Here is a 56,987-nt window from a genome sequence, read left to right as displayed (position 1 = left end):
GGGCGACTATGCGGTTGAGCAGCGCTTCTATGCCTCCAAGGATGGCACGCGCGTGCCGCTCTTCATCGTCTACAAGCGCGGCGCCAATCTGAAGGCCGGACTGCCGACCCTGCTTTACGCCTATGGCGGCTTCAACATCTCGTCGCGGCCGGGCTTCAGCCCTGCGAACCTCGCCTGGATGGAGATGGGCGGCGTCTATGCGCTCGCCAACATCCGCGGCGGCGGCGAATATGGCAAGGCGTGGCACGATGGCGGCCGGCTCGCCAACAAGCAGAATGTGTTCGACGATTTCATCGGGGCCGGCGAATATCTGGTCCGCGAGGGCATATCGGCGAAGGGCAAGATCGCGATCATGGGCCGCTCGAACGGCGGCCTGCTGGTCGGCGCCGTCACCAACCAGCGGCCCGATCTGTTCGCGGCGGCGCTGCCGGCGGTGGGGGTGATGGACATGCTCCGCTTCGATCGGTTCACGGCGGGCCGTTACTGGGTCGACGATTATGGCTATCCGTCGAAGCAAGCCGATTTCGACGTGCTGCGCGCTTATTCGCCCTATCACAATATCGGCCGTGGCCAGACCTATCCGGCGATCCTGGTGACGACGGCGGACACCGATGATCGCGTCGTGCCGGGGCATAGCTTCAAATATGTCGCGGCGCTCCAGGCTGCCAAGATCGGCGATCGGCCGCATCTCATCCGCATCGAGACGCGCGCCGGCCATGGATCGGGCAAGCCGACGGACAAACTGATCGCGGAGTTTGCCGATCTCTGGGCCTTCGCCGCCAAGTGGACGGGCCTCGCCGTGCCGAATGATTGATCGCGACGGCTTGCGTCTGGATCGAACCGCTTTACGGCAAGGGCGATGGTGACACGCTTCGAATCCCTGGCCAATCGGCGGGCGATCATCGACCGCCGCGAGATCGCGACCCAGCTCGAAGAGCTGCAGGGTTCGGACACGATGGCGCTGCGGCGCGGCGCCACCGCGGTCCTGAAGCAGGCGCTGGAAAGCGGCCGTGGCGAGATTGCGGGGCGGCTGGCGGCCGCCCCCACCCGCGGCGCCGACGCGGCCACGGCCTATGCCTTCCTGACCGATCAGATCCTGCGGCTGGTGTTCGATTTCACCACCCACCGGCTTTACCCGCTCAACAACCCGACCGCGGGCGAGCGCCTGACGCTGATGGCGGTGGGCGGCTATGGCCGGGCCGAGATGGCGCTCCATTCGGATGTCGACATCGCTTTCCTGACGCCTTGGAAGCAGACGAGCTGGGCAGAGCAGGTGATCGAATCCATGCTCTATCTGCTGTGGGATCTGGGGCTCAAGGTCGGCCACAGCAGCCGCTCGCTCGACGACATGATCCGCATGGCGAAGAGCGACCTCACCATCCGCACCGCATTGCTGGAGGGGCGCTTCGTCTGGGGGGACGAGGCGCTGTACGACGAGGCGAGCCGCCGCTTCGACCGCGAGATCGTCGCCGGCACCGCGCGCACTTTCGTCGCCGAGAAACTGGCCGAGCGCGACGAGCGACACCGGCGCATGGGCGATAGCCGCTATGTCGTCGAACCCAACCTCAAGGAGGGGAAGGGAGGGCTGCGCGATCTGCACACGCTTTTCTGGATCGGCAAATATGTGAACCAAGTCCGATCGGTGCCCGAACTGGTCGACAAGGGCCTGTTGACGCCCACCGAGCTCAAGCAATTCCAGAAGGCGGAGAATTTCCTGTGGGCGGTGCGTTGCCACCTCCACATCCTGACCAACCGGGCCGAGGATCGGCTGACCTTCGACGTCCAGCCCGATATCGCCCACCGGATGCGCTATGCCGAGCGGCCGGGCCGGTCGGCGGTCGAGCGCTTCATGCAGCATTATTTCCTCACCGCGAAGCAGGTGGGCGATCTGACGGGCGTATTCCTCGCCCATCTCGATGAAGAGTTTGCCGCGCGTGGCCGACGCTTCGCACTGCCCAGCCTGCGCCGCAAACCACGCAAGCTGGAAGGGTTTTCCTTCGAACGCGGGAGGCTGAGCACGCCGTCCGACGATTTCTTCGAGCAGGATCCTGTCCGCCTGCTCCAGCTCTTCGCCGTGGCCGACAAGCATGAGCTGGAAATCCACCCCACCGCGATGCGGCAGGCGGGTCGCGATGCCCGGCTGATCGACAATGTCGTCCGCCGCGATCCGCGGGCCAACGCCTATTTCATGGACGTGCTGACGTCCCCACGCGATCCCGAAACGGTGTTGCGCTGGATGAACGAGGCCGGCGTGTTCGGCCGCTTCGTGCCCGATTTCGGCCGCGTCGTCGCGCAGATGCAGTTCGATATGTACCACCATTTCACGGTGGACGAGCACACCATCCAGGCGATCGGCCTGCTCTCCCAGATCGAGAAGGGCGAACTGCAGGACGATCATCCGCTCGCGACCGTCATCATGCGCCAGCTGGTTTCGCGCCGCGCGCTCTATGCGTCGGTGCTGCTGCACGACATCGCCAAGGGCCGCGGCGGCGACCACAGCATATTGGGCGCCGAAGTTGCGCAGAAACTCTGCCCGCGGTTGGGGATGACCGCGGCCGAGACCGAACTGGTCGCCTGGCTGGTGCGCTGGCACCTGTTGATGTCCGCCACCGCCTTCAAGCGCGATCTTGCCGACTTCAAGACCGTGCTCGACTTCGCCGAGGCGGTGCAGAGCCCGGAGCGTCTGCGCCTGCTGCTGGTGCTCACCGTCGTCGATATTCGCGCCGTCGGGCCGGGGGTGTGGAACAGCTGGAAACGCCAGCTCCTCTCCGATCTCTACGAAGCAGCGGAAGAGGTGCTGCGGCTCGGCCACAAGCAGCGTGGCCGCAAGGAACGGATCGAGGCCAAGCAGGCGGCGCTGCGCGACCGGCTGGATTGGTCAGCCGATCGCTTCGATGCGGTCGTCAAGCGCCTGCCCGAAGCCTATTGGGTCGCGGAATCGATCGACGTCATCGAACGCAATGTGCGGCTGATCGCCGATGCGGATGCCGGCCACAAGCCGCTCTCGATCGGGGCGGAGGCGGATGCCGAGCGCGGCGCGACGCTCGTCACCATCTACGCCGCCGACCATCCGGGCCTGTTCTACCGCATCGCCGGCGCCATCCACGTGGCCGGCGGCAGCATCATCGATGCGCGCATCCACACCACGCGCGACGGCATGGCGATCGACAATATCCTGGTGCAGGATCCATTCGGCCGGCCCTTTGATGAAGCCCAGAGGCTCAAGCGCCTGGAAATCTCGATCGACGATGCGCTCGCCAACCGCAGCCGCCTGGCCGATCGTCTGGCCGCCAAGCCGCTGCCCCGCGCCCGTGCGGATGCCTTCGCGATCGAGCCGGTGGTGCTGATCGATAACCGCGCATCGAACCGCTATACGGTGGTCGAGATCAATGCGCGCGATCGACCGGCTTTGCTCAACGCGCTCGCCCACGCGCTCTTCCAGTCGAAGGTCACGATCCATTCCGCGCATATCGCCACCTATGGCGAGCGCGCGGTCGACGTCTTCTATGTGACCGATCTGACCGGCGACAAGGTGACGGGCGCGACCCGCCTCAAGGCGCTCGAACGCCGGTTGCTCGAAGCCGCCGGCGGCGAGATCGCCGAAGCGGCCGCCTAAGCCAGCGGCGCGACGCGCACCGCAAAGCCGCTCATGCGCGGAATGCCGGTTAGCGCGTCGAAATCGCGATCGGTGGCGATCAGCCGCGCGGCATTGGCCTCGCCACCCAGCCGGCCCGAGGCATCGCTTTGGCCCCAGCCATGGCTCATGGAAATGCAGCCGGGCCGCACATCGTCTGCTGGCTCGGCGACCGCGACGACCCTGCCATGCCGCGACTCTATCGCCACATCCTCGCCGGCGGTGATGCTGAGGCGCTCCATGTCGGCGGGATGGATGAAGGCGGGGTTGCGGCGCCAGCGCCGGCCCTGCTTCGGATTGTCGTGCCAGCTCGAATTCATCACGTCGTTGAGCCGCCGGCTGAGCAGCTGGAACGGAAAATCATCATCGACCGCGGGCATGTCTTCGGCTGCCAGCGCGGCGAGTTCCGCCATCATCATCGCATCGCCGATCTGCAGCCGTCCGGCCCATCCGTCGGGTTTGGGCTGGATCGTCTCGCGACGATCGAACAGACGCCCACCGGGGGTCGCTGCCACATCGTCGAACGGCACCGGGCTCGATTTGACGAGCATCCGCCAGATCGCCTCGCTTGTCGGGCGTTGATCCATGTCCAGTTTCGTGCCCAACTCCGCCGCCGCAACCGGATCGAGCGTGGAGGCCGGGTCGAGTGAGAGCTGCAACCCCGCCGTCGCGGCGATGGCGTGCAGATATTCCCATTCCTCCAGCACGTCGCTGCCCGCCGGCGGCTCCGTCAGTGCGGGCGCCACCTGACCATAAGGCCGGTCGAAGCCCATGCCCGCACCGAAATTGGAGGCGATCTCGACATGGGCGGTGGTGTTCATGATCTCCAGCCCCAGCCGCGGTGCCAGCACATAATCGGCCAGCGCGGCGGTGGCGGTAAGCTTGGGGTCGACGCAGACCAGCAGGTCCAGCTCGCGCATCGCGCGCGTCGTCATCGCCTCGTCGGGCCAGGCCATTACCGGATTGCCGCCCAGCACGATCAGCGCCCTTATCCTGCCTTCGCCCGGCACCAATATCTCTTCGGCCAAAGCGGCGGTCGGCATGCCGGCGGCGGTTTCGCTCAAACCCCGCACGCGCGTCGGCCGGCCCGCGCCGAGCACCGATGACGGTGGGGCGGCGGCGGCAAGCGGCGGCGGCGGATTGATGAACACGCCGGGATTGGGCCGTGCGTCGCCGGCGCGCAGATACCAGCCGCGCAGGCTGGTGATGATCCGACCGAGATATTCGACCAAAGTCGGATGGCCGGACATATTGCCGCCGGTGCCGGCGAACACCGCGCCGCTCTTCGCGCGGATCAGCACCTGCGCGGCGTCGGTCAGCGCCGCGGCCGGCACGCCCCCCCGCGCCGCGACCCGCTCGGGCGTGAAGGGCTCCACGGCGCTGCGGAGCGCCTCCAACCCTTCGCATTCGGCCGCGACGAAGGCCGCGTCCACGCCATCGGGCGCGCGCAATATCTCGCGGATCAGGCAGGCGAGGATCGCCGCATCCTCACCAGCCCGCGGCTGGACATGGACATCGGCCACCGCCGCGCAGTCGGTGCGGCGCGGATCGACCACCACGAGCTTCATGCCGCGTGCCCGCGATCGCTTGAGATTGCGCGCCGGGTTCATCCCCAGTCCGCCGACCTGCGAGACGACGGGGTTTGCACCCAGCAGCAGCAGCGCATCCCAGCGGTCCTGTGGCGGGACGCCGCCCAGCCAGTTCCCGTGCAGCGCCGGCGCGGTGATCTTGCCCGGCTGGTCGATCGTCAGGCTGGTGAAGATCATCGGGCTGTCGATCGCCCGCATCAACGCCATCGCCATCATGAAAGCCGGCAGGTTGATATGGCCGTAGGTGCCGACATAGAGGCCGATCGACCGCGGGCCATGCTCGGCGGCGATCGTGGCGATCCGCTGGCCGACTTCGCCGGCGGCCTGTTCCGATCCGATCTGTTCGAACGAACACTCAGCCGTCCGCCGCAGCGAATGGAGCAGGCGCGATGGCAAGGTCAGCAGCGCCGGGGCCTCGCGTCCCTTGATGCAGGAATAGCCGTGATAGACGGGGTTGTCGCGGGCGCCATGGACGCCGGTGATCCGGCCGTCCGCCAGATCGACCACAAGGTCGCAGGACGCGTGGCAGGCCCGGCATATGACGTGCCGCCGCTCGCCGGATTGAGCCGCCATCATCCTCTCCCGTTCCGCGCGTCCTTCTGAACGCTGCGATGCGGAGACTGCGCCGTCGCCGGGGCGGCGACAAAGCCTTTCTGTGGCTGTCGGCCGTCCGGGTAGGGCGCATCCCGGCCGTTTCGCCAACAATGGCCCGTCCAGCCATCGTCATCGGCCGTGTCGCCATCCATGCTGCGCAAAAATAGAGGATGCGAGAAACGCCATGAAACTGGGGATGACGCTGCCGGTGATGGAGCCCGATGTCGATCGGGCGATGCTGGAAGGCTGGGTGAGGGCGATCGATCAGGGGCCCTTTTCGTCGCTCTGCTTCGGCGAGCGCATGGCGTTCGACAATCCCGAGACGCTGAGCCTGCTCGGGGCCTGCGCGGCGTGGACCGATCGGGTGCGGCTGGTGACGACGATCATGATTCCGCAGCTCCATGATCCGGTGATGCTGGCGAAGAGCCTCGCCACCGTCGACATGCTGAGCCAAGGGCGACTGACCGTCGGCCTCGGCATCGGCGGGCGGATCGAGGATTATGTCGCGGCCGGCGCAGATCCCGCGACGCGCACCCATGGCGAGCTTGCGCGCCGTGTGGATGTGATGAAGCGCGTCTGGGCGGGCGAGAAAGTGGTGGACGCGATCAAGCCGGTCGGCCCAGCGCCGGTCCAGTCAGGCGGACCCGAATTGCTGATCGGCGCGCAGGGGCCGAAGGCGACACGGATGGCGGCCGCCTGGGCGGACGGCATCGCCGGCTTCAGCTTCAACATGGACATGAAGGATGTCGAAGCAAGCTTCGATCAGGTGCGCGCCGCCTGGGCGGAGGCGGGCCGGCCGGCGCCGCGGCTCACCACATCCTTCTGGTTCGCGCTGGGGGACGGCGCCCGCGCGCAGGTGCAGAGCCATCTGCGGCACTATTTCAACTGGATCGAGCCGGCGACGCTGGAGGCGATGCTTCCCGTTACCGGCTTTGCCGGCAGCACGGCCGAACTCAGGGATGTGCTGCGTCAGATCGCCGATCTCGGCGCCGACGAGGTGCAATTGATCCCGACCAGCGGCGACGTGGAGGAGGTCGCGCGCGTCGCGGACCTGATCGGCTGATACGATGCCCTCCCCGGCGCGGAACCGGGGAGGGTCCGAAATCAGGGGGCCATCACTTCGAGTGTGGTGACATAGCCCAGCCGCCGCTCGCTGGCGTTGGGGATGCTCGCCTTATTGTCGGTCGCGGTGGCGTTCAGCCAGTAGAAGCCCGGCTCGGCCCAATCGACCTTGACCTCGCCATTGGCGTCGGTGGTGTAGTTCTTCTCGTTCAGCGCATTGCGGTAGCGGATGCCACCGGGAATCACCGTCACCTTCAGGTTCGCGGCCGGCTTGCCGTCGATCACGAAGCGGAACGCGGCCTGTTCGCCGGCGACGAGATCATTGGGGTGGGTGACGGGAACCATCTCCAGCCCCTTGCCGGTCGGCTTGAGCACGCCGTCGGAGGGGGTGCCCGAGCTCACGAAGATCTCGTTGCGGTTCCAGCCTTCCGAAAGCTTCACGTCGGTCGCGCCGGCCGGAATGGAGGTGGCGAGCTGGGCGGCGGTGGTGCCGCGTGGCAGGCGCTTTTCCTCGCCATTCAGCTTGTAGCTGCCCATGATGCCGCCGCCGGAATTGGCGATCTTGTAGGTGCCCTTCTGCGTCAGATGCAGGTCGAAGGTGCTGCGATAGCGGCCGGTGGCGCCATTCTCGATCTTCACCTCGCTGCCGTCAGGCGCCCAGGCCTTGATATTGTCGAGGCGGACCGGCTGATGCTCGAAATAGAAGAGGTCGTTGGAGACGGCGGCGTCGACCGTGACCCACACATCATCGCCCGAGACGATGGTCGACGACGGCAGCATCCACTGGCGATGGGCCGAGGCCGCGGAGGCGACAAGCCCTAGGGCGGCGACGGCAGTCAGCAGGCTAGAAATGCGAAGGCGCATGACGATCCTCTCGATTTGAGATCAGGGCTTGAAGGTGGCGACGACCTGGCCGAGTTCGGCCGTGCCGGCAGCGCGCACCGTCTGGCCGGGCTTGGGCGGCCAGGCGAAGGGAAGCTGCAGCATCTCGCGCCCGCCGACTTCGCGCGCGGCCTCGACGAACAGGATGTAATTGCCCGGCGCCAGGTTCGGCAGCCCGCCCTTGCCGGGCGCGAAGCTGATCTTCTGCGGGCCCGGCGCGCGGGTCGCGCCGCTGATGCCGGCGGCGGGGAACTTCATGGTGCGGCCGGACTTGCGCCACCAGGTGCGCATATCGCGCAGCCATTTGGTGCCTTCATTGGCCTTCATGTCATCGTCGTACCACACGGAGATGGTCGTCGCGGTTGGCTGGCCCGGCTGTTCGATCCACATCGCCACATAAGGCCGGTGATATTCGGCGACCTTGAGCTGCGGGATGTTGACGGTAACGTCGATGCCGGCGGCCGCGGCCGGGGTGGCCAGAGTGGCGGTGACGGCGATGCTCAGGGTCTTTGTGCGCATCAGATTCCTCAGTGGATGAAATAGACGGCGAGAATGGCGGGAATGACGAGGCCGGCACCGACGATAGGCCACGTGCTGCGCCGCTTGGGCGCGTGGAGCTGGAGCAGGAACAGGCCGCTGAGCGCGAAGATCAGGCAGGCGCCGGCGAAGATGTCGATGAACCATTTCCACGCGGTGCCCGAATTGCGGCCCTTGTGGAGATCGTTGAGCCAGGCGATCGCGCCGCGGCTGGTTTCTTCGGAGGTGATCGCGCCGGTCGCCCGGTCGATCGAAACCCAGCCGTCACCGCCGGGGCGGGGCAAGGCGAGATAGATTTCGTCGGCGGACCATTCGGCGGTGCCGCTGGTCGCGACCTTCAGCTCCTTGCCGATCCATACGGCGACGCGAGCGGGCAGCGGCTTCTTCGCGTCGGCGGCGTCATCGGGCGCGACGGCGGGAAGCAGGTTCGCCGGCAGTTGCGCGGCGCGTTCCGAAGTGACCGGTTCTGCCTCGATCTCGGCGGCGTGGTTCAGCGTGATGCCGGTGATGGTGAAGAGCAGGAGGCCGATCAGGCAGATCGCCGAACTCATCCAATGCCAGGTGTGGAGCTGCTTCAGCCAGAAGGCGCGGCGGCTTTTGCGGGCACGTGGTTTCGCGTCAGGTTTGGACCCGTCAGAAGGCTTGGCTATGGCGGGCGGATATTCCTGCATGATCGCCGCCCGCATAACGCGAGTGATTTGCGATAACAATCCTTTTTGCGAATGGATCGCAATCACTCCCTCTCCCGCCGGGGCGGGAGAGGGAGAATCACATCATCGGACCAGCAGGCCGCGGGCCTGGCTGGCGATCTGGGCGAGCATCGCGGCAGTCGGGGTGGGAGCGGTGCGGGCACGATCGACGAGCGCGCGGAACTGCGCGGCACGCGGTTCGTGCGCGGTCAGCCATTTTTCCACAGCCGCCAGCGGATCGCCCTTGCCGTTGCGGGTGAGGAAATCGAGGCGAAGCTGCTCGAAATCACGCGCAAGGCCGGAAGCGAGCAGGCGTTCCCACGGATCGGACGAGACGAAGCGCAGCGACGCGGCCTTCGCCCAATCGAGACCCAGCGCCTCGCCCAGTCGCACATAAGCGGTGGTCGCGACGACCTCGTCGACGCCGAGCCGCTGGGCAAGCGCCGCGGTGCCGACCGCGCCATCCAGCTCATCGAGGCGGACGACGCGCTTGACCAGCTTGGTATCGGCGCCGGCGCCGAGCAGGCGTTCGCGCAGCGCATCGGCCTGGGTGCGGGCCTCCTGACGCAGCAGGGTTTCGGCCGCCGCGTCGAGACGACGGATGCCTTCGCCGAACTTCTCGGCGATCTCGCCCGCCTTCATCTCGGCACCGCCGGCGCGGACCAGATCGGCGATGTGGAGGCGCGCGGCCGAGGAGGTCGCTTCGAGCAACTGGAAGCGGGCATCTTCGGACAGCTTGGCCTGTTCGATCGTGCTGTAGATCGACTCGAGGCCGAAGATCGCGTCAGCCGCGAAATAGGTCGCCGCGACCTGGGCGAGGCTGATGCCTTCTTCCTCGGCCAGTTCGAACGGCGCGATCAGGCCGAGCCGGTTGACGACGCGGTTGGCCATCTTGGTCGCGATGATCGCGCCGCGCAGCCGATGCTTGTCGATCGCCTCGGCAAAGCGTTCGCGCATCGCCGCAGGGAAGGCCGCATGCAGCAACGGATCGAGCAGCGGATCATTGGCGAGATCGGTCGCTTCGATCGCCGCCTGCAGCGCCAGCTTGCCGTGGCTGAGCAGGATCGACAGCTCCGGTCGGGTAAGGCCGCGCTGATCCTGCGCGCGACGGAGCAGTTCGTCCGAACTGTCGAGCCCCTCGACGGCGCGGTCGATGCGGCCGGCCGTCTCCATGATCTCGATCACGCGGACCTGCGCGGGCAGCGCCGCGGCACCACCGCGTTCGGCGAGCGACAGGCCGAGCGTCTGGAGGCGGTTATCCTCCAGCACCAGGGCCGAGACATCATCGGTCATGCTGACGAGGAGCTGGTTGCGATCCTCGAACTTCAGCCGGCCTTCGATCATCTCCCGATTGAGCGGGATCTTGATGTTGACCTCATTATCCGAGCAGTCGACGCCTGCCGAATTGTCGATGAAGTCGGTGTTGATGCGGCCGCCGCGCAGCGAATAAGCGATGCGGCCAGCCTGCGTGACGCCGAGGTTGGCGCCTTCGCCGACGGCCTTGGCCCGCACGTCCTCGCCATTGACGCGGTGGGCGTCGTTGGCGGGATCGCCGACCTCGGCATTATTCTCGTCGCGCGACTTTATGTAGGTGCCGATGCCGCCGAACCAAAGGAGATCGACCGGGCTTTTCAGGATCGCCGCGATCAAGGTGGACGGGTCATAGGTGCCGGCGTCGATGCCGATCACCGCGGCAGCTTCCTTCGACAGCGGGATTTCCTTTTGGGTGCGCGGGAAGATGCCGCCACCCTTCGAGATCAGCTTGGCGTCATAATCCGCCCAGGACGAGCGCGGCAGCTTGAACATGCGCGCGCGTTCCTTCCACGATGCGGCGGCATCGGGATCTGGATCAAGGAAGATGTGGCGATGGTCGAACGCCGCGACCAGCCTGATCGTCTTCGACAAGAGCATGCCGTTGCCGAACACGTCGCCCGACATATCGCCGCAGCCGGCGACGGTGACCGGGTCCTTCTGAACGTCCACGCCCATTTCGAGGAAGTGGCGCTGGACCGAGACCCAGGCGCCGCGCGCGGTGATGCCCATGCCCTTATGGTCATAACCCTGCGATCCGCCGGAGGCGAAGGCGTCGCCCAGCCAGAAATTGCGGTCGAGCGCGATCGCGTTGGCGACGTCGGAGAAGGCGGCCGTGCCCTTGTCCGCCGCGACCACGAAATAGGGATCGTCGCCATCGCGGATCACCACCTTCTCAGGGTGGATCACCTTGTCCTCAACGATATTGTCGGTGACAGACAGCAAGGATCGGATGAAGATGCGGTAGCTTTCGGTGCCTTCCGCGAGCCACGCATCGCGGTTGAGCGCGGCCGAGGGAAGCTGTTTCGGATAGAAGCCGCCCTTGGCGCCGGTGGGCACGATCACCGCATTCTTGACCAACTGCGCCTTCATGAGGCCCAGGATTTCCGTGCGGAAATCGTCGCGCCGATCGGACCAGCGCAGGCCGCCGCGTGCGATCGGGCCGCCGCGCAGGTGGATGCCCTCGACACGCGGGCTGTAGACCCAGATCTCGCGCCACGGGCGCGGCGCGGGCAGGCCGGGGATTGCTGCGCTCTCGAGCTTGAAGGCGAGCGCCTCGGCTGCGGCCGGGGCGAAGGCGTTGGTCCGCAAAGTCGCCTGCACCACCGCGCGGATGCGACGCAGGATGCGATCGTCGTCGATCGCCGCGACGTTCGCGAGCGCTGCGTCGATCGCGTCCTCGGCAGCCTTGGCCTCCTTGGCGCCGGCGCGCTGGGGATCGTGCAGCGCAGTGAACAGATCAATGATCCGCCGCGCCACCACCGGCGCTTTGCGCAGCGCTTGGGCGACGGTGTCGAGACCATAAGACAGGCCGGTCTGGCGCAGATAGCGGAACCAGGCGCGGAACAGCACCACCGCCTGCGGATCGAGCCCGACCGAGATGATGAGCTGATTGAAGTTGTCATTCTCCGCCTTGCCTTCGAGCACGGCGGCGATCGCCTTTTCGGCGACGTCGGCGCGGATCATCAGCGCGTCGACATCCCCCGTCTCGTCGAGTTCGACGAGATATTCGTGAATGTAACCGAGCCGGCCGCCATCGAGCGCGGTCGGCGTTTCCTTGAGCACGCGGAAGCCGAACGCCTCCAGCACGGGCACCGCTTCCGACAGCGGGATCAGCCCGCCGAGGCGATAGCTTTTGAGGCGGAGCTGACGTTCGCCATCCTTGTCGAGGCGGTAGAGCCGCGCCCCGCGATCGTCGGGCGTGTTGAGCGCGCGCAGGCGGACCATGTCCCGCCCGGCTTCATCGGCCGGATAGCGCTCGCGATAGGCCTGCGGGAAAGCGGAACCGAAGGCCAGGACGAGCCGCGTCGCCGGGCCGGCGCCGACCTGATCGGTGAGGGCCGCTTCGACGGCGGGGTTCCAGCCGCGAACCATCCGTTCAAGCTCGGCATCGAGCGCCTTGGGATCGGGCAGGGGCGCGCCGGGCTTCAGATCGAGGGTGTAGCGGATCAGCGCGAGATCGCCGTCACCGAGTTCGATCGCCCAACTCGAAATGGTCGCGCCGGCGTGGCTCTCGATCATGTTGCCGATCGCGGTGCGGCGGCCGGTGGAAAGCTCGTCGCGCGGCAACCAGACGAAGGCAAAGAGATGGCGTTCGAGCGCGGACGGCGTCAGCACCAGCTTGGGCCGCGGGCGATCGGCCAGCGACATTGCGGTGAGCGCCAGTTCCTCCAGCCCCTTGGCGCCGACGGCGACAAGGATGTCGTGCGGTAGGGACGAGAGCGCGTGGCGCAGCGCCTTGCCGGCATGGCCTGACGGATCGAAGGCATATTTTTCGTCCATCGCGGTGAGCCGTGCGCGGAGCACCGGCACCTTGTCCGACGGCGCGCGCAGCGCAGCGCTGGTCCAGAGGCCAGCATGGAGCGACACGCCCGTAAGCTTGCCCGCGTCACGGTGGGGCAGCGCGATCAGATCCATCGGCACGCGGCGGTGGACGGTCGCGGCACGATCGGCCTTGAGCACCAGCGGCGCCTCCCCGCCGCTTTCGAAGCGGGCGATGGCCGAATGCAGCGCCTCGTCGCTCCAAACTTCATGCTTGGGATTGGCAAGGATGCCGAGACCGCGTTCATGGCCGCCATCGGCCAGCTCGACGCGGTGGCCGAGCAAAGTGAAATGGCGATCGCCGAACCAGCGCAGCAGCGCGGCGCCTTCGCCGTCGGGCAGTCGCTCGCTATCCTCGCGCAGCGCCATTTGCAGTCGCGGCCAATCGGTAACGGCGGCGCGGACGTCGGCGAGGACGTCGGCAAGCTCGTCGGCCAGCGCGCGGCGGGTGCGGGCGTCGGCGCGCTCGATCTCCATATAGATCATCGATTCGCGGCGTTCGCCGCTGGCGTCGCCCGGCAGGATCGCGGTCAGCTTGCCATCGCTGTCGCGGCGCACCGGGACGACGGGATGGAGCAGGCGATGAATGTCGAGGCCGAGCGCGCCGACCGCGCCCGCGACCGAATCGACCAGGAAGGGCATATCGTCATTGATGACGGCCAGGCGCATGCGGCGGCCGCCCTCATCGCTGCCGATCGATTCCAGGCGGATCGCGGCCTTGCTCTGGCTGCGCTTGGCGGCGGTAGCGGCCACGAAGGCAGCGGCAGCCGAACGGGCGTCGCCCGCGAAGCCGTCGGTCTCGCCGGGCAGTGCGCCCCGGGTCAGCGCCTCGGCAATCGCTTCGGAAATGCTGTCGTCGATCGTATTGGCAAGCGCTTGGCTTTTGGCCGGCATGGTCCGCTCCTGAACAGCGGCTCGGGATCGCCGCTTCTGGCTATTCCTCCGGTCCATATGCGCCTGCCCGATGACCGCGGCAAGGCAAGAGAAACCGGCGCAATTCAATGGCTGGAAGGCACAGGCACACCACCACGGCGCGTCATCTTGTGCAGGGATTGCGTAATATAATTACGCCAGTAGGAACCGAATCGGTGATCAGCCCTTCGCGTGACGAAGGGCGCGTTCGAGCAGCTTCGCCTCGCCCGCGACAGGAGCAAGAATCGCAACCGATCCATTGGCTTCGCGCCGGGCGACGAGCAGCAGGAATTCCTCGTCCTGGCCCGTCAGATCGATGCCGAGATCGACATGCGCACGCGGCGCGGCAGAGCGCAGAGCGACGCGGGGGTCTTTCGGTGCGGGGCGGGTGGCGGGGCGTCGTGCCGTGCGTTCGGCCGCGACCAGGCCCTTGAGGCCGCCTTCCTGGCTTTCGAGCACGCCACGCAACGCACCCAGCCCGACTCCGGTCCGCCGGGCAAAGGAAAGGGCGGCGGCAAATTCGGTCAGCCGCGTCTTGTCATAATCGGCGCCGAAAACCAGCTTCACCACCGGCGTCATCGGCGCGCGTGCCTGCGCCTTGACGCCGCAATCGGCGAGCAACTCGGCATAATCCTCTGGCTGGGCTTCGGCGACGAGCGCGAAATCATAAGCGAGGCCGAGTGCGCGATAGAGTGCGGCGCGGGTGCGCGCCCGCGCCGTGCGGGCGGCGTCCGCGGTCTCGCGCGCCAAGGCAAGGCGATCGGCCAGGCCGATATCGGCGGTGGCGTCATAGCCGTCCCCGCCGTCGAACCAGTCCTCGTCGATGCCGTCGTCGATCAGCGGGAAGGGCGCGGCGGCATTGGGGCCGTCGGCCCAGGCGGTCGATGGCGCGGCCATCAGCGCCTGGCCGATCTCCTCGGCCAGCGCCTCGGCCTCATTCTCGCCGACGACTTCCTTCCAGTTGATCACGCCATAGATGAAGTCGATCGATTCGCCGGTCGACGCGAACGGCATCAGGATGCCGCGATAAAGGGTGTTGGCGCCGCGGCGGTTGACGAACTCGGCCTCGAAGCCGATCGGCGCGCGGTTGGCGATGATCTCCAGATAATGATCGGTCAGGCGAGACAGCAAAGTGCCGCCGGGCACGTCGGAAAGCATGGTGATGCCGCCGGCATGCTCGCCTTCCTCGCGCAATTCGTTGCCGATGAAGGCGATCGCCGGATTTTCCGGATCGCGGCTGAAATCGAGCAGCACGCTGTTCGGGCCGAAATCGGCGATGCTGGCGGGATCGAGATCCTGGATCGCCGGGTAGGGGCGGCCATCGAGTAGCGACACCCAATAATTATACGCGCGCACATGCATGCGCCGCTCGTCACCGCCGATCGCGGGCGGCGGCTCCATGCGGGAGTCGGTCTCGGCGACGTCTGTCTCGACCTCGATCGTCGGCACCGTATCCATGCTTCATCCGTCCTCGGCCGATTATGCCTTTGGCAAGAGGATGGACGCATTGTGGTTTACGTTCGGTAAATCGCCGGCCGGCGCGGCCCGCGGACGGAAGAGTGTTGCCAGCCCCGATCGGCGCTGGTAAGGGCCGCCACCTTGCCAGGCCGCTTTAGCTCAGCTGGTAGAGCATCGCATTCGTAATGCGAGGGTCACAGGTTCGAGTCCTGTAAGCGGCACCATTTTTCCTAAGAAAATCAAATATTCTTCATCTGGTCTTGGTGATTCGACCCGCGGGGGCGTCGAATTTCGGATTCGAGGGATCTTTTGCGCGTGCGCGCCTTTACCCTGGATCAGGGCAGCGATGATCGCCATGAGCTGGCAATCTCGGTTCTATTCCTTGGCTCTCGCAGACACGGCAAAGCCCCGGCCTTTCGACCGGGGCTTTGAATCGGCCCAGCGGTTAAGCGCTTACCGGTTCATCGTCATCGTCATCGTCAAGGATAAGCCATAACAGGATACCGGCTGCCACCACGCCGCCAACGATAAGCCACGTATTATCACCTTCACCGCGGCTCACCTTCTGCATGGGTGCCGCGGCGCGTGTCTGCCCGCTGAGCGAGAGTGCGGCGGCGCTGCTCCGCGCGGTTTGCGCTGCCACCGGCGAGGCGACGATCGCCGTCGCGGCTAACAGTCCCAAAAGTCCCGATGTGCGCATGTCCATCTCCTTTCGGATCGTCCACTGCCCGGGAGGGGCGCTGTGGACCGTGCTCCTTCCGGGCCTAACCAGGTCCCGGCGGGGTCAGACAAGAGGCGCGTCCAACTCACACCAGCACCGATGTTGGCGGTCCATTGATAGCTGCGGCGCAAAAATTGTGTATCCGGGTTTTTCCCTATGTTTGGGGCGGGGCGCCTTTATCCGAGCCGAGGCGTCCGAACGCACGAATGGCTGGCGCTGGTGGGGGGCCTGAACGCGGACACGCAGCACATGCCCAAGCCGCACCACATGGCTCTTCAGGCCGGCTGCTTGCTGCGCTGGACTATCTCCCCGGCGAGCTTGTGGGCCACTTCGGCGAGATGGTCGAAGTGGGCCTCGTAACGCGCCATGCCCTGGCTCAGCGACCGCAATTCCGCCTCCAGCCCATGCAGTTCGGCCTCGGGCAGCAGTACCTCGATCGCATCCCAGCGCGACCAGCCATCCTGCGGCGCCATGCCGAGCATCTGCCCGCGCCGGCTTGCGACGGCAGAGCTGACGCGCGAGCTGGCACTGCCCGGCGTCATGATCCGCACATGGGCGACGGGTTCGAGCAGATAGGGCGCTGCCGCGGCGAGCGCTTCGGACACTGCCAGACGCCCGGCTGTGCGGAAGGCGAGTTCCGAGCTGTCGACGCTGTGGAAGGCGCCGTCCAGCAGGGTCACTGCGACATCGACCACCGGGAAGCCCAGCGGCCCCTTGGCAATCGCGTCGCGCGCACCCTGCTCCACCGCAGGAATCCACTGCTTCGGCACCGCGCCGCCCGTAATCTTGTCTTCGAAGCGGAAGCCCTCGCCGGGCTCGAGTGGCCGGATTTCCACGGTTACGTCGCCAAACTGGCCGTGGCCGCCCGATTGCTTCTTATGCCGACCGCGCTGAGTGGCCGACTTACGGATCGATTCCTTGTAGGCAACCGTCCGTCGGCCGACTTTCACCGCGACGCCGTAACGGCGCTTGAGCCGCTCGACCGCGACCGCCAGATGTTCGTCATTGATGCCGTGGAGCAGGGTTTCGTGCGAAACCTCGTCCTGGGCCCAATGCAGCCCCGGATCTTCCTCTACCAGGCGGTTGAGCGCGGTCGACAGGCGGACCTCGTCCTTCTGGCTTTCCGCCGCGACCGCCAGCGCGCAATTGGCGGTGACGGCTTCGGCCTGGATGCCGGAGCCCGCCAGCTTGCCGCCAGGCCCGATCAGATCGCCGGCGCGGACGCCATCGACCTTGGCGATGCCGACAATGTCGCCGGGTTCCGCCCGGCCGACCTTGGTTGTGCCGGCCCCCTGGACCGCGAACAGCGCGCCTGCCCGCGCCGCCTGGCCGTTGGTTGCGGCAAGATCCGCACCCTCAGCCAATGCCGTGCCGAACACGCGGGCCAGTGCCAGTCGGCCGACCGTGCTGCCATGCCAGACCTTGAGGATCTGGGCCGCCGCGCCCTCGATGCCGATCCGCGCCGCAGTGTCGGCGGCCGTCGGGGTGTCGTGACGCAGCATCTTCAGCAGGCGGCGGATGCCATGCCCGCTGGTCGCCGAACCGAACAGCACGGGCACCACCAGCCCGCTCTTCGTCTCGCTGGCGAGATCGCCGAAGACGAGGGCGAGACTCGGCATCTCATCGGAGAGGAGTTGTTCGAGCAGCGTATCGTCATGATCCGCGAGTTGTTCGAGCATCACCATCCGCGCCGCGGCTTCCTGCTCGCGGAGGTGCTCGGCCAGCGGCACCTGTTCGGACGATTGACCCGTCCGGTAATGATAGGCCCGTTCCAGCGCGAGATCGACGAAACCCGCGACCCGTTCCCCCGCGCTGATCGGGATCTGCCTGGCGACCAGCGCCGCCGCACTCATCGGTTTCAGCGCCTCGAGCAGATCGGCGATGCTGCCACGCGCCTGATCGATCTTGTTGACGAACACGGCATGGGGGATGCCCGCCGCCTCCAGCCGGCGCAGCGTGGGTTCGACCAACGGCGCGCGGGCGGGATCGGGATCGATCACCACCAGCGCGAGATCGGCCGCCTCCACCGCGATCGCGGCATCCGCAGCAAATCCCGCGGAACCCGGCGCATCGACCAATATGAAGCGATCGCCATGCCAGTCGAACCGCATGAGGTTGAGTTCGGTGGAGCCGCCCCGCGCCCGCGCTTCGGCGCTGCCGTCGCCGATGCTGCTGCCGGCCGTGACCGTACCCTGTCGATCGACGGCGCCCGCCGCGAACAACAAGGCCTCCGCAAGACTCGTCTTGCCTGCACCCGCCGGTCCGACGAGTGCGATTGCTCTTATGCCTTTGCCAGTTCCCGTCATCCTGCCCTCCTCCTGCCAATCCAGTTTTCTGGTCACAGCGGTGCAATCGGGAGTCGCGAGCGTCCTCCCATAAGCGCCGGAGCGCAAGTCCCCACGCCCCTTCAACAAGTCCCGGAAGGAGAAAATCGGCCGCCTTCTTCCCTTTTTTTGCAAGCGGCGCTAAGGCGGCGCGATTTTCTCCGTTCGACTCAAATTCAAGGGGCCTGATGGCTAAGGAAGAACTGCTCGAAATGCGCGGGCAAGTGGTGGAACTGCTGCCCAACGCGATGTTTCGTGTCCGCCTCGAAAACGATCACGAGATCCTCGGCCACACCGCGGGCAAGATGCGCAAGAACCGCATCCGCGTGCTGGTCGGCGACGAGGTGCTGGTCGAGCTGACGCCCTATGATCTGACCAAGGGCCGGATCACCTATCGCTTCAAGTGATCCCGGCGCAGGCCGGGATCCAGCATTAGGGCACAGCACCATGCGGCTGATCCTTGCTTCCGCCAGCCCGCGACGGCTGGAGCAGCTCGCGCGCCTGGGCATCACGCCGGCGGCGGTCGATCCGGCCGAGATCGACGAAGCGGCGGCACCCAACGAACTGCCGCTGCCGCATGCGCGCCGGCTGGCTGCTGAGAAGGCCGCTGCGGTCGCCGCACGGCATCCCGGCGCCGTGACGCTTGCCGCCGACACCGTAGTGGCCGCCGGCCGCCGCATCCTGCCCAAGGCCGAGGATGAGGCGACGGCGCGCAATTGCCTCGAACTGCTGTCAGGCCGCCGCCACCGCGTCATCACCGCCCTGACGGTGGTCGATGCCGAAGGGCGCGCGCGGCATCGCGATTCGACCTCGATCGTCACCTTCAAGCGGCTGACGCCGACCGAGATCGACCATTATCTCGCCGCCGGCGAATGGCGGGGCAAGGCCGGCGGTTATGCCATTCAGGGCCGCGCCGAAGCCTATGTCCGCTTTCTCGGCGGCAGCCATTCGGGCGTCGTCGGCCTGCCGCTCTATGAAACGCGCACATTGCTCGAAGCGAGCGGGATAAGCCTTGGCTGAATGGCTCTATGAGGATGGCGTGGGCGAGGCCCGCGCCGCGCTGGTCGAACAGGGCCGCATCCTCGAAGCCATGATCGAGCCCGACGACGAAGGGCCGCGCGCCGGTGCGATCCTGTCCGCGCGGCTGACGAAGATCGTCCAGCCCGGCCGCCGCGCGATTGCGACACTGGCGGACGGCAGCGAGGCGCTGATCGAGCCGCCACCCGCCGGCTTCACCGAAGGCGCGCGCCTGCTGGTCGAGATCAGCCGCGCGGCGATTGCCGAACCGGGCCGCCCCAAGCGAGCCATCGCCCGCCCCGCCCCGGCCGGCGCGGAGCCGATGGACGGTCCCGATCTGCTCGCGCGGATCAATGCCAGCGGCTTTCCCGTGAGGCGCGTCGGCACGCATGGCGAGGATGCGCTCGAAACGGCCGGCTGGTCCGAACTGATCGAGGAAGCGACGACCGGCGAGATCGCCTTTCCCGGCGGTGGCCTGCGCCTATCGCTGACGCCGGCGATGACCCTGCTCGATGTCGACGGTCTGCTGCCGCCGGCCGAGTTGGCAGTCGCAGGCGCACGGGCGGCAGCGCGCGCCATACGCCGGATGGGGATAAGCGGATCGATCGGCATCGACCTACCGACCATCACCGGCAAGGGGGACCGCCAGGCCGCCGCCGCCGCGATCGACGAGGAACTGCCGCAGCCGTTCGAGCGCACGGCAGTCAACGGCTTCGGTTTCGTCCAGATCGTCCGCCGCCGCGCCCGCGCCTCGCTGCCCGAATTGCTGCGCAGCGATGCCGCAGCAGCAGCCGCCCGCGCGCTCATCCGCCGTGCCGAACGCACCCCCGGCGCGGGCGCGATCCACATCAGCGCCGCGGCCGCGGTGATCGCCATCCTCGAAGACCGGACGGGCTGGCGCGACCAGCTCGAACGGCGGCGCGGCCTGCCGCTTGCCTTGCGGACGGACGCGACACTCGCCATATCGGCGGGGCATGTCCATATCGGCCCCCTCCAAGCGTAAGCGCGGCACCTGCCCCCTTTGCGGCGCGCCGGCGACGCCCGTGCACACCCCCTTTTGCAGCCAGGGCTGCCGCGATCGCGACCTCCTGAACTGGCTCGGCGACGCCTATCGCACCCCCGGCCCGGTGGCAGATGAGAGCGCGCAAGAAATCGCCAATGATGGGCTGGACAGGCCCTAGCAGGCTTGTCTATAGGCCGCGCTCCAACGCTTCCTGCCCAGGTAGCTCAGTTGGTAGAGCACGTGACTGAAAATCACGGTGTCGGCGGTTCGATTCCGTCCCTGGGCACCATTTCCCCGTCAGCATAGCCCTAGCAAATGCGACCGAAACCTATCGGCGCGGCTCCAGCCACCAGACCTGTTTCCAGCCGGCGACGTCGCCGACGGCGCGGCCCGTGGCGTCGGTGGCGGGCGCATAGCGGAAGCGCTGTTCGACCAGCTGACAGGTCGTCCGGTCGAGATCGGCATTGCCGCTGGATGTAGCGACGCGGCAGTTGCTGACGCGGCCGTCGGTGCGCACGTCGAAATGAACGACCACCGTTCCACCGACTTTCACCCGGCTGGCGGCGCGCGGATAGTCGCTATCCTTGATAGTGCCGGAAATCCAGCGGGGCCGGCTCCCGCCACCGCTGCCCATGCCGTTACCCCTGCCGCCGGTGCCCTGGCCGGATAGCGCGGCGCCATCGGCCGCGCCCGATCCTCCGGCCGGTGGTGGCGGCGCCTGCGTGGCGGCGGGGCTTGGGGTGGCCTGTTGCGGTACGCTCGGGCGCGGATGTGCAGATGCTGCGGGGGCGGGTTTCGGCGTCGTCCCTTGCGCCGATCTGGCAGAGGAACCCTCCGCCTTGGCCGGCGCCGGAGGTTGCTTCACCGCCGGCTCCCGAATTTCGACGAGCACCAGCCGGTCTTCGAGCGCTGGGGCGGGGGCGGCAAGCTTCCAGGTCAGCAGCAGGCAGATCGCGAGTGCATGAAGGCCGGCAACGAGGGCGACGACGCCGAGGTTGCTCCTACCATGGCCAGCCCGAGCATAGGACATTGCGACACTTTCGATGACCCGGCGCCCTTAAACGTCCGAAGCTTGCCGGGGGTTGAACCGGCCCGTACAAGCGGGTTCTAGGATATAAGGCCGCTGCCCAACTCGCGCGCATAGTCCGCCAACGGAACGGTGGGCGCTGGGGATGCCAGGATGTTCCCGTACATCGCGCCCTCATAGCAACGCCGGGCGCCGCGGAAGAGCATTTCGAAATGGTCGGCACCCCACAGATTGCCGCCGTGGCAGACATAATAATAGCCGTCGGGCCGGTCGATCAGCGCAAGCGGCGCCGTCGCGCGCAGCGATCGGACGAGTTCGGTATCGCTGCCGCGGGTGAGCGAGGAATAAGCCGGTATCGCCGATCTCCGCACCAGCATCGTGTTTTCCCAGGTTCGCCATCCGGATTCGGCGATCCTCCCCCGCGCCGGCCACCAGAGCGCGACACGAGAGAGAAAGCTTGCGGTGGCACCCGTCGCGGCGATGCCGGCCTGCTGGAGCGCGAGCCGTTCCGGGTGGCTGAGATCGTCATCGTCCCAGATCGCGAACAGATCGCCCTGGGCATGGCGCATCGCCGCGTTGCGCAGTTCGCCCACGCTTTCGGCGTAGGGAATGGAGAAGAAGCGGATCGTGGGATCGGCCAGTCCGGCGACAAGATCACGAACCTCGCGGCCTTCATTCCTGCAGACAATCACAAGTTCGCGGCGCGGATGGGTCTGCCGCTGGTAGCATTGGATCGCATATCTGGCTGGGAAGGCGTTTCCCCGCGTCGCCATGATGCAGGAGATGAGCGGGGCATCCATGCCCCCGGACGCCATATCGGCGACGAGCTCCCGACGGGACTTCCCCGGTCGCAGAAGGACGAGGGGGAGTGGCCTGGAGTTCATGGCGTCCGCAGCTCCCGCGGTGTGATGTGTGGCGCGTGCCACGCTGCCCGGCACATCGCCTTGTCGGGCGAGGCGATGACGGCGGTGCCGATCAGCGCTTCCTCCGCCGCCATGGCAAGCACCAGCTGGGGCACCATGGCGCGCGGGTGGAGCAGGTGGCTGTTGGGCTGCGGGAAAATCAGCTTGCCCGCTCGCCCCGTGGTCAGCGACAGCATGCCGCTGAAATCCTTCTCGGTCTGGCACCAGGCGCGATCGGCGCCCGCCCCGCCATCCACCGATCCGTCCGGCCGGGGCAAGGCAAAGCCGCCTTCGACGATCGTCAGTCGCCGGCTGGATCGGATCCGATGCAGGCGGATATGCCAGGGGCGATCCCAATAGATCCAGCTTTCCACGCCGACGTCCGGCCAAGGCCGCCAGACGGAATAGAGCGTGTCGTCGATTAGCGCGCTTTCGCCGCTGCCGTCGCGCATCCGCCAGTTTTCCTCCGCGTCGCAGAGGCCGATACTGCCGTCGAAGCCGATACGGTCGAAGTGCCGTTCGGCTTCAACGGCGAAGGCATAACGGGTGGAATAAGCGAATTTGGCATATTTCTCCGCCCCGCCGGCCACGTCCGCCGCAGGCGCCGAGGCCAGCACGGTCGTCTGGCCGGGCTCATGCGCGGCGAGCATGCGCGGGTGCCGGAGGACGAAGGGTGACGGGCGCGCCGGCATCGGTTGTTCGGGAGACGACCAGAACGGATGCTCTTCGGGCAAGGCCAGCGGCAGGAATGCCTTGAAGGCCCAATAAGGCGATCCGGGCGCGTTATAGCCCTCGGCCATATTGGCGTCGGGGTAGCCATAGCCGACGCTCAACACGCCATCGCGCCGCGTGATCGGCCATTGCCGCCACCAGCGCAGGTGGCGCAGATACAGGCCCTTGAGCACGCCCCAGGGCAGCACCTCGACATCGGCGAAGGCGCAGGCACCGAAAAAAGCGGCCGCGCCGAAGCGATAGGTGAGGCTGCGGCCGAAGGGCAGGATCGCACCGTCATCGGCACACCAGTGCAGCCATTGCTGCGCGAAGGGTGCGGCGCGATCCCGGAACATCGCGAAGCGGTCTCCGCCCAGCCGCGACAGGATCAGGCCGTAAAAGTGGAAGGCGAAGCCCGAATAATGGTCCAAGCGGTTAGGATGACCATCGGCATACCAGCCATCGCCGACATGGTAATGTTCCACCGCTGTCAAAGCCGTCTCGACGATACCGTCGTCCGCCTGCCGGCCGGCCGCGGCGAGACCGAGGTCGATCAAGACGGGAAACAACTGCCAATTATTGTCGAAGCATGGTTGCCGCCGGGCCTGGACGAGATAATCGGCCAGCCGATCCTGGATCGGCGCGTCTAGAGGATCCCACAGCCGATCCCTGGCAAGGGTGATCGCGGCAGCCAGTGCTGCAGCCTCGACGATCCGCTGATCGAAGGGGCGCAGCTCGCCCCAATAATCGGTGTGGGACGGGTCGGTGCCATTGGCGATACCCTGTCTATAGAGTGGCCACCAATCGGCCTCGTCCGCGCCACCTGCCGCGGCAGCGGCCAGCCCCCATAGCGGTCGGGCAAAGCCTTCGAGACCGGCGGCGGATCGATCATAGGTGGCGCCCGCCGCCTCAATCTCCACCTGTCCGCTACCGGCCGAGAAACATGGGCGGAGCGGTGCAAAGCAGGCTCGCAAGGCGCGGGCGACGTCGTCGCGGGTCGCTAGCGGATTGCCCGCCAGCGGATTGAAAGGGGAGGGCCGTTCCGGGTCGAGGCGAATGTCACCCTGGCCGACCAATCAGCTCCTCCCATGCCAACGTCTCAAGCAGCGATAGCGACTGTCCGATTTGTCGCTACCGCCATCCTGCTCCGGCGCTGGCGGCCGCACAAGTGCCGGGTGGGGTCCGGCGGCGTACCGATCCTGCCGACCGGCTTGGCGTGCCGATCCAGCGATAGGGCCACGACGGATCGAACCGATGTTCTTGAGCGGGCCGCGGTCTCGTGAGGTCCGCCTGGAAGCTGGTGACGCGGTGCGGCGATGGCACTAACACGCTGGGCATGCTTGCCAACGAGTCCTTCCGTCCCGCGATCGCGTTCATCTTCGTGACGGCGGTGCTCGATGTGATGGCGATGGGCCTCGTCATCCCGGTCCTGCCGCAGTTGATCGAGGAGTTCAGCGGGGCGAACGCCACCGCGGGCTTCTGGAACGGCGTGCTGGTGGCGCTGTGGGCGGCGATGCAGTTCCTCTGCTCGCCGATCATCGGCTCCCTGTCCGATCGTTTTGGCCGGCGCCCGACCATCCTGATCTCGACCGCGGGGCTGGCGGCGGACTGGGTGCTGATGGCGCTCGCGCCCAATCTCTGGTGGCTGGCGGTGGGCCGGATGCTGGGCGGCATGACCTCGTCGAGCTTCACCACCATCTACGCCTATATGGCCGACATCACCGAGCCCGACAAACGGGCGCGCGGCTATGGTCTGGTCGGCGCGGCGTTCAGTGCGGGCTTCGTTGCGGGGCCGATGCTTGGTGGAGTGCTGGGCGAGTTTGGCCCACGCGTGCCCTTCTGGGCGGCCGCCGGCCTTTCGGCGCTCGCCTTCCTCTACGGCCTGTTCGTGCTGCCGGAATCCTTGCCGCGCGAAAAGCGCATGGCCTTCGCCTGGAGCCGCGCCAATCCGTTCGGCGCGCTTCGGCTGCTGCGCTCGCATCCCGAGCTTTCCGGCCTCTCGATCGTGAATTTCCTGCTCTATTTCGCCCACCATGTCTTTTCGGCGGTGTTCGTTCTCTATGCCGCCTTTCGCTACGGCTGGGGTGCGTTCGAGGTCGGCATATTGCTGGGGTTGGTCGGCCTGCTCGACATGATCGTCCAGGGTGTGCTGGTCGGACCGGCGGTGAAGCGCTGGGGGGACCGGCCGGTAATGGTGTTCGGGCTCGCCGCGGGCGCGGTCGGCATCGCCTGCATGGGGGCGGCGCCCAATGGCTGGCTGTTCACGCTCGCCATGCTCCCCAACGCACTCTGGGGCCTCGCCATGCCTACCTTGCAATCCTTGATGACGCGGCTCGTTTCCGAAAGCGAGCAGGGGCAGCTGCAGGGCGCGAACATGAGCGTGGCGAGCATCGCCGGCGTCGCCTCGCCGCTTTTCTTCGGCTGGGTCTATGTAGTGTCGGTGGGCAATGCGCCGGGGCTGAGCTTCTTCATCGCCGCGTTGGTGCTCTTGGCCGGCGCCTTGATCGGACTCGTCGTCAGCCGCCGGGCGGCCGCGGCGGAGGGGGCGTGAATATTGTTCACCGCCCCTTCACCTTCATGGTAGCACTGCCGTCATCATGATGTTGGTTCGATCCGCTTTGCTTCTCAGCACATTGGCACTGGCAGCCCCGGCCCTTGCGCAGGCCAGCGATGCACCCGCACCGGCAGGCGAGATCATCAGCCTGTCGCCAGATGAGAAGGAAAAAGCGCTCGATAGCGGCCGCGGCGTCCATGTGGGGCCAGCGATCGGCGAACTGCCGATCAGCGGCTTGCCGCAGGTGCATGGCGAGCTTGGCTTCATGATCGGCACCGGCGGCATGCGCGGCGCTTATGGCACGGCGGCTATGCCGCTGGGCGAGAATGCCGGCGCCACGATCTCGTTCGAAAATTACCGCTGGGGTCACAAGCGCTAAGGCTTGCGAGCCCGCGCGCGCGCCGCGCGGTTGATCTCGGCGATCGCCTTCATCGGCCGGGCCACCGAAAGCACGGCATACCATTCCCCCGGCAGCGCCGCAGTGCGCCGGTCCTCCCGCTCGATCGCGCGGAAATCCTGCCGCAGCGTCTCGATCCGCTCGCGCAGGCGAGCGAGCCCCGTCGGCGACAGCTTGATCGTCTCCGCGCTGAACATCGTATCGGGATGGCCATAATCGAGCGCGAAGAAATGCTGCTTCAACTGTCGGTCGAAGTGGCGGCGCAGCGGTTCGCGCTGCCAGACATGCTTGGGGTTGAGCCGCGCGCGCCAGCGCCCGCCCGATAGCCGGTCGATCAGCGCCAGCCGTTCGAGCCGGCGGACATGCGCCTCCACCTCCTCCGGCGGCACCGCAAAGCTTGTCGTCGCTTCCGCCGGCGGCCAGCCGTTCAGGATCATGAAGAAGATCGTCGATAGCGTGGGATCACTGCCCAGCGCCTCTTCCTGCGCCAAGGTCAGATGATCGGATTCCGGGTCGGGATCGCGGCCCGCGTCGATCAGGTCGGACAGGCTGAGATCGGCGATCGTGCACAGCCGTTCGAGCGTCCTCAGCGTCAGCCCGCGGCCGTGTAGCCAGCGCTTCACCGTCGCGGTGCCGACGCCCAATGTCTCGGCGAGTCGCGCCTGCGTCCAGCCCGCCGCGCGCAGCGAACGGCGCAACATGACGAGCATCCCCTCCGTCTCTTTCGAGACTGGATCGTCAGATGAGCTTTCAGGGATCTCTGGATGATCCATTCCGCTCAAATGTAGCTGTCGCGCCCGCCGCGCAAGCATATTCTCACACCCAAGCCGGCGAACGGGTCCGGCCGCGTCACAAGAATTCGCCACAAGGCGACCGACATGGAGAGAGCTTGATGTCCGATATTCTGATCAAGGGCGGTACAGTTGTCGACGGCACGGGTGCCCCGGCCTATCGCGCCGATGTGCGCATCACCGACGGCACCATTTCTGAAATCGGCCCTGATCTGAAGCCCGATGGTGAACTGGTCCATTTCGCCGACGGCTGCCACGTGACTCCCGGCTTCATCGAAAGCCACACCCATTTCGATGCGACGATGTGGTGGCAGCCCGATCTCGATCCGCTGCCCGGCTATGGCGCGACGACGGTGATCCTCGGCAATTGCGGCTTCACGGCCGCCCCGCTCCACCCGGAGAAGGCCGCCCAGTTGGAGATGATCAAGATCTTCTCCTTCTTCGAGGATATTCCCGAAGGCCCCTTCCTCGAACATCTGCCCTGGGACTGGAGCAAATGGTCCGAATATAAGGCGTCGATGGAAGCCAAGGTGAAGGTGCCGGCGAACTACGCCGCCTTCGTCGGCCATATTGCCATCCGCCTTGCCGTGATGGGCCTTGAAGCGTGGGAACGCGTGGCGACGCCGGAAGAAATCCGCCGCATGGCCGAACTGCTCGATGACGCGCTCGCCGCGGGCGCGCTCGGCATGTCGGACAATCTCCACGATCACGACGGCCAGAACCGCCCGATCCCAACGCTCGTCGCCGACGATGCCGAGTTCGTGGCGCTGTTCGAAGTGCTGCAACGCTACCCGGCCGCGACCTATCAGGTCATCATCGACACCTTCATGCGCAAGACCGGCCCGGCCTCGCTTGAGCGGCTGGAGCGACTGACCAAGGGGCGCGGCATCCGCATGCAGATTGCCGGCGCGGTGCCGACTCTGGAATTCCAAAAGGATATATTGGCGCCGATGCAGACCCGCGTCGCCGACATGCGCGCCAAGGGCTATCAGGTGTGGCCCGGCATCGCCCATGTCTCGCCGACCAGCACGCTCAGCCTGATCAAATCGCTGATCTTCGCGCAGTCGAACGATTATGCCTGGCATGAAGTGGTGCTGGCCGACGATCATGGCGAAAAGGCCCGCCTGCTTGCCGATCCCGAATGGCGTGCCCGTGCTCGCGAAAGCTGGGACACCAAGGCCTGGCCGCATTCGCCGATGAACAACCCGCAGGATCTGCACCTGATCGATTCCGAAAACGGCACGGGGCCGACCGGCCTGACACTGAAGGATTATGCCGACAGCAAGGGGCTGCATCGTTCGGACGCGATGGCCGACTGGATCCTGAAGAACGGCACCCGTTCGACCGTTCACATGTCGCCCTTCCCCAAGGACGAGAAATTGACGATCGAGTTGATGACCGATCCGATGACCGTCGGGAACATCTCGGACGCGGGTGCGCATGGCCAGATGCTGTGCGGCGGCGGCGAGAATATCCTGCTCCTCACCAAATATGTCCGTGACGAGAAGCTGATGACGCTGGAGCAGGCCGTGCATGTGATGACCGGCAAGCTCGCCAACTTCTTCGGCCTCACCGATCGCGGCGAGATCAAGGTCGGCAAGCGGGCGGACATCGCGGTGTTCAACATGGACGAGATCCAGCGTCGCGACATGGAAAAGGTGTTCGACGTGCCCGACGGCAAGGGCGGCACCACCTGGCGCTTCACCCGTCAGGCAGCACCTATGCGGCTGACCCTGGTCAACGGCGAGCCGACTTTCGACGGCAAGAAATATACGGGTGCGACCCCCGGTGCGTTCCTTGCACCGGCCAACGACGCCCACGCTGCCGCGATCGCGGCCGAATAAGGGGAGGACGAACCATGGCCCAGGTCAGCCAGGCGGATCATGATTACTATAATGGCGGGATGCGCAAGTTCACCACCGAAAGCTCGGTGCTGATCAGCTCGTCAACCTACCTTAACAGCGCCCCGCTGCGTGCGCTGATCGCGCAGGAAATGCTCCGTCGGAACGGTGCCGATCTGCCCAACACCGCCTTCATTCCCGAAGTCGCGCAGATTCTTCACCAGATGGAAGACATGCCGGCGATCATCCGGCTGTTCGAGGAGGAAAAAGCGCGCCTGCCGGAATTCAAGCGTTGGCTAGATCGCCGTATCCCTTCGGATTTCACGGTCGATGATGTGAAGGGTTTCGCGCCCGGCACGCTGGGTTCGGTGATCTACGATTTCCTCGCCAACAGCGGCTACAATATCGATCACTTCTTCCAGGGGATGAAGATCGACAGCGATTACACCTTCTATCTGAAGGAACGCGTCTTCACGCATGACATCGAGCATATGATCACCGGGTTCGAGACCAACTTCTGCGGTGAAGTGGCTTTGCTTTCGGCCAACGCCCGCGCGCTCTATCGCTATTTCCGGCCGGAGCTCGCCTCCTTCATCAACCGCGTCGGCACCTATCTCAAGGCCAAGACGACGATGAAGATGGGCCTCTATTACCCGCAGGTGATGCCCGAAATGCTTGAGGCCGAGGATATCGGTTCCGCGCAGGGCAAGAACTGGAAGGTGCCGCTGATGATCGTCTGCTGGCGCGACCATCTCGACTGGCAGGTGACGGACATCCGCGAGGAATATGGCATCACCGATGCGCCGCCTTCCGGCTATTGGGCCTGGACGACCGACGCCAGCCAGGATCCGCGCTATCCCGGCCAGCCCACCGCGATGGCGGCGGAATGATCTGAATCTGCCCGAAACTGATCTCGCCCGTCACCGCACGCCGCGGTGGCGGGCGTTTTCGTTTCAGGGGATCACCATCTCCATATCCGCCTTCACCCGATCGAGCGCGAGCAGGCTGCGGAAGCTGGCGACAGATTCGTTCTCTGCAAACAGCCGCCGCGTCACCGCCTCATAACTGCGCATATCAGGCGAATGGATCACCAGCACGAAGCTGGTGCCGCCGGTGACATAATAGCATTGCTGCACCTCCGGCGCGGCGCGGAAAAGCGCCTTCGCGCGGTCCACCGTCGCCGATCTTTCGTCCACCAGATGCACTTCAACGATTGCCGTGATCGCCAGCGAAATCGCATCAGGATCGACGATCGCGACGTTGCGCAGGATGATCCCGGCTTTTTCCATCGCTGCAATCCGGCGCTGGACCGCGGCAGTCGACAGGTTCACCGCCTCGGCAATGCTCCGCTGCGGCGTCTTGTTGTCGCGCTGGACGATACGGAGGATCGCCCGGTCGAAGGAATCGAGGTTACGCCCCGGAGAAGATGCGCGATCGGCCATGCCCTGAGTAAATGTTGCATTTGGTGGCCCAATCAAGAGCGCATTTCCCACCCCGATGATGATAATTCCCAAAGCCGTTCCAGTTTGCGTGTGAAGGAAGCAGGCCGTGGGTCGCGTATCGGATCGCAGTTCAACCCTGGCCGGCATCCTGTGCGGCATGGCCGCCGGCGCGCTATGGGGGCTGGTCTTCCTGGCGCCGGAACTGGCGCGCGCGTTCAGTCCGCTCGAACTCACGATCGGTCGCTATGTCAGTTACGGCCTCATCTCGATCATCCTGATCGCGCCGCGCTGGCGCACGCTTGCCCGGCGGCTCCGGCGGCGCGAATGGCTGGCGTTGGCGTGGCTCGCAGTCGCGGGCAACACCCTTTATTACATCCTGTTGTCGAGCGCCGTGCAGATCGGCGGCATCGCGATGACCTCGTTGGTGATCGGCTTCCTGCCGGTTGCCGTGACGATCATCGGCAGCCGCGATCGGAACGCGGTGTCGCTGTCGAGGCTCGCCCCCTCCTTGCTGTTATGCGCGGCCGGCGCCCTGTGCATCGGCTGGCAAGCCCTCGCCTTGCCGGCGACCGGGACTGTCGGCGCGCAACTTACCGGGCTCCTGTGTGCGATCGGCGCGCTTCTTTCATGGACGGCCTTCGCGGTGGGCAACAGCCGCTGCCTCGCCCGGCTCGATCATATCTCGGCCCATGACTGGAGCTTGCTGATCGGTGTCGTCACGGGCGCCCAGTCCCTGATCCTCATCCCCGTCGCGCTGGTGCTCGATGTGCCACAGCATCATGCGGCCGCCTGGGCGCAGTTCGCGGCCGTCTCGATCGGGGTGGCACTGTTCGCCTCGGTTGTCGGCAATGCCCTCTGGAACCGCGCGAGCCGGCTGCTTCCGCTGACGCTCGTCGGCCAGATGATCCTGTTCGAAACCTTGTTCGCGCTGATCTACGGCTTCGTGTGGGAGCAACGCTGGCCGACCATGCTGGAGGCGGCGGCCTTCGGTTTAGTCGTCCTCAGCCTCCTCTCCTGCTTCGGCGCGCATCGAAAGCCGGTCGGCGATCGTGCGCGGGCGGTCGCCTAGGCGTCCGAAGCCGCGAACGCCGCCAGCTCGGTTTCGTCTGCGCCTTCCAGCACCAGATCGCGCAACTCCTCCCAGCGGCCGAAGCCCCACCGCGCGGGATCTTCCTCGCCGACGATCTGGTCGCCGGAAAGCCGCTCGGTCATCGTCAGGTCTTGCGGTTCCAGCATCACCCGGTCGATCGCGGAGTGGAAGGCGCGCACCCGCACGATCATCCTTTTCTCGTCGATCGTCAGCACGGCGCCGAGCCGGTTCGATCGCAGCCGCACGAGCATCCCCACCGGGAACACGCCGATGCTCTGCATGAACTTGAACAGCAAGGCGCGATCGAAATGCCCGTCCCAGGACAGCATGTGTTCGATCGCCTCGCTCGGCGTCCAGGCATCCTTGTAGACACGGCGCGAGGTGAGCGCGTCATAGACGTCGCAGATCGCGCCCATCCGGGCATAGAAGCTGATCTGATCGGCGCGCAGCCCGTGCGGATAGCCGGTGCCGTCATATTTCTCATGATGGTGCAGGCAGACGTCCAGCGCCGCTTCCGGGATATTCTTGGCCCCGGACAGCATCTCATGGCCGCGTTCGGCATGCGCCTGGATCTGCTTGAACTCGTCCTCGCTGAGTGCACCCGGCTTGTTCAGCACCGCGTCGGGCACCGCCATCTTGCCGACATCGTGCAGCAGGCCGGCCAGGCCGATCTCGTGGATGACGCGATCTTCCAGTTCCAGATGCCGCGCGAAATTCACCATAAGCGCACACACCGCCACCGAGTGCATGTAGGTATATTCGTCTTTGCCCTTCAGCCGCACCATGCCGATCAGCGCCGCGGCATTGCGGCGCAACGATGCGGTGATGTCGCCCACCAGCAAAGCGACCTCGGCCGATTTCACGGCATTGCCGAGCCGCGCCTGCTCGAACACCTTGGTCATGATCCGGCGGCTGCGGGCGAGCGTCTTCTTCGCGTGGATGCGTTCCTCGCCCAGCGATGTCGCGCGATAGGCCGAAAGCGGCAGGGCTGGGGAAATGGTGCGCGCCGGCTGCGGTCGTGATCGCGCCGGCAGCGGCAAAGCTGTGCTCGCGGCCGGAGGAGTGGGGGATGGAGCCGGGCCTAAGCCCTTTTCATCGTCGATTAGTACCGCAGGCACGTCGCTATTGTGCAGGCGCGCGATCAGCTTGGGATCGTTGATCAGGAATCGCCGACGCCAGAAGGGATGATCGAGCCACGATCCCTCCAGCGAATGAATAAACATGCCGAGCCGCACTTGATCCCGCGGCACTCGTCTAAGCACCTATCTTCCTTTCCAATGCCGTTGCGGGCGCGGCCTTGATCGGGATTATGGCGGCACAAGGTAAAGCATCCACTAATCCTGCACTGGTCCTGCGCTCGACTGGTAGCTGCGGCGATCGGGACGTGCTTCCGGCCGCGGCCGCTTTGTGCGCGTGGCCGCTTGAGTTCCATCCCGGCATCGCGCAACCACAGACCATGGATCTCGATGCCCTGCTCCTCGATCATTTCGGCACGACCGATCTGGCCACGCTCAATGATGATGGGCTCGCGGCCGGGCTGGAACGGCTGCTCGTCGCCTTCGGAACCGAAAGCGATCCCGGACGGCGCTTCGGCTTGTGGGCGTTGCTCCACGGCCTCGGCCATGCGCCCGATCCCGCCGTCGCGTTCGAGGGTCGCCGCGAGCGGGAGGCCGCTGAAAATTATGCCCGCCTGATCGGCCGAGCGGAGACGAAGGATGACTGATCCGCTCTTTCAACCGATCACGATCGGCACGCTCGAACTGCCCAACCGCATCGTCATGGCGCCGATGGGGCAGGGCAATGCCGTCGGCGGCATCCCCGATGCCGGCTATCCCGATTATTATGCGCGGCGGGCGGAAGGGGGCGTCGGGCTGATCGTCAGCGGCGCCACCGCGATCGGCCATCCCAACGCCGCCTTCGATGTGAACGAACCGCATTTTCATGGGGCGGCGCTGGATGTCTGGGCGGAGTCGGCGAAGGCCGTCCATGCAGCGGGCGGCCGGATAATCCCGCAGATCGGCCATGTCGGCCTGCAGGGAATGGCGCCGGTGGCGCCGCCCTGGCCGGGCATGGGCCCGTCGGGTGTCTGGCTCCCGGGTGCGCAACTCGGCCAGCCGTCGGGCCCGGAACGGATCGAAGGCGCGCCGATGACGCTCGCCGATATCGACGCGGTGATCGCCTCTTTTGCTGAGGCTGCGGCGGATGCCCAACGGCTCGGCTTCGACGGCGTAGAAATCCACGGCGCCCACGGCTTCCTGATCGATCAGTTCCTGTGGGCGCGCACCAACCGTCGGGAGGATGCCTATGGGCAGGATCGCACCCGTTTTGCCGCGGACGTGATCGCCGCTGTCCGTGCCGCCGTCGGCCCCGATTTTCCGATCGCGATGCGTTTCTCGCAGTTCAAGATGACCGATTATGCCGCGCGGCTCGCCGACACGCCCGATGCGCTCGCTGAATTGCTGCGGCCGCTGGTCGATGCCGGCGTGGATTTCTTCGATTGCTCGCTGCGGCGTTTCTGGCGCGCAGAATTTCCCGGCAGCAATCTCAACCTCGCTGGCTGGATCAAGCAGCTCAGCGGCCGGCCGACGATCGCCGGTGGTGGTATCGGGCTGGAAAAGACCGCGCTCGAATATGGCGCGGAGGGCGTTTACGCCCATGTCGCCGACCCATCCGTCGCGCATCTCGATGATGTGCGCGATCGGCTCGATCGCGGCGAATTCGATCTGATCGCGCTCGGGCGCTCGATCCTCGGCGATGCCGCCTGGCCTGCCAAGGTGCGCGCGGGCCAACATCATGATCTCAAGCCCTATCGTCCCGAACTCTTGGCGGGGCTGAACTGAAGGCGGCGGCGCCTTCATCGCACCAGGCGACATTTTCGTCGCGCAGCCGAAACTTTGTCGCCCGTCTCTGCACGCACAACGCAACTCCGTGCCGGTCGCTGCCGTAACATGGCAGGCGGCCGGCAAATCTGGTGGCGCATCTCTGTCGCGGAGTTATCCATGAATCCTGTTCGCATCTCGCTCGTCGGCGCGTCCGTCGCGATTGTCGCCGGCGGTTCTGCCGCTGTCACTCAGGCGGCGGCACCCGCGCCGCAGCCGGCGACCTATTGGATGAGTGTCGAAACCCAGTCCGGCATGGCCGCGATGGCCAATGGCGGCGGCATGGCCGCGGGCATGGCGATGGCGTTCGGCGGGGGCATGAAGGGCGGCAATGTCGGCCACAGCCTCGCGCTCCAGCTCGGATCGGGGCGCAAGCCCGAGGGCGTAGCGGAGGGCCAGCATTTCGTGCCGTCGGTGCTCAACGCCGGCAAGAGCCTGCCTCTCGATTATCGCGTGGAGAAGCCGGTCGAACGGCGCGAATGGACGCCGGACAATAATCCGATGAACGATGGCCAGCACGCCAAGCTCAAGCTCTATTGGGGTTGCGGCGATCCGCCCGGTGCCGGCCAGCCGCGCATCCTCGATTCCCGATCGCCCCAGTCCTTCGCCGCATTGAAGGGCGTCGACGCCCGCGCCATGCAGGAACTGACGGCGCAGCGTTTCACCAGCTATGGCGAATGGCCCAATGCGAAGAACAGCCGCGCGCTGAAAGGCGACAGCTCGCTGGTCGGCGATCATCTGATCCAGGCGACCTATTCGCCGGACATCCGCTTCAACCTCGCGCAGACGCAGGATTTCCTGGCACCACTCAAGATCAGCCAGCAGCGCGGCGGCAATGGCGCGACGGCGCTGAGCTGGCCGTCGATCGCGCGGGCCAAGGGCTATTTCATCTCGGTCATGGGGCAGGACAAGGACGGCACCACGGTGATCTGGACGTCGAGCCAGATCCCGATGGCGGGCTTCGCGCTGCCGCAGTGGATGGCGCCGGCGGAAGTGACGCGGCTGGTGGGGCTGAAGGCGATGCTGCCGCCCACCGCCACCACCTGCACGGTGCCCGCCGCGGTGACGGGGACGATGCAATCGGCGATCCTGATGATGACCGCCTTTGGCGACGAGACCAATGTTGCCGAGCCCAAGCCCGCGGGGGCGCCGGCCACCTGGAAACCGGCCTGGAATGTCAAGCTCCGCTACAAGACCTCGTCCACCGTGCTGCTCGGCGAAAATGGCATGTCGGGCATGGATGGCGGCAGTGATGGCGCGCCCGCTGGCAAGACGCCCAAGAAGAAGAAACTCAACCCGTTCGGGCTTGGCCTGCCCTTCTGACCAGAAATCTCGGTTCGTTGCTGTAACATTTGCGGCGAACCGAGTCCGCCCGGGCTTGGCTGAAAGCCGGCTTTAAGGCTCATTCCCCTACCAGAACAAAAAAGGTCGCACGGGGGAATACATGCTGGTGATGACGGCTGCGCTGCTGCTCGCGGGGGCAGGGCATTGGTCGACGGCAAGCGAGGTCGATCGCATCGCCGATCTCGTCAATGATTATCGCGAATATCATGGCCTACCGCCGGTGCCGCTGTCGCGATCGCTGACCCAGGTCGCAGCCGCGCATGCGCGCGATCTCGAAAACAACAATCCCGACGCCGCAACCGACGCTGCGGGCCGGCGCTGCAACATGCACAGCTGGTCTGGCGCCTCGGGGGCGACGCCGGTCTGCTACACCGCCGATCACGCCCGCGCCGCGCAGATGTGGAGCAAGCCGCGCGAAATCACCCGTGGCCGTTACACGGCACAAGGGTTCGAGATCGCGGCGCGTTATTCGGGCGGCATCGATGCCGACATGGCCTTCGATCTATGGCGCAGCAGCTCCGCACACGACGCTGTGATCCTGGAGGATGGTCGCTGGCAGGGATCGAACTGGCAGGCGATGGGGATCGCGGTGAACGGGCGCTATGCCGTGGTGTGGTTCGGCAAGGCGCCCGATCCGGCGCGGTGATTGAGAGGCAGGTTCAGGCTGACTCGCCGTTCAGCAGCTTGATGATACCAGAAAAGTCCAGGCCCGCGCCGCCGCCATTGACGAACGCCTGATAGAGCGCGCCCGCCGCAGCGCCCATCGGCACGCTGGCGTCTACACCCTGCGCGGCTTCGATCGCGAGCTTCAGATCCTTCAACATCAGCGCCGAGGCGAAGCCGCCCTGATAGCCATTATCGGCGGGCGTCTGTGGGCCGACGCCGGGGACCGGGCAATAGCTCGTCATTGACCAGCTCTGCCCGCTCGCCTTGGACGAGATGTCGAAGAAGGTCTGCGGATCGAGCCCCAGCTTCTGCGCCATCACGAATGCCTCGCAGGTCGCGACCATCGTCGCGCCTAGCAGCATGTTGTTGCAGATCTTGGCAGCCTGGCCGGCGCCGAGCGGACCGGCATGGATCACCGCCTTGCCCATCTTGTCGAGGATCGGTTCGGCACGGGCGAAATGATCGGCCGATCCGCCGACCATGAAGGTCAGCGTGCCGCCCGCGGCCGCGGCGATCCCGCCCGAGACGGGAGCGTCGACCATCGCCAGCCCCTTGGCCTGGGCCGCAGCACCCACGGCCTTGGCGGATGCGACGTCGATGGTGGAGCAATCGAGCAGCAGCGCCGTGCCGGGCGCGGCGGCGAATACCTCATTCTCATAAACCGCGCGGACATGTTTGCCGGCGGGCAGCATGGTGACGACGAACTCGGCATCCGTCACCGCCTCGGCCGCCGAAGTGACGGGCAGGCAGCCCGCGGCCTTCGCGCGATCCAACGCGTCCGGCGAAAGATCGAAGGCGCGCACGTCATGGCCCGCCTTGGCGAGATTCGCGGCCATCCCGCCGCCCATATTGCCGAGCCCGATGAAACCGATACGTGCCATTACAACCTCTCCATCAATCGGGCTTACTTGCCCGTCCAGTTACCCGGACGCTTCTCCACGAAGGCAGTCATGCCCTCGGCCTTGTCGTCGGTCGCGCACAGGCCGTTGAACAAGCGGCGTTCGAACAGGATGCCCTGCGCCAGGCCCGTCTCGAACGCGGCGTTGACCATTTCCTTGTTGGCGATGGCGGCAAGCGGCGGCATCGCCGCGATCGCCTGCGCGCTCTTCATCGCCTCGTCCACCAGGTCGGCGGCGGGGACGACGCGGGCGACCAGGCTTGCGCGTTCGGCTTCGGCCGCGTCCATCATCCGGCCGGTCAGGCACATTTCCATCGCCTTGGCCTTGCCGACCGCGCGGGTCAGCCGCTGCGATCCGCCCATGCCCGGCGCCACGCCGAGCTTGATCTCCGGCTGGCCGAACTTGGCGGTGTCGGCGGCAAGGATGAAGTCCGCCATCATCGCCAGCTCGCAACCGCCGCCGAGCGCGAAGCCCGCCACCGCCGCGATCCAGGGCTTGCGCGTCGCCGTCACCCGCTCGAAGCCGGCGAAGAAATTCTCCGAATACATGGCGGCAAAGCCCTTGGGCTGCATCTCCTTGATGTCGGCGCCCGCGGCGAATGCCTTCTCGCTGCCGGTCAGCACTGCGCAGCGCTGCGACGGATCGGCGTCGAAGGCACCGAAGGCGGCGATCAGATCGGTCAGCACCTGCCCATTGAGCGCGTTCAGCGCCTGCGGCCGGTTCAACCGGATCAGCGTCACCGCGCCGTGCGTCTCGACCAGCAGAGTTTCATATTCGGCCATCTCATTCTCCCTTTTCGTCATGCCAGCGCAGGCTGGCATCTCATGCGTCACGAGATCCCAGCCTTCGCTGGGATGACGGCTACAGTCTAACCGGCGTCCATTCCTGATCGGCGTCGAGCGGCGCGAAGATCTGGTCGATCACATGATCGCTCACGCCTTCCGGCGTCGCCGGGTCCCATTTGGGCGCATTGTCCTTGTCGATGATCAGCGCGCGGACGCCTTCGATGAAGTCATGCCGCTGGCAGATGTGCGAAGCGACGCGATATTCGACGCGCATCTCTTCTGCGAAATCCACATGATCGTGGGCCTGCGCCAGCAAACGGAGCGAGACCTTGCAGGTCGTCGGCGATTTTGTGGCGAGCGTCGCCAGCTCCTTTTGCGCCCATTCGCCGCCATCGGCCTTGAGCGCCGCGACTACCTCTTCCAGCGTGTCCGGCCCGAACAGCCGGTCGATCTTCTCGCGATTGCCCTCGATCCGCGCCGGCGGCGGGGTTTCGGCCGAGGCGGTCAGCACCGCGTCCACATTCTCGGGATCGGCGATGAGCGCCGCCTTCAGCGCGTCGAGCTTCTCCGCGGGCACATAATGGGTCGAAAGCCCGAGGGCGACGCACTCCGCCCCGTCGAGCCGGGCGCCGGTCAGCGCCAGGAATTGGCCGGCGCGGCCGGGCAGGCGGGAAAGATACCAGCCGCCGCCGACATCGGGGAACAGGCCGATGCCGCTTTCGGGCATGGCATACATCGTCCGGTCGGTCGCGATGCGATATTTCGCCGGCTGCGAGATGCCGACACCGCCGCCCATGGTGACGCCGTCCATGAAGGCGATCACCGGCTTGGAATAAGTGAACAGCAGGTGGTTCAACTGATATTCGGCGTGGAAGAAGGCCCGCGCGGCAACCCCGTCCTGCGCGCCGCTTTCGGCGATCATGCGGATGTCGCCGCCCGCACAGAAGCCGCGGCCTTCGGCATGGTCGATCATCACCAGCCGGATGTCGGGATCGGCGCGCCATGCGATTAGTTTCTCGATCATCGCGTCGCACATCGGATGCGTTAGCGCGTGGATCGCCTTGGGCCGGTTGAGCCGGATGCGGCCGACCTGGCCTTCGACCGCGAAAAGAACCTCGTCCGTCATGCACTCGCCCCTGTTATGGTGACCCGGATTACTGCCGCGTCATCTCGCGCGCGATGATGACGCGCATGATCTCGTTGGTGCCTTCCAGGATGCGGTGGACGCGCAGGTCGCGGAAGAAGCGCTCGACCGGATAGTCCTGCAGATAGCCATAGCCGCCATGCAGCTGGAGCGCTCGATCGACCACGGTCGACCCGGTGTCCGTCGCCAGCCGCTTCGCCATCGCCGCGAACTTGGTGCGGTCGTGCGCGCCTTCGGTCACCTTCACCGCCGCGGCATAGAGCAGCATCCGCGCCGCCTGCAGCTCGGTTTCCATGTCGGCCAGCGTGAATTGCGTGTTCTGGAAATCGAGGATGCGCTGGCCGAATTGGCGGCGCTCGCCGGTGTAGCGTAGCGCCTCGTCCAGGCAGCGCTGCGCCCCGCCCAGCGAACAGGCGCCGATGTTCAGTCGGCCGCCGTCGAGGCCCGACATCGCGATCTTGAAGCCTTCGCCTTCCTTGCCGACGAGATTTTCGGCCGGCACGCGGACGCCATCGAAATTGACCTGGGCGGTCGGCTGCGACCGCCAGCCGAGCTTCTTTTCCTGCGCGCCGAAGCTGACGCCCGGCATATCCTTGTCGATGACAAGGCAGGAGATGCCCTTCGGTCCATCCTCGCCGGTGCGGACCATTGTGACATAGATGTCGTTCTCGCCGCCGCCGGAGATGAACGCCTTCGATCCGGTCACGATATAATGGTCGCCGTCCTTGACCGCCTTGGTCTTGAGCGCGGCAGCGTCGGAGCCCGATCCCGGCTCGGTCAGGCAATAGCTCGCGATCTTGTCGCAGGGAACGAGGCTGGGGAGATATTTGGCCTTCACCGCATCGGATCCGAAGCGGTCGATCATCCACGCGCCCATATTATGGATCGAGATGAAGGCGGAGGTGGAGGGACAGCCATAGGCCATCGCCTCCATGATCAAGGCGGCCTCCAGCCGGCCGAGGCCGATGCCGCCCGCTTCCTCAGAGACGTAGATCGCCCCGAAGCCGAGCTCGGCCGCGGCCTTCACCACGTCGCGCGGGAAATGATGCTCCTCATCCCACTTCGCGGCGAAGGGGGTGATCGCATCGGCGGTGAACTTCTGGGCCATCTCCTGGATGGCGCGCTGGTCTTCGGTGAGATCGAATTGGGTCATGGGGTCTCCCTATACTCCCTCTCCCGCTTGCGGGAGAGGGCTGGGGTGAGGGCACGACAGGCGCAGCAGGACGCAGCGCAGGAAGAAGACCCTCACCCAACCTCTCCCGCAAGGGGGAGAGGAGCAAATGAGGTCACCCCATGGTCGGGATGATGAATGCGCTCGATCCATCGGCGCCGCCGTCGGGCCAGCGGGCGGTGACGGTCTTGACCTTGGTCCAGAACTTCACGCCTTCCATGCCGTGCTGGTTGGTGTCGCCGAAGGCGGAGCGCTTCCAGCCGCCGAAGGTGTGATAGGCCACCGGCACCGGGATCGGCACGTTGATGCCGACCATGCCGACATTGACGCGGCTGGCGAATTCGCGCGCCGCATGACCGTTGCGGGTGAAGATGGCGACGCCGTTGCCATATTGGTGCTTCGACGGCAGTGCCAGCGCCTCCTCGAAATCCGCGGCGCGGACGATCTGGAGGACGGGACCGAAAATCTCCTCCTGATAAGTGCGCATCCCGGTCTTCACATGGTCGAACAGGGTCGGCCCGACGAAGAAGCCATTCTCGTGACCCTGCAGGGTGAAGCCGCGGCCATCGACCACCAGTTCGGCGCCTTCGTCGACACCCATCTGGATGTAATTTTCGATCTTCGCCTTGTGCGCGGCGGTGACGACCGGGCCGTAATGCGCATCCGGATCGGTCGAGACGCCGACGCGCAGGCCTTCGATCGCCGGGATCAGCTTGGCCTTCAGGCGTTCGGCGGTGTCCGCGCCGACCGGCACGACCACGGGGAGCGCCATGCAGCGCTCTCCTGCCGAACCGAAGGCCGCGCCCGCGAGATCGTTGACCACCTGGTCGAGATCGGCGTCGGGCATGACGATGCCGTGGTTCTTGGCGCCGCCCATCGCCTGGACACGCTTACCGGCGGCGACACCGCGCTGATACACATAATGGGCGATGTCCGACGAACCGACGAAGCTGACGGCGGCGATATCGGGATGGTCGAGGATCGCGTCGACCATTTCCTTGTCGCCCTGGACGACGCTGAGGATGCCGTCGGGCAGGCCCGCTTCCTTGAACAGCTCGGCGAGGCGCACCGGCACGGAGGGGTCGCGCTCCGACGGCTTCAGGATGAAGGCGTTGCCGGTCGCGATGGCGACGCCCGACATCCACAGCGGGATCATGCCGGGGAAGTTGAACGGGGTGATGCCGGCGCCGATGCCGAGCGGCTGGCGCATCGAATAGACGTCGATACCGGGGCCGGCGCCCTGCGTATATTCGCCCTTCAGCACGTGCGGGATGCCGCAGCAGAATTCGATCACCTCCAGCCCGCGCTGGATGTCGCCCTTGGCGTCGGCGACGACCTTGCCATGTTCGGACGAGAGCAGGTGGGCGAGCTCGTCCATATTCTTCTCGACGAGCGTCTTGAAATTGAACATCACGCGGGCCCGGCGCTGCGGGTTGGTCGCGGCCCAGCCCGGCTGCGCAGCAAGCGCGGCATCGACCGCCTTCTGCAGTTCGGCCGCCCCGCCCAGCGAGACCTTCGCCTGCACCTGGCCCGAATTGGGGTCGAACACGTCGCTCTGGCGGCTGCCGCCCGCGGCGGACGCGCCGGCGATGAAATTCTCGACGATACGCATGGCTGGCCTTCCTCTCAAAAAGTCCTTCGCGCGCTTCCCTCTACCATCGGGGAATTGCATGCAAGGCCGCAAGAGTGCAGGGGTGAACTGCATTTTTGCAGGTGGAGAATATCCTTCTCCGTTCGTGTCGAGCGAAGTCGAGACACGTTGTGGTGGTGCGTGAGGCGGTCCCTCGACTTCGCTCGGCATCAACGTTGAATAAGGAAGAACGGGGAACGCCATGTTCGATTGGGACGACCTGCGCATCTTCCTCGCTGTCGCCCGCGCGCGAAAGGTGGCACCGGCGGCACGGACGCTGGCGATCGATGCCACCACGATCGGCCGTCGGCTGACGCGACTCTCCGCCAGCCTCGGCGATCCGCTGTTCGAAACGATCGGTGGCGAACGCCAGCTCACCCCGCGCGGCGAAACCCTGTTCGCTCATGCCGAGACGATTGAAAGCGCTGCACTCGCCGCCGTCGGCGAAGTGGCGGGCGATGCGCGCAGCCTTTCCGGCCATGTGCGGCTCAGCGTTGCAGAGGGCTTTGCAAGCTGGGTGCTGGCCCCCGCGCTCCCCGCCTTCCACCGCGCCAATCCCGATATCCGCGTCGACCTCGTCACTGCCTCGGGCTTCCTCAATCCGTCGAAGCGGGAGGCGGACATGGCGGTCATGCTCGCCCGCCCGCGCACCGGGCGGCTGGTCGCGGTCAAGCTCGGCGGTTACCGCCTCGGTCTCTACGCCTCGCGCGCCTATCTCGCCGATCATCGCGCGCCGGCATCGGTGGATGATCTCCAGGCGCACAGCCTGATCGGCTATGTCCCCGAATTCATCTATGCGCCCGAACTGGATTATCTGGGCGAGGTGGGCATGGGGCTGGAGGCGCGGCTGCGCTCGACCAGCATCAATGTCCAGCACCGCATGGTCGCGGCGGGCGCGGGCATCGGCGTGCTCCCCGATTTCATCGCCGGCCGCGATCCCGCGCTGATGCCGCTGCTGACGAACACCGCGATCATCCGCCGCAGCTTCTGGCTCGTCACCCACAGCGACGTCCGCCGCCTTGCCCGGATCGAGGCGGTGGCGGAATGGCTGAAAGCGTGCGTGGCGGGGTTGGGTTAGGGAGACCCCAAAATCTCCTCCAGTCGTCGCCCGAGCGAGGGCTGGGGTTGACGGTCCCCCGGTTTCTCATCCGGGCGTGATGCGAGCTTCCGGCTTGCATCCGCCGGGGTTAACCCCGGCGGATGCAGCATATTCGGCTGGCGTGAGCCAGCCAAGAGCCGTGTGAGGGCGGCTCTCATTATAGTCCCGTCGCCAGGCCTCGATCTTGGCCCGCGCATCCGCCAGCGACAGGAACCAGTGGCTGTTCAGGCACTCGTCGCGCAGGCGGCCATTGAAGCTCTCGACGAAGGCGTTGTCGGTCGGCTTGCCCGGCCGCGAGAAGTCGAGAGTCACGCCATTCTCATAGGCCCAGCGGTCGAGCGCCTTTGAGATGAACTCCGGCCCATTGTCCACCCGAATGGTCTTCGGCGCACCACGCACCGAAGCGATCCGCGCCATCGCGGCCACCACCTGCTCACCCTTTATGCCCTGGTCGACGTCGATCGCCAGCGCCTCACGCGTGAACGCATCGACCACCGTCAGTGCCCGCAACCTCCGCCCGTCGAACAGCGCGTCCGAGACGAAGTCCATCGACCACATCTCGTTCGGCGCCGACGCCGCAGGCTGCCGCTGGCGGTTTGCGGCGCTGACGTTGCGGCGGGGGCGCCTGAGCCGAAGGCTCAATCCATCCTCCCTGTAAAGCCGGTAGACCCGCTTGTGATTCACGAGCCATCCTTCGCGGCGCAGCAGGATGTAGATTCGGAAATAGCCGTAGCGTACCCGTGTCGCCGCCAGATCGTGGATGCGCAGCCGCAGCGGCGCCTGATCCGGCTTGTGCGACACGTAGCGCACCGACGAACGGTCGACGCCGAGCGCGAGGCAGCTACGCCGCTCACTGACACCATGGGACGCCTGGACGTGCGCGACGATCTCGCGCCGTCGCCCAGGCGTCAGAGCTTTTTTGCCAGGACATCCTGCAGGATGTGCTTGTCGAGACTGAGGTCGGCGACCAGCTGCTTGAGCTTGCGGTTCTCGTCCTCGAGCTGCTTCACCCGCCGCAGCTCGCCCACACCGAGCCCGCCATACACCTTCTTCCAGCGATAGAAGGTCTGCTCTGAAACGCCCATCCGCCGAATGACCTCGGCCACCGGCGTGCCAGTCTCCGCCTGCTTCAGCGCGAACGCGATCTGCTCTTCGGTATAGCGCGTCTTCTTCATGTCCCAGCTCCTTGCTCGTGGGCGTCAAAGGGCCGGAAAACTCTCACTCAGCATGGATGAAAAAACAGGGAGGACGTCAGGGTCAATGACTCTTTCCGGCATGAGCCAGCTTTCGTGGAGAGAGCCATGGATGTCAGCCTCCGCTGGCATGACGGGGAATGGGATGAAGGTTGGGGAATATCCCTTATTTGCCCCACCCCTCTCCTGCCGTTATGGGAGCCGCCCTTCGACCAAGAGCGAAAGAACCGCGATGACGCTTCACACCTGGTGGCTGTTCTTTGTCGCGGTGTTCCTGCTGTGCGGTACGCCCGGCCCCAACATGCTGCATGTGATGACGCGCAGCGTGCGTTTCGGCCTGAAGCGCAGCCTGATCGCGATGGCGGGGTGCCTTTCCGGCCTCATCACGCTGCTGATCGCGTCTGCGGCCGGGCTCGCTGCGCTGTTGATTGCTTCGCCCCGCTTGTTCGATGCGCTGCGTTATGCCGGCGTCGCTTATCTGATCTGGCTAGGGATCAAGGCGTGGCGCGACCGGGAAGCGCCGATCGATGTCGGCCGCGACACGTTGACGGCAGGGCTTTCGGCCGCGCAGCTGTTCCGTGGCGGCTTCCTGATCAGCATCAGCAACCCCAAGGCGCTGATCTTCATCGCCGCCTTCCTGCCGCAGTTCATCAACCGCGCCGCACCGGAAGCGCCGCAGTTCGCGATCCTCGTCGCTACCTTCGCCGCGGCCGAGATGTTCTGGTATGCCGTCTATGCGCTGGGCGGCCAGAAGCTCGCGCGCTTACTCGTCCGTCCCGGCCTCGGCCGCGCCTTCAACAAGCTGACCGGCGGCATCTTCATCGGCTTCGGGCTGGCGCTGCTGGGCAGCCGGCCCTGAGCTTCATACCCAAGGATAATTCTCTGCGGATCGTACCTCCGCTAGGCCGCAGCGCATGAGAGCCCGCCCGTTCGGCCGCAACTACGCCTGGATCGTCGTGGGCGTGACCTTCCTGTCGCTGCTCGCGGCGGCGGGGTTGCGCTCGGCGCCGGGCGTGATGATGACGCCGCTGCAATCGGCGTTCGGCTGGGATCGGGCCACGGTTTCCGCGGCGGCCGCCTTCGGCATCTTCCTCTACGGCATGGTCGGCCCCTTCGCGGCCGCGCTGATGCAGACGCTGGGTATCCGCAAGACGCTGATCGGCGGGCTCGCGCTGATGGCAGCTTCCACGGGCCTCAGCCTCTTCATGACCGAGCCCTGGCATTATGTGCTGACCTGGGGGCTGCTCTCCGGCCTCGGCAGTGGCGCGGTGGCGCTGGTGCTCGGCGCGACAGTGGCGAACCGCTGGTTCGACAAGCATCGCGGGCTCGTGATGGGGATCTTCAGCGCCAGCACGGCGACCGGATCTTTGCTGTTCCTGCCCGTGCTTGCCTGGCTTTCGGAACATGGCGGCGGCTGGCGTCCCGTGGCGATGGCCGTCGCCATTGTCGCGGCGTTGCTGATCCCGCTCGTGATGCTGCTGCTGCCGGAGCGTCCGGCCGATGCCGGCCTGCTCCCTTATGGCGCCAAGGAAGCTCGCCCGCCCGAACCGCCCACGCATCCCAAGGAAAGCGTCGCGCTTGCGTTTCGCGTGCTGTTCAAGGCCGCGCGCACCCCGGTCTTCTGGCTGCTGTTCGGCACCTTCTTCGTCTGCGGGCTCACCACCAACGGTCTCGTCGGCGCGCATTTGATCGCTTATTGCGGCGATAACGGCATGGGCGCGGTGCAGGCGGCCGGCCTGCTCGCGGTGATGGGTATATTCGACCTGATCGGCACCACCGCGTCGGGCTGGCTCACCGATCGCTATGATCCGCGCAAGCTCCTGTTCGTCTATTACGCTATCCGCGGCCTGTCGCTGGTCGCGCTGCCCTTCACCGGTTTCGACATCGTCGCACTTTCGGTGTTCGCGGTGTTCTACGGGCTCGACTGGATCGCGACCGTGCCGCCGACGGTGAAGCTTGCCGGCCAGCATTTCGGCGATCGCGATGCGCCGATCGTGTTCGGCTGGGTCGCCGCCGGCCACCAGATCGGCGCGGCGACCGCGGCACTCGGTGCCGGCCTGCTGCGCGACGCCACCGGGAGCTACACTTCCGCCTTCATGATTGCCGGCGCGATCGGCGTGCTCGCCGCCTTCGGCGCGCTGGCAATTGCGCGCGACGTGCAACGCCATCCGGCCGAAGCTACGGCCTGACCGTCATCACAAACCGCCGCTCCTCGCCCGGCTCGATTTCCACCACGCCCGGCTTGTCGCGCAACGTGCCGGCAAAGCCCGCCGGATCGGCATGGCCCTGCCAGGGTTCGATGCAGAGATAGCCCGCGCCCGGCTTGGTCCAGAGGCCGAGCGAGGGCATGTCGGGGAAGCCGATCTCCAGCATCCGCCCGCCCGGCACGCCGTAGCGGAGCGATCGGCTCGCCAGTTTCTCGAAGATCAGCGCGTCATCCGCGAACAAGCTGTCGTCGAGCGCCAATGTGTCGAGCGCAACCGGGTTCCGGTGGGCCTTGGGATGGAGCAGGCCCTGGGCATCCACCCGCCGCACCGGCAAGGATTCCTCCTTTTCGAACACCAGCACATGATCAGCCCGCGCCCCAGCGTCGGGTAGCGGCCAACGGAGGGCGGGGTGGAAGCCGAAGCTGGCGGGTAATGGCCGCTCGTCCGTGTTGCGGACGGTGGCCGCCATTTCCAGCGCGCCGCCGGCGATGGTGAAGGCTATGTCGAGCTGGAAGGCGAAAGGATAGACGATCAGCGTTTCTGCGTCAGCCGACAGGCGGAAGCGCACATGCGCCTCATTCCGCTCGACCAGATCGAATATCCGCCGCCGCGCGAAACCATGGCGCGGCAGATGATAGGTGCGGCGGTTCAGCCGATAGCTGTCATCTGCCAGCGTGCCGACGATCGGGAACAGGATTGGCGCGCGCCCCGTCCAATAAGCGGGGTCGCCGTCCCACATCAGTTCGTGGCCTTGCGCGTCGACAAAGGATTGCAGCTCTGCGCCCAGTGCCGCGATCCGCGCGGTCAGGCCATCGGCTGAGATCGTAACCGAATCGTCGCTCATGCCCTTGCATCCCATCCGTATTGGATGGGGTCAACGGCCGGCCATGCCGCCGGGTTCAGCCGGCCGAGCGTTCGCCATAATCGAAGCGCTGGCCGACGATCGCCAGCGTCTCGTCGAACGGCACCGGCTTGCCGAACAGGTAGCCCTGGATGCGATTGCAGCCGAGCGCGCGCATCCGCTCGAAATCGGCGACTGTCTCGACGCCCTCGGCGGTGATCGTCATGCGGAAGCTGTTGGCCAAGGTCACGATCGCATTGATGATCGCCACCGTCTCGCTGCGCTTGCCCGCGTCGCGCACGAAGGAACCGTCGATCTTGAGCGCGTGGAAGATCGTCTTGTTGAGATAGCCGAGCGACGAATAGCCGGTGCCGAAATCGTCGAGCGCGATCCCCACGCCGATCGAACGCACGCGCCGCAAGGTATCGAGCGAGCCGTCGGTGTCGCTCAGGAACACGCTTTCGGTGACTTCAAGTTCGAGCCGCGAGGGCTGGAGCCGCGCATTGGCAAGCGCGTCGCTCACCGCATTGGGCAACCCCGCCTGGATCAGCTGGCGGGGGCTGACATTCACTGCGACATGGATATGCGACGGCCATTGCGCGGCATGCTTGCAAGCCTGGCGCAGCGTCCATTCGCCGATTTCGCCGATCAGCCCGGTCTCCTCGGCGATCGGGATGAAGGTGGCCGGCGAGATCATGCCGCGCTGCGGGTGGCGCCAGCGCAGCAGCGCCTCGAAGCCCAGCACTGCCTGCGTGTCAGCGGAAACGACCGGCTGGTAATGGACCTCCAACTCGTTGCGCTTCAGCGCCTGGCGCAGATCATGTTCCAGCCGGATGCGATCCTCGGCGTCCTGCTGCAGGCGCTGCTCGAAATGGACGAAGGTGCCGCGGCCGCGCGACTTGGCTTCGTAGAGCGCAAGGTCGGCCTTGAGCAGCAGATCGTCCACCGCTTCGCCATCGATCGGCGCGATTGCCGATCCGATCGACATGCCGATGCGGATCTCGGCCGATGGCAGGATCAGCGGCTCCGCCACGGCGCGGATCAGCTTCAGACCCATTTCCTCGACGACCTGGCGGCTCTGGCCGTCCGTCAGGAGCAGCGCGAACTCGTCACCGCCGACACGGCCGATCCGGCCGCGAGGACCGACTTCCGCGGCAAGCCGCTGGGCCACGGTGCGCAGCACCTCGTCCCCCAGCGAATGGCCGAAGCTGTCATTAACCGGCTTGAAGCCGTCGAGATCGAGGAACATCAGCGCGCAGGGCTGGTTGCTGGCCTTGGCCCTGGCGACCGCCTCGCTGAACAGCTCGTGCATGTGCTGGCGGTTCGGAAGGCCGGTCAGCACATCGATCCGCGCCATATGGGTCAGCCGTTCCTGGCTGCGGCGGATATCGGTGATGTCGCTGCCGACGCCGCGGAACCCCTCGAAGCTGCCGTCGGTATCGAAGATCGGGCTGCCCGAAAGCGTGATGGATCGCGTGCCGCCCAACGTGTCGACATCCATCTGGATGCCGGAAAAGGCCTGCCGCGCCACCAGTGCCCCGCCCAGGCGTGCGTCACAGCCCAGGATCACCGGCAGCGACTGGCCCATCAGTTGCGATGTCGATCGGCCGAGCAGGCTGGAGATGCGCTGCGAAACATAGGTGATCTGGTTGGAGGCATCGATCTGCCACAGCCAGCCGGCGCCCTGATCCTCATATTCCTTCAACAGCAGCGAGATCGATTCGCGGCGCGTGCTCTCGTCGGCGGCGAGGTGGATGTAGCGGGACAGCAGTCGCTCGATCGTCAGGCAGCCGGTCAATACGACTGCGACATAGCCCGTGATCAGCACCAAAGCTGTTCCAACGGCCATGTCGCCGGCGCCGTGCAGGCCCCACAGCATGGCGGCGGCGAGCACCAGAACCCAGATGGCGGCGGCGACAGGCACCAGCACCAGCAGGAAGGCGCCCGCCATCATCGTCGCCATCGCGCCCGCCAACATCATCTGTGTGTGCGGCGGCTGCCCGGCAAAGGCGAACAGCGGCAAGGCGGACCACAAGCCGGCATGGATCGCGGCTTCGAACACCGTCCAGTAAGGCGATCGCAGCAGCTCGTCCGGGCCGTAGCCTGCCGCCCGCTTGCGCGCGCGGACGATAACGAAATTGGCAGCGACGATCAGTGCGGCCCAGGCGGTGAGCGCGATCATCGTCACCGATCCGCTGAGGCCCCAGAGCACGACCAGCGCGCAGGTGACGCTGAGGCCCGCCATCCAGGGGGCGGCGCGCCACAGGGCTTCGGTCCGCTGCTCCTCCGCCACATCGCCCGCGATTCGCCCGCGGGACGGCCCGTGATGGTCGATTGGTGGCGGCGTTTCGGCCAGGTCTAGGGAAGGAACTTTCAGCAAAGCGTGGCGCATGGCTCACCCGTCGACACAATGTACCGCCAATGTAGGCGGACATGCTTTGCCGATCGTTAATCGCGCAGAAGTTTTATCCCCTTGTTGTCATGCAGTTTCGGCTATGCTGTGTCGGCGATCACAGTGCCGAATGGTTAACGGAACTAATGGGTGATTCGCCGCGCCACCGGGTAGCGTATTGGCGGCGCGGCACCGTTTACCGATTTGTCCGCACCGGCCGGCGATATGAAGGCCCTTGCAGATGAATGCCCAGGAACTCGCCGCGATGCTGCCGCCCAATTCGGTGCTGGCGGCGTGCTCGTTGGACGAGCTTGCCGATTTGCTCTCGGCCTCCAGCGTCCACAATATGAAGGTGGGCGAAGCGATATTGCGCCAGGGTGATGAAGGCGAAAGCGCCGTCGTCATCCTCGCCGGCATCGCCCGCGTCGCGATGATCGCACCCAACGGCCAGGAAATCGTGCTCGATTATGCCGAACGCGGCGCCGTGCTGGGCGAGATCGCCTTGCTCGATGGCTTGCCGCGCACCGCGTCCGCCACCGCGCGCTATGCCGGCCGCTATCTCCGCATCGGTCGCGCGGCGTTCGAGCGGCTGGTCGAAAATCACCCCAAGGTCGCGCTGCGCATGTTGCGCGATATGGCGCGGCGGCTGCGCGATACCGATACGACGATCGAATCCGATCGTGCGTTCGGAGCGGGGCCGCGGCTCGCTCGTTTCCTCAAGCGGCTGACCGAGAAGAATACCGACGGCCATCGCCTCGAAGGCGATCTCAGCCAGGGCGAGCTGGGCAATTTCGTCGGCATGAGCCGGGAGAATATCAACCGCCAGCTCGCGGCCTGGGCCGAAGCCGGCGTGATCGAGCTTTCCGGCGGCCGCGTGCGCATCGTCGACGAGGCCTATCTCGCCCAGATCGCCGAAGCGGGGGATTGACGTTCCCATTACCAAATAACCGTCATCCCGGTCCAGGCCGGGTTAGCGGGTGACGATCAGGGCCTCGCCCTCTTCGGCGACGCGCCAGCCATGCTGGGCCGCCAGGGCGCCGATTTCCCTGGGTGCGGCGGGATCGTCGGCGAGGATGCGGACGGCATCCCCGTCGCGCATCGCCCGGGCGACGCGAAGCGCCGGCCAGGGGCAGCGCATCCCGCGTGCGTCGACGAATGTTTCGGTCACGGATCGAAGGGATTTTTCGGCGCGCGCATCGTCAGGCGGACCGGCACCGCACCGAAGCCGAGATCACGGCGGATGCCGTTGACGAGATAGCGGCGATAGCTTTCGGGCAATTCGTCGACGCGCGTACCGAACAGGATGAAGCCGGGCGGGCGGGTCTTGGCCTGGGTGAGATAGCGCAGCTTGATCCGGCGGCCGCCGGGGGCAGGGGGCGGGTTCTTCTCGATCGCTTTTTCGAACCAGCGGTTGAGCTGGCCGGTCGAGATGCGCTTCGACCAGGCATCGCGCGATTCGAAGGCGGCTTCGAGCAACTGATCGATGCCGCGGCCGGTCGCCGCCGACACGGTGAGGAGCGGCAGACCCTTGACCTGCGCCAGCCCTTCATCGAGCGCGCCGCGCACGCCCTGGAACAGCGACGGCGGATTTTCGGCGACGTCCCATTTGTTGAGCGCGATGATGAGCGCGCGGCCTTCCTGCAGCACCTTGTCGGCAATGCGCAGATCCTGCGCCTCCAGCCCGAGCGTCGCATCGAGCAGCAGCACGACGACCTCGGCGAAATCGACGGCGTGGAGCGCGTCCGCCACGGACAGCTTTTCCAGCTTGTCCTGGATCTTCGCCTTCTTGCGCAGCCCGGCGGTGTCGATCAGGCGGACCGGGCGGACATTGCCGTCCTTGTCGGTCCATTCCCACTCGATCGCGATCGAATCGCGGGTGATGCCGGCTTCCGGGCCGGTGATCATCCGCTCCTCGCCGAGCATCTTGTTGATCAGTGTCGACTTGCCGGCGTTCGGCCGCCCGACGATGGCGAGCTTCAAGGGGCCGGTCGGCCGCCCTTCCTCGTCCTCCTCGGGCTCCTCCTCTTCATATTCGTCTTGGTCGCGCTCGATATGGGGAAGGAGCGCCTCGAACAGATCGGCGAGGCCCTCGCCATGCTCGGCGCTGAACGGCACCGGATCGCCGAACCCCAAGGCGAAGGATTCGAGCACGCCGCTGTCGCCGGCCTTGCCCTCGGCCTTGTTGGCCAGGATGATGACGGGAGTATCGCCGCCGCGCAGCCAGCGCGCGATCTCTTCATCGAGCGGGGTCACGCCCGCGCGGGCGTCGATCAGGAACAGCGCGACATCGGCGGTGTTGACCGCGGCCTGCGTCTGCTGCCGCATCCGGCCGGGGAGCGTGTTGGGATCCTCATCCTCGAAACCGGCGGTATCGACGATGCGGAATTCAAGGCCGAGCAGGGTCGCGTCGCCCTCGCGCCGATCGCGCGTCACGCCGGGACGATCATCGACCAGCGCCAGCTTCTTGCCGACGAGGCGATTGAACAGAGTGGATTTGCCGACATTCGGCCGGCCGACGATCGCGACCACGGGGAGCTTGGACATTGCGCCCCCTTAACGGGAATCGGCCGCGGACGGGACTCTTATATGCAACCCAACTCGTCATGCCAGCGAAGGCTGGCATCTGGTGCGGCATTTGTAAGTCCATAGCCGCACGAGACCCCAGCTTTCGCTGGGGTGACGCAAGTTAGTTTACCGCCAGGCGGTGATCGTGCCGTCTTCGGCGAGGATGTAGAGCGTCTCGTTCGCGATGATCGGCGGAAGGAAGACGGGGCCGCCTGCCTTGCCGGTGGAAAGCACGTCGCCCGTGGTGGCGTTGACGTTGATCAGTCGGCCTTCGGTGCTCGCCAGGATCAGACGGTCGCCGCCGAGCACGGGGCCGGTCCAGCTGATCGGGCCCTTCTTGTCCTTGGCATCCTTCCAGCGATCGAGCTGGGTGATCCAGCGAACCTTGCCGCTGGAGCGCGCGATACAGAGCAGCCGGGCATCATCGGTGACGACGAAGATCCACTCTCCCGCCACCCAAGGCGTCGAGATGCCGGCGATGCTGAGTTCCCACAGGCGCTGGCCGGTGTTGAGCTCCATCGCGACCATGCGGCCGCCCTGGCCGACGGCATAGACACGGCCCTGATCGATCACGGGATCGGCGTCGATGTCCGACAGACTGGCCACCGCGGTCGAGATGCTCGTGCGCGACAGCGCGTCCTGCCAGACGCCACGGCCATTTTCGTAGCGATAGGCATTGAGCTCGCCCGAGGAGAAACCGGCGACGACCGTGCCGGCAGCCGCAGCCGGCGCCGCGACGCCGAACACGCCGGCCAGTTCCAGGGTGCCCGCCTCGTTCCACACAACCGAACCGTCTTCGGCCTTGAGCGCGAAGAGCTGATTGTCCTGGCTCATGACATAGACATGGCCGTTGGCCACGGTCGGTGCGCCGCGCAGCGGGCCGCCGGGACGCACCGTCCAGGCAATATTGCCGGTGGCGGCATCGAGCTGCGCGACGTCGCCAAGGCCGGTGGTCGCGTAGAGCTTGCCGCCTTCATAGCTGACGCCGCCGCCGAAGATGACGCGGCTCGACTGCGATTCCTTCTGTTCCTTGCCGTCGGTCGTCTTGGCGGACTCGATCGCACGGACCCACTGTTCGCTGCCATTGGCGGCATCGAGCGCGTGGACGCGGCCGACGATGTCCATCACGAACAGCTTGCCATCCGCCACCACCGGCGAAGCGGCAAGGCGTGCCCGCTTGGAACTGCCGTCGATCTGCTTCTTCCATGCCGGCGCGAGATTCTGGCCGAGCGCGAGATGGCCGAGCGTCTTGGAGGCATTGCCGCCGGACTGCGTCCATTCCGTGTTGATGGTCGCGCCGGGAAGTTCGACCGGCATGTCGGCAAGCGACGGATCGACCTCCGCGCCGGTTTCGAAGGTGAGCACGGGCGTGCGTTCGCCCAGCAGCTTCGACTTGGGCTTGCTTTCCTTGAACATGCCGCAGCCGCTCAGGCATGCGAGGACGACGCCCGCGATCAGGATACGCTTCATGCTGGTCATTCCTTTGCCGGGCCCGGTTTCGCCACGGCCGCATCCACACCCAATGTCATCGCCAGGCGGCCCGCACGCTCGCGGATCGACGCCGGCGCGCCTTCTTCCTTCGCGATCGCTGCAAACAGCGGCCCGGCCAGTTCCGGCTTGCCCATCTTCACATAAGCGATCGCGGTCATTTCACCGGCGCTGCCGAACCAGGGGCTGCCAGCGATGGCCAGCGGCTTCAGCTGTTCGATGATTTGTGCCGGCGGCAGCGTATCGAACTGCGCCGCCGTCATGCGGACGAGTGCGAGATCGCGAAACGCCTGCGGCGCATTCTTGTCGGCGGTGACGGCCTTGTAGGCGGCGACGGCCCCGGCGGTGTCGCCGCGTTCCATCGCGATGCCGGCCTCCGTCAGCGCCGCGGCGCCACGATAGCCGGGATTGCCTTCGGCCTTGAGCTTATCAAGCGAGGGCGTGGCGGCCGCGAACTGCCCGTCGCCGATCTTCATCAGCGCCTGAGTCATCTGTTCGCTGGCGGCATCGGCCGCGACCTTCTGGCGATGCTGCCAGTAGAGCCAGCCACCGAAAGCGGCGAGACCCAGGAGAACCGCGATCGCCACGAAGCGGCCATAACGCCGCCAGAACGATCCGATTTGTTCGCGACGCAGTTCTTCATCCACCTCGCGGAAGAAGGCGTCTCCACTCTGGGGCGTCAGGGCCAAGCAAGTCTCTCCAAATATCGCGCCAAATCGCGAGCCGTCTTCCTTAGCGACGAGTCCAGCTTAACGAAAGCTGTGTTCAAGCCTTTGGCTGGTAAGTTTGGTCCGCGGTGGGGAAGGATCGCGCCCGCACTTCGCCGGCATAAGTGGCGGCTGCCGCACCTATCCGCGTGGCGAGATCGTCATAGCGCTTCACGAAGCGGGCGGTGCGTTCGAACATGCCGAGCATGTCGTCGATCACCAGCACCTGGCCGTCGCATTGTGCCGATGCGCCGATGCCGATGGTGGGGCAGGACACTTCCGCCGTCACCGCCACGGCCAGCGGCTCGACCACGCCTTCGACGACAATGGCGAAGGCGCCGGCATCGGCGATCGCGCGGGCATCGGCGATGATCTTGGCATGTTCGGCATTGGTGCGGCCGCGCGCGCCATAACCGCCCAGCGCATTCACCGCCTGCGGGGTGAGGCCGATATGGCCGACGACGGGAATGCCGCGCGCCTGCAGGAAGTGGACGGTGGGGGCCATCGCCTCGCCGCCTTCCAGCTTCACCGCGGCCGCGCCGGTTTCCGCCATCACCCGTGATGCGGCGCGGAACGCCTGTTCGGGGCTTTCCTCGTAGGTGCCGAACGGCATGTCGACGACGACCACCGAATGATAGGAGCCGCGGACCACGGCGGCGCCATGCGCGCACATCATGTCGAGCGTGACGGGAAGCGTGGAGGGCAGGCCGTAGATCACCTGGCCCAGGCTGTCGCCGACCAGCAGCATATCGCAATGGCTGTCGAGCAGCTGCGCCATGCGCGCCGTGTAGGCGGTCAGCATGACGATCGGCTCCTTGCCCTTGCGCGCCTGGATCTGCGGCACCGTCATCCGCTTCATCGGCGCCGGCGTCGGATGGGCGCGGCTGGTGGAGGTATCGAGTTGATAGGTGGTGGACATGGGCGCGGTGGTAGACCCGGCCGCACCACCCGGTCAAATCGGCGCGCCGGCCATTGGCGGTTCATGCTTTGGCGGCTAGGCGTGCGGCCACAGAAAAACGGGTTCGAACAAAATGCGCGCCATCATCCTAATCATTCCCGCCGCCTTGCTGCTGAGCGGCTGCATCGCCCGCACCGCTGTCGACATCGTCACGCTGCCGGTGAAGGCGGTAGGCGCTGGTGTCGACGCCATGACCACCAGCCAGGAAGAAGCCGATCGCAACCGCGGCCGGGAAATCCGCAAGCAGGAGGAGCGCGAGGCGAAGGAACGGAAGAAGGCCGAGAAGGAAGCACGGCGGCAGGCGCGCCAGGATCGGGAACGCTACGAGAATGGCGGCGATTGAGCTGTCGCACGCGGACCCATATTCGTCATGCTGAACTTGTTTCAGCATCCATGCGTCCCGCCAGCGGCAAGCGCCCACATGGACCCTGAAACAAGTTCAGGGTGACGGCGGGGTGACGTTTTTTACTCGAACACTGCCTGATACCGCTCCGGCTTGAAGCCCACGGTCAGCGCGCCATCCTTGTCCAGCACCGGGCGCTTGATCATCGACGGCTGGGCCAGCATCAGCGCGATCGCCTTGTCCGCGTCGATCCCTTCGCGATCGGCGTCGGGCAGCTTGCGAAAGGTGGTGCCGGCGCGGTTGAGCAGGACTTCCCAGCCAAGTTCCTTGACCCAGCCTGCCAGCGTCGCGCGGTCGATGCCGGCGACCTTATAGTCGTGGAAGTCTGCGGTGACATTGTTCGCGGCGAGCCAGTCGCGCGCCTTTTTCATCGTGTCGCAATTCTTGATGCCGTAGATGGTGACCGCCACGTCCGTCCTCCGCAAATGATGCCGGGGAACTGGCGCATGGGGGCCTAAGCGGTCAAGCCTCGGGCGCGCCGCCGGGGAAGAATGACCGGTAAGGCCGGGCTTCCTCCACCGCGCGGGCAAAGCTCGGCCGGGCAAGCAGCCGATCGAAATAGGCCGTGAGCACGGGATATTGCCCGCGGAAGGGGTGCACCCAATTGGCGTAGAACAGGCCCGGCGCCGCCGCGCAATCGGCCAGCGTGAAGGCGTCGCCTGCCGCCCATGTCCGCCCGGCCAACCGCTCCTCCAGCAGATGATAGGTCTTCGACAGCAGCGCGCGCGCCTCGGCATCGTTGCGCGCGTCCTTCTCGTCGTCGGGCCGCATCCGTTCGTTGACCAGGCGCTGCATCGGCGTCTGGATGAAATCGTCGAACACGCGATCCATCAGCCGCACTTCCAGCGCCGCATCGCGATCTGCCGGAATCAACGGCGCGGCGCCGGGGAAATGCTGGTCGCAATATTCGATGATGATCGAGGATTCGGGGATGGTCCTGCCGGTTGCGTCATCCGTCACCACCGGGAAATGCATCATCGGCCACAGCGCCTCCAGCGCGGCGGCGTGATCGGGATTGCCGAAATCGACCAGATTGGGCGTGAAGGCCAAGTCCCGCTCGTAAAGCGCGATCAGCACCTTCTGGCAGTAGGATGAGAAGGGGTGATAATGGAGCGTCAGCATTCAGCGCACCCAGCCGCGCCGGATCGCCAACCCTGCGAACCAGACGAGGAAGATGCCGATCAGGATGATGATCGCGGGGAAGATCGCGCCCGACGGCCCGACCGTCTCAAACATCGGCATCATCGTGAAGATCCACGCGAACTGCGCCACCGCCGCGACCAGCGAGACGATGTAGAGCGGCCGCGCGATGCGCTTGCGGAGCGCGAGCATGATCGACCCGAGCAGCCCCACCCACACGGCGATCGCGAAGATGCCGAACAGCCAGCCGGGCATGGATTTCCACAATTCCTGCTGGGCGACGGGCAGCTTGGCGAGATCGGCCGCCGTCATCGTCACTTCGCGCAGATAGGATAGGCATCCCATCAGGTTCCACAGCAACGCACACACGACGACGGCCCAGAACCAGACGGGCGGTTTGCCTTGGTCAAATCCTGCCATGCCCCTCTCCATCTTCTGTCGAGGACG

The 56,987-nt window shown here is 66.0% G+C and carries 51 protein-coding genes and 2 tRNA genes (1 of these 53 only partly in view); 23 read left to right on the top strand and 30 right to left on the bottom strand.

The features are described from left to right. Together ACFB49_RS18020 and ACFB49_RS18015 are read left to right on the top strand one after the other, a co-directional pair. A protein-coding gene (locus ACFB49_RS18020) for a prolyl oligopeptidase family protein (RefSeq protein ID WP_380872680.1) crosses the window boundary here: on the top strand, positions 1–814 show its 3' portion. The gene continues 1,301 nt to the left of window position 1, outside the view; 814 of the gene's 2,115 nt are visible here — the last part of the coding sequence; its start codon lies beyond the left edge, outside the window; the stop codon is at positions 812–814. Between the two features lie 45 nt (positions 815–859). After that, the gene (locus ACFB49_RS18015; protein WP_380872679.1) at positions 860–3,616 is read left to right on the top strand and encodes a [protein-PII] uridylyltransferase; all 2,757 of its coding nucleotides are present in this window, start codon (positions 860–862) and stop codon (positions 3,614–3,616) included. Here the strand turns inward: ACFB49_RS18015 and ACFB49_RS18010 are convergent. Continuing rightward, entirely contained in the window at positions 3,613–5,796 is a 2,184-nt protein-coding gene (locus tag ACFB49_RS18010; protein ID WP_380872678.1) for a molybdopterin-dependent oxidoreductase, read from the bottom strand. The genes ACFB49_RS18015 and ACFB49_RS18010 overlap by 4 nt on opposite strands. 205 nt (positions 5,797–6,001) lie before the next feature. Between ACFB49_RS18010 and ACFB49_RS18005 the strand changes: the two genes are divergently transcribed. Beyond that, positions 6,002–6,880 (top strand): LLM class flavin-dependent oxidoreductase, encoded by an 879-nt coding sequence (locus tag ACFB49_RS18005; protein WP_380872677.1) that lies wholly within the window; start codon positions 6,002–6,004, stop codon positions 6,878–6,880. Positions 6,881–6,921: 41 nt separating this feature from the next. Here the strand turns inward: ACFB49_RS18005 and ACFB49_RS18000 are convergent, their stop codons facing one another. The 5 genes from ACFB49_RS18000 to ACFB49_RS17980 form a co-directional block, all read right to left on the bottom strand. Next, positions 6,922–7,743 carry a DUF4198 domain-containing protein gene (locus ACFB49_RS18000; RefSeq protein WP_380872676.1) on the bottom strand — a complete coding sequence of 274 codons (822 nt, stop codon included), beginning with the start codon at positions 7,741–7,743 and terminating at the stop codon, positions 6,922–6,924. 21 nt (positions 7,744–7,764) lie between these two features. After that, positions 7,765–8,280, bottom strand: coding sequence for a DUF2271 domain-containing protein (locus ACFB49_RS17995; protein WP_380872675.1), 516 nt, complete (start codon positions 8,278–8,280; stop codon positions 7,765–7,767). A gap of 8 nt (positions 8,281–8,288) precedes the next feature. Further along, positions 8,289–8,969, bottom strand: a complete 681-nt coding sequence (locus ACFB49_RS17990) for a PepSY-associated TM helix domain-containing protein (protein WP_380872674.1) — start codon at positions 8,967–8,969, stop codon at positions 8,289–8,291. Between the two features lie 102 nt (positions 8,970–9,071). After that, a complete protein-coding gene (locus tag ACFB49_RS17985; protein WP_380872673.1) occupies positions 9,072–13,733 on the bottom strand; it encodes an NAD-glutamate dehydrogenase in 4,662 nt (1,553 codons plus the stop codon). A 198-nt stretch (positions 13,734–13,931) separates the two neighbouring features. Beyond that, positions 13,932–15,209, bottom strand: coding sequence for a hypothetical protein (locus ACFB49_RS17980; protein ID WP_380872671.1), 1,278 nt, complete (start codon positions 15,207–15,209; stop codon positions 13,932–13,934). A gap of 148 nt (positions 15,210–15,357) precedes the next feature. Here ACFB49_RS17980 and ACFB49_RS17975 point away from each other — a divergent pair. Beyond that, positions 15,358–15,433 (top strand) — tRNA-Thr (locus ACFB49_RS17975). 221 nt (positions 15,434–15,654) lie between these two features. Here the strand turns inward: ACFB49_RS17975 and ACFB49_RS17970 are convergent. Together ACFB49_RS17970 and ACFB49_RS17965 are read right to left on the bottom strand one after the other, a co-directional pair. Further along, positions 15,655–15,909: a hypothetical protein gene (locus ACFB49_RS17970; protein WP_380872670.1), complete on the bottom strand. Its 255-nt coding sequence runs from the start codon at positions 15,907–15,909 to the stop codon at positions 15,655–15,657. Between the two features lie 296 nt (positions 15,910–16,205). Continuing rightward, the gene (locus tag ACFB49_RS17965) at positions 16,206–18,236 is read right to left on the bottom strand and encodes an elongation factor G (protein ID WP_380872669.1); all 2,031 of its coding nucleotides are present in this window, start codon (positions 18,234–18,236) and stop codon (positions 16,206–16,208) included. 206 nt (positions 18,237–18,442) lie between these two features. On the opposite strand from ACFB49_RS17965, the gene infA reads away from it, so the two are divergent. The 5 genes from infA (at position 18,443) to ACFB49_RS17940 (ending at position 20,563) form a co-directional block, all read left to right on the top strand. Further along, positions 18,443–18,661, top strand: a complete 219-nt coding sequence (gene infA, locus ACFB49_RS17960; RefSeq protein WP_003049127.1) for a translation initiation factor IF-1 — start codon at positions 18,443–18,445, stop codon at positions 18,659–18,661. Between the two features lie 40 nt (positions 18,662–18,701). Beyond that, positions 18,702–19,274: a Maf family protein gene (locus tag ACFB49_RS17955; RefSeq protein ID WP_380872668.1), complete on the top strand. Its 573-nt coding sequence runs from the start codon at positions 18,702–18,704 to the stop codon at positions 19,272–19,274. Continuing rightward, positions 19,267–20,274, top strand: coding sequence for a ribonuclease (locus ACFB49_RS17950; protein ID WP_380872667.1), 1,008 nt, complete (start codon positions 19,267–19,269; stop codon positions 20,272–20,274). Before ACFB49_RS17955 ends, ACFB49_RS17950 begins: the two co-directional genes overlap by 8 nt. Beyond that, positions 20,246–20,452, top strand: coding sequence for a DNA gyrase inhibitor YacG (gene yacG / locus ACFB49_RS17945; RefSeq protein ID WP_380872666.1), 207 nt, complete (start codon positions 20,246–20,248; stop codon positions 20,450–20,452). The genes ACFB49_RS17950 and yacG overlap by 29 nt, the downstream gene beginning before the upstream one ends. Before the next feature lie 35 nt (positions 20,453–20,487). Next, positions 20,488–20,563: transfer RNA gene (locus ACFB49_RS17940), tRNA-Phe, on the top strand. 39 nt (positions 20,564–20,602) lie between these two features. Here the strand turns inward: ACFB49_RS17940 and ACFB49_RS17935 are convergent. The 3 genes from ACFB49_RS17935 to ACFB49_RS17925 form a co-directional block, all read right to left on the bottom strand. Then, positions 20,603–21,304 (bottom strand): energy transducer TonB, encoded by a 702-nt coding sequence (locus ACFB49_RS17935; protein ID WP_380872665.1) that lies wholly within the window; start codon positions 21,302–21,304, stop codon positions 20,603–20,605. 77 nt (positions 21,305–21,381) lie between these two features. Then, complete coding sequence (locus ACFB49_RS17930) at positions 21,382–22,101, bottom strand: glycosyltransferase (protein ID WP_380872664.1); 720 nt, start codon at positions 22,099–22,101, stop codon at positions 21,382–21,384. A gap of 80 nt (positions 22,102–22,181) precedes the next feature. Next, a complete protein-coding gene (locus ACFB49_RS17925; RefSeq protein ID WP_380872663.1) occupies positions 22,182–23,990 on the bottom strand; it encodes a DUF2264 domain-containing protein in 1,809 nt (602 codons plus the stop codon). Positions 23,991–24,193: 203 nt separating this feature from the next. On the opposite strand from ACFB49_RS17925, the gene ACFB49_RS17920 reads away from it, so the two are divergent. Together ACFB49_RS17920 and ACFB49_RS17915 are read left to right on the top strand one after the other, a co-directional pair. Continuing rightward, complete coding sequence (locus ACFB49_RS17920; RefSeq protein WP_380872662.1) at positions 24,194–25,465, top strand: TCR/Tet family MFS transporter; 1,272 nt, start codon at positions 24,194–24,196, stop codon at positions 25,463–25,465. 49 nt (positions 25,466–25,514) lie between these two features. Next, positions 25,515–25,847, top strand: a complete 333-nt coding sequence (locus ACFB49_RS17915; RefSeq protein WP_380872661.1) for a hypothetical protein — start codon at positions 25,515–25,517, stop codon at positions 25,845–25,847. On the opposite strand, the gene ACFB49_RS17910 is transcribed toward ACFB49_RS17915, so the two are convergent. Next, positions 25,844–26,566: a helix-turn-helix domain-containing protein gene (locus ACFB49_RS17910; protein ID WP_380872660.1), complete on the bottom strand. Its 723-nt coding sequence runs from the start codon at positions 26,564–26,566 to the stop codon at positions 25,844–25,846. The genes ACFB49_RS17915 and ACFB49_RS17910 overlap by 4 nt on opposite strands. A 191-nt stretch (positions 26,567–26,757) precedes the next feature. Between ACFB49_RS17910 and ACFB49_RS17905 the strand changes: the two genes are divergently transcribed. Then, positions 26,758–28,500, top strand: a complete 1,743-nt coding sequence (locus ACFB49_RS17905) for an amidohydrolase family protein (protein WP_380872659.1) — start codon at positions 26,758–26,760, stop codon at positions 28,498–28,500. Positions 28,501–28,514: 14 nt separating this feature from the next. Further along, complete coding sequence (locus ACFB49_RS17900; RefSeq protein WP_380872658.1) at positions 28,515–29,387, top strand: Coq4 family protein; 873 nt, start codon at positions 28,515–28,517, stop codon at positions 29,385–29,387. Positions 29,388–29,450: 63 nt separating this feature from the next. Here the strand turns inward: ACFB49_RS17900 and ACFB49_RS17895 are convergent, their stop codons facing one another. Beyond that, positions 29,451–29,939, bottom strand: coding sequence for an Lrp/AsnC family transcriptional regulator (locus ACFB49_RS17895; protein WP_380872657.1), 489 nt, complete (start codon positions 29,937–29,939; stop codon positions 29,451–29,453). Positions 29,940–30,045: 106 nt separating this feature from the next. Between ACFB49_RS17895 and ACFB49_RS17890 the strand changes: the two genes are divergently transcribed. After that, positions 30,046–31,008 (top strand): DMT family transporter, encoded by a 963-nt coding sequence (locus ACFB49_RS17890; RefSeq protein WP_380872656.1) that lies wholly within the window; start codon positions 30,046–30,048, stop codon positions 31,006–31,008. Here the strand turns inward: ACFB49_RS17890 and ACFB49_RS17885 are convergent. Next, a complete protein-coding gene (locus tag ACFB49_RS17885) occupies positions 31,005–32,279 on the bottom strand; it encodes an HD-GYP domain-containing protein (RefSeq protein ID WP_380872655.1) in 1,275 nt (424 codons plus the stop codon). The genes ACFB49_RS17890 and ACFB49_RS17885 overlap by 4 nt on opposite strands. Before the next feature lie 59 nt (positions 32,280–32,338). Here ACFB49_RS17885 and ACFB49_RS17880 point away from each other — a divergent pair, with 59 nt between their 5' ends. From ACFB49_RS17880 to ACFB49_RS17865, 4 genes are all read left to right on the top strand, one after another. Next, positions 32,339–32,752 (top strand): hypothetical protein, encoded by a 414-nt coding sequence (locus ACFB49_RS17880; protein WP_380872654.1) that lies wholly within the window; start codon positions 32,339–32,341, stop codon positions 32,750–32,752. Continuing rightward, positions 32,745–33,869 (top strand): 12-oxophytodienoate reductase, encoded by a 1,125-nt coding sequence (locus ACFB49_RS17875; protein ID WP_380872653.1) that lies wholly within the window; start codon positions 32,745–32,747, stop codon positions 33,867–33,869. The genes ACFB49_RS17880 and ACFB49_RS17875 overlap by 8 nt, the downstream gene beginning before the upstream one ends. A 159-nt stretch (positions 33,870–34,028) precedes the next feature. Then, positions 34,029–35,231 carry a hypothetical protein gene (locus ACFB49_RS17870; RefSeq protein ID WP_380872652.1) on the top strand — a complete coding sequence of 401 codons (1,203 nt, stop codon included), beginning with the start codon at positions 34,029–34,031 and terminating at the stop codon, positions 35,229–35,231. A gap of 121 nt (positions 35,232–35,352) precedes the next feature. Further along, positions 35,353–35,898, top strand: coding sequence for a CAP domain-containing protein (locus tag ACFB49_RS17865; RefSeq protein WP_380872651.1), 546 nt, complete (start codon positions 35,353–35,355; stop codon positions 35,896–35,898). Between the two features lie 13 nt (positions 35,899–35,911). Here ACFB49_RS17865 and mmsB read toward each other — a convergent pair whose 3' ends face one another. From mmsB to ACFB49_RS17840, 5 genes are all read right to left on the bottom strand, one after another. Then, positions 35,912–36,799 carry a 3-hydroxyisobutyrate dehydrogenase gene (mmsB, locus tag ACFB49_RS17860; protein ID WP_380872649.1) on the bottom strand — a complete coding sequence of 296 codons (888 nt, stop codon included), beginning with the start codon at positions 36,797–36,799 and terminating at the stop codon, positions 35,912–35,914. Positions 36,800–36,822: 23 nt separating this feature from the next. Next, positions 36,823–37,599, bottom strand: a complete 777-nt coding sequence (locus ACFB49_RS17855) for an enoyl-CoA hydratase-related protein (RefSeq protein WP_380872648.1) — start codon at positions 37,597–37,599, stop codon at positions 36,823–36,825. Positions 37,600–37,678: 79 nt separating this feature from the next. Next, the gene (locus ACFB49_RS17850; RefSeq protein WP_380872647.1) at positions 37,679–38,728 is read right to left on the bottom strand and encodes an enoyl-CoA hydratase/isomerase family protein; all 1,050 of its coding nucleotides are present in this window, start codon (positions 38,726–38,728) and stop codon (positions 37,679–37,681) included. Between the two features lie 28 nt (positions 38,729–38,756). Further along, on the bottom strand, positions 38,757–39,899 hold the full coding sequence (locus tag ACFB49_RS17845) for an acyl-CoA dehydrogenase family protein (RefSeq protein WP_380872646.1): 1,143 nt from the start codon (positions 39,897–39,899) through the stop codon (positions 38,757–38,759). 133 nt (positions 39,900–40,032) lie between these two features. Continuing rightward, positions 40,033–41,529 carry a CoA-acylating methylmalonate-semialdehyde dehydrogenase gene (locus ACFB49_RS17840; RefSeq protein ID WP_380872645.1) on the bottom strand — a complete coding sequence of 499 codons (1,497 nt, stop codon included), beginning with the start codon at positions 41,527–41,529 and terminating at the stop codon, positions 40,033–40,035. A gap of 220 nt (positions 41,530–41,749) precedes the next feature. On the opposite strand from ACFB49_RS17840, the gene ACFB49_RS17835 reads away from it, so the two are divergent. Next, complete coding sequence (locus ACFB49_RS17835; RefSeq protein WP_380872644.1) at positions 41,750–42,625, top strand: LysR family transcriptional regulator; 876 nt, start codon at positions 41,750–41,752, stop codon at positions 42,623–42,625. Between the two features lie 66 nt (positions 42,626–42,691). Here the strand turns inward: ACFB49_RS17835 and ACFB49_RS17830 are convergent. Continuing rightward, positions 42,692–43,821 (bottom strand): IS3 family transposase gene (locus ACFB49_RS17830; protein ID WP_380871376.1). Its coding sequence is split into 2 segments (ribosomal slippage): positions 42,692–43,560 and positions 43,560–43,821, totalling 1,131 coding nucleotides; the frame shifts between segments, so codons are not numbered across the junction. A gap of 250 nt (positions 43,822–44,071) precedes the next feature. Here ACFB49_RS17830 and ACFB49_RS17825 point away from each other — a divergent pair. Together ACFB49_RS17825 and ACFB49_RS17820 are read left to right on the top strand one after the other, a co-directional pair. Next, positions 44,072–44,698, top strand: coding sequence for a LysE family translocator (locus tag ACFB49_RS17825; RefSeq protein WP_380872643.1), 627 nt, complete (start codon positions 44,072–44,074; stop codon positions 44,696–44,698). A 55-nt stretch (positions 44,699–44,753) separates the two neighbouring features. Beyond that, positions 44,754–46,028 carry an MFS transporter gene (locus ACFB49_RS17820; RefSeq protein WP_380872642.1) on the top strand — a complete coding sequence of 425 codons (1,275 nt, stop codon included), beginning with the start codon at positions 44,754–44,756 and terminating at the stop codon, positions 46,026–46,028. On the opposite strand, the gene ACFB49_RS17815 is transcribed toward ACFB49_RS17820, so the two are convergent. Then, complete coding sequence (locus ACFB49_RS17815) at positions 46,018–46,890, bottom strand: aldose 1-epimerase family protein (RefSeq protein ID WP_380872641.1); 873 nt, start codon at positions 46,888–46,890, stop codon at positions 46,018–46,020. The two genes, ACFB49_RS17820 and ACFB49_RS17815, sit on opposite strands and share 11 nt — an antisense overlap. Before the next feature lie 55 nt (positions 46,891–46,945). Then, positions 46,946–49,279, bottom strand: a complete 2,334-nt coding sequence (locus tag ACFB49_RS17810; protein WP_380872640.1) for a putative bifunctional diguanylate cyclase/phosphodiesterase — start codon at positions 49,277–49,279, stop codon at positions 46,946–46,948. Positions 49,280–49,520: 241 nt separating this feature from the next. Between ACFB49_RS17810 and ACFB49_RS17805 the strand changes: the two genes are divergently transcribed. Then, positions 49,521–50,207, top strand: coding sequence for a Crp/Fnr family transcriptional regulator (locus tag ACFB49_RS17805; protein ID WP_380872639.1), 687 nt, complete (start codon positions 49,521–49,523; stop codon positions 50,205–50,207). A 42-nt stretch (positions 50,208–50,249) separates the two neighbouring features. Here ACFB49_RS17805 and ACFB49_RS17800 read toward each other — a convergent pair whose 3' ends face one another. The 5 genes from ACFB49_RS17800 to panB all read right to left on the bottom strand — a co-directional run bounded on the left by ACFB49_RS17800 (position 50,250) and on the right by panB (position 54,958). Next, positions 50,250–50,447 (bottom strand): sulfurtransferase TusA family protein, encoded by a 198-nt coding sequence (locus ACFB49_RS17800; RefSeq protein ID WP_380872638.1) that lies wholly within the window; start codon positions 50,445–50,447, stop codon positions 50,250–50,252. Then, entirely contained in the window at positions 50,444–51,823 is a 1,380-nt protein-coding gene (gene der / locus ACFB49_RS17795; RefSeq protein WP_380872637.1) for a ribosome biogenesis GTPase Der, read from the bottom strand. Before der ends, ACFB49_RS17800 begins: the two co-directional genes overlap by 4 nt. Before the next feature lie 147 nt (positions 51,824–51,970). Further along, positions 51,971–53,314, bottom strand: a complete 1,344-nt coding sequence (locus ACFB49_RS17790; RefSeq protein WP_380872636.1) for a PQQ-binding-like beta-propeller repeat protein — start codon at positions 53,312–53,314, stop codon at positions 51,971–51,973. Between the two features lie 5 nt (positions 53,315–53,319). Beyond that, positions 53,320–54,021 (bottom strand): tetratricopeptide repeat protein, encoded by a 702-nt coding sequence (locus ACFB49_RS17785; protein ID WP_380872634.1) that lies wholly within the window; start codon positions 54,019–54,021, stop codon positions 53,320–53,322. A gap of 76 nt (positions 54,022–54,097) precedes the next feature. Beyond that, complete coding sequence (gene panB / locus ACFB49_RS17780) at positions 54,098–54,958, bottom strand: 3-methyl-2-oxobutanoate hydroxymethyltransferase (protein ID WP_380872633.1); 861 nt, start codon at positions 54,956–54,958, stop codon at positions 54,098–54,100. 112 nt (positions 54,959–55,070) lie between these two features. Between panB and ACFB49_RS17775 the strand changes: the two genes are divergently transcribed. Then, a complete protein-coding gene (locus ACFB49_RS17775; RefSeq protein ID WP_380872632.1) occupies positions 55,071–55,340 on the top strand; it encodes a hypothetical protein in 270 nt (89 codons plus the stop codon). Between the two features lie 122 nt (positions 55,341–55,462). Here ACFB49_RS17775 and ACFB49_RS17770 read toward each other — a convergent pair whose 3' ends face one another. The 3 genes from ACFB49_RS17770 to ACFB49_RS17760 are packed head-to-tail and all read right to left on the bottom strand — an operon-like array spanning position 55,463 to position 56,960. Then, positions 55,463–55,810 carry an ArsC family reductase gene (locus tag ACFB49_RS17770; RefSeq protein ID WP_380872631.1) on the bottom strand — a complete coding sequence of 116 codons (348 nt, stop codon included), beginning with the start codon at positions 55,808–55,810 and terminating at the stop codon, positions 55,463–55,465. Positions 55,811–55,862: 52 nt separating this feature from the next. Further along, a complete protein-coding gene (locus tag ACFB49_RS17765) occupies positions 55,863–56,522 on the bottom strand; it encodes a glutathione S-transferase family protein (protein WP_380872630.1) in 660 nt (219 codons plus the stop codon). Further along, positions 56,523–56,960 (bottom strand): hypothetical protein, encoded by a 438-nt coding sequence (locus ACFB49_RS17760; RefSeq protein ID WP_380872629.1) that lies wholly within the window; start codon positions 56,958–56,960, stop codon positions 56,523–56,525. Positions 56,961–56,987: the final 27 nt, after the last annotated feature.

Source organism: Sphingomonas sp. DBB INV C78 (genome assembly GCF_042693015.1).
Lineage (GTDB): Bacteria > Pseudomonadota > Alphaproteobacteria > Sphingomonadales > Sphingomonadaceae > Sphingomonas_E.
Note: the sequence above shows the minus strand (reverse complement) of the source record. Positions and strands in the feature narration are given on the sequence as shown.

Bases quoted from the DNA above. Each gene is read 5' to 3' on its own strand.
- ACFB49_RS17930 (WP_380872664.1), bottom strand. From the start codon at position 22,101: ATGGATGCCCCGCTCATCTCCTGCATCATGGCGACGCGGGGAAACGCC.
- ACFB49_RS17905 (WP_380872659.1), top strand. From the start codon at position 26,758: ATGTCCGATATTCTGATCAAGGGCGGTACAGTTGTCGACGGCACGGGT.
- ACFB49_RS17970 (WP_380872670.1), bottom strand. From the start codon at position 15,909: ATGCGCACATCGGGACTTTTGGGACTGTTAGCCGCGACGGCGATCGTC.
- ACFB49_RS17865 (WP_380872651.1), top strand. From the start codon at position 35,353: ATGCTGGTGATGACGGCTGCGCTGCTGCTCGCGGGGGCAGGGCATTGG.
- ACFB49_RS17980 (WP_380872671.1), bottom strand. From the start codon at position 15,209: ATGGATACGGTGCCGACGATCGAGGTCGAGACAGACGTCGCCGAGACC.
- ACFB49_RS17900 (WP_380872658.1), top strand. From the start codon at position 28,515: ATGGCCCAGGTCAGCCAGGCGGATCATGATTACTATAATGGCGGGATG.
- ACFB49_RS17910 (WP_380872660.1), bottom strand. From the start codon at position 26,566: ATGTTGCGCCGTTCGCTGCGCGCGGCGGGCTGGACGCAGGCGCGACTC.
- ACFB49_RS17870 (WP_380872652.1), top strand. From the start codon at position 34,029: ATGAATCCTGTTCGCATCTCGCTCGTCGGCGCGTCCGTCGCGATTGTC.
- ACFB49_RS17915 (WP_380872661.1), top strand. From the start codon at position 25,515: ATGTTGGTTCGATCCGCTTTGCTTCTCAGCACATTGGCACTGGCAGCC.
- panB (WP_380872633.1), bottom strand. From the start codon at position 54,958: ATGTCCACCACCTATCAACTCGATACCTCCACCAGCCGCGCCCATCCG.
- ACFB49_RS17760 (WP_380872629.1), bottom strand. From the start codon at position 56,960: ATGGCAGGATTTGACCAAGGCAAACCGCCCGTCTGGTTCTGGGCCGTC.
- ACFB49_RS17775 (WP_380872632.1), top strand. From the start codon at position 55,071: ATGCGCGCCATCATCCTAATCATTCCCGCCGCCTTGCTGCTGAGCGGC.
- ACFB49_RS17810 (WP_380872640.1), bottom strand. From the start codon at position 49,279: ATGCGCCACGCTTTGCTGAAAGTTCCTTCCCTAGACCTGGCCGAAACG.
- yacG (WP_380872666.1), top strand. From the start codon at position 20,246: ATGTCCATATCGGCCCCCTCCAAGCGTAAGCGCGGCACCTGCCCCCTT.
- der (WP_380872637.1), bottom strand. From the start codon at position 51,823: ATGTCCAAGCTCCCCGTGGTCGCGATCGTCGGCCGGCCGAATGTCGGC.
- ACFB49_RS18000 (WP_380872676.1), bottom strand. From the start codon at position 7,743: ATGCGCCTTCGCATTTCTAGCCTGCTGACTGCCGTCGCCGCCCTAGGG.
- ACFB49_RS17855 (WP_380872648.1), bottom strand. From the start codon at position 37,599: ATGGCCGAATATGAAACTCTGCTGGTCGAGACGCACGGCGCGGTGACG.
- ACFB49_RS17985 (WP_380872673.1), bottom strand. From the start codon at position 13,733: ATGCCGGCCAAAAGCCAAGCGCTTGCCAATACGATCGACGACAGCATT.
- ACFB49_RS17850 (WP_380872647.1), bottom strand. From the start codon at position 38,728: ATGACGGACGAGGTTCTTTTCGCGGTCGAAGGCCAGGTCGGCCGCATC.
- ACFB49_RS17990 (WP_380872674.1), bottom strand. From the start codon at position 8,969: ATGCAGGAATATCCGCCCGCCATAGCCAAGCCTTCTGACGGGTCCAAA.
- ACFB49_RS17880 (WP_380872654.1), top strand. From the start codon at position 32,339: ATGGCGGCACAAGGTAAAGCATCCACTAATCCTGCACTGGTCCTGCGC.
- ACFB49_RS17840 (WP_380872645.1), bottom strand. From the start codon at position 41,529: ATGCGTATCGTCGAGAATTTCATCGCCGGCGCGTCCGCCGCGGGCGGC.
- ACFB49_RS17825 (WP_380872643.1), top strand. From the start codon at position 44,072: ATGACGCTTCACACCTGGTGGCTGTTCTTTGTCGCGGTGTTCCTGCTG.
- ACFB49_RS17815 (WP_380872641.1), bottom strand. From the start codon at position 46,890: ATGAGCGACGATTCGGTTACGATCTCAGCCGATGGCCTGACCGCGCGG.
- ACFB49_RS18005 (WP_380872677.1), top strand. From the start codon at position 6,002: ATGAAACTGGGGATGACGCTGCCGGTGATGGAGCCCGATGTCGATCGG.
- infA (WP_003049127.1), top strand. From the start codon at position 18,443: ATGGCTAAGGAAGAACTGCTCGAAATGCGCGGGCAAGTGGTGGAACTG.
- ACFB49_RS17935 (WP_380872665.1), bottom strand. From the start codon at position 21,304: ATGTCCTATGCTCGGGCTGGCCATGGTAGGAGCAACCTCGGCGTCGTC.
- ACFB49_RS17790 (WP_380872636.1), bottom strand. From the start codon at position 53,314: ATGAAGCGTATCCTGATCGCGGGCGTCGTCCTCGCATGCCTGAGCGGC.
- ACFB49_RS18015 (WP_380872679.1), top strand. From the start codon at position 860: ATGGTGACACGCTTCGAATCCCTGGCCAATCGGCGGGCGATCATCGAC.
- ACFB49_RS17820 (WP_380872642.1), top strand. From the start codon at position 44,754: ATGAGAGCCCGCCCGTTCGGCCGCAACTACGCCTGGATCGTCGTGGGC.
- ACFB49_RS17875 (WP_380872653.1), top strand. From the start codon at position 32,745: ATGACTGATCCGCTCTTTCAACCGATCACGATCGGCACGCTCGAACTG.
- ACFB49_RS17835 (WP_380872644.1), top strand. From the start codon at position 41,750: ATGTTCGATTGGGACGACCTGCGCATCTTCCTCGCTGTCGCCCGCGCG.
- ACFB49_RS17805 (WP_380872639.1), top strand. From the start codon at position 49,521: ATGAATGCCCAGGAACTCGCCGCGATGCTGCCGCCCAATTCGGTGCTG.
- ACFB49_RS17995 (WP_380872675.1), bottom strand. From the start codon at position 8,280: ATGCGCACAAAGACCCTGAGCATCGCCGTCACCGCCACTCTGGCCACC.
- ACFB49_RS17965 (WP_380872669.1), bottom strand. From the start codon at position 18,236: ATGACGGGAACTGGCAAAGGCATAAGAGCAATCGCACTCGTCGGACCG.
- ACFB49_RS17895 (WP_380872657.1), bottom strand. From the start codon at position 29,939: ATGGCCGATCGCGCATCTTCTCCGGGGCGTAACCTCGATTCCTTCGAC.
- mmsB (WP_380872649.1), bottom strand. From the start codon at position 36,799: ATGGCACGTATCGGTTTCATCGGGCTCGGCAATATGGGCGGCGGGATG.
- ACFB49_RS17955 (WP_380872668.1), top strand. From the start codon at position 18,702: ATGCGGCTGATCCTTGCTTCCGCCAGCCCGCGACGGCTGGAGCAGCTC.
- ACFB49_RS17765 (WP_380872630.1), bottom strand. From the start codon at position 56,522: ATGCTGACGCTCCATTATCACCCCTTCTCATCCTACTGCCAGAAGGTG.
- ACFB49_RS18010 (WP_380872678.1), bottom strand. From the start codon at position 5,796: ATGGCGGCTCAATCCGGCGAGCGGCGGCACGTCATATGCCGGGCCTGC.
- ACFB49_RS17845 (WP_380872646.1), bottom strand. From the start codon at position 39,899: ATGACCCAATTCGATCTCACCGAAGACCAGCGCGCCATCCAGGAGATG.